The organism is Saccharopolyspora sp. NPDC049357 (genome assembly GCF_040677225.1).
Taxonomy (GTDB): Bacteria; Actinomycetota; Actinomycetes; order Mycobacteriales; family Pseudonocardiaceae; genus Saccharopolyspora.
Map to the genome: position 1 here is coordinate 1 of NZ_JBFAQJ010000014.1, position 56,938 is coordinate 56,938.

The window sequence follows — 56,938 nt, forward strand, 5'->3', positions numbered from 1 at the left end:
CAAAACAGTCCACTGTTGAGTTCTCAAAGAACACACCCACACCATCGCCACAACCCCATTTCCAGGGCCGCAAACTCCGGGGAGTCATTTCCTCGGTGATTCCCGCTCTCGCGGTGTTTCCCACTCTAGACCATCCTGATTTCCTCGGTCAAACCGGGGGTCTCATTCTCGTCCGTCGCCATTCCGTGACCTACAAGCAAGCCCCGTACCCGGCGACACCAAGCGAAAACAACCGCTCAATCGGTATTCACATTATCAAAAGGTCTTACCCGTTTTTCCCGGGTCCCACCACGCTAACACCCTCAGGTTTAAGCGAGGTTCTCGGGGCCCCGTCAGGCCCGGCCCGGTTTTCCCGGCCCGTGTCGCTCTGACCTGGAATACTTTACGCACCCCGAAAAACCCCATGAACACCACCCCCCCTTTAAGGGCGAAACCCCAGGTCAGAGGCCGGTTTCAGGGTCCACCGGCATGAACGGGCCGTGGACGGCAGGAGTAGTGCGCCATCCACCTTCGAGTGGTAGTTGGTCTTTGGATCGAGTGCTGCCCGATTTCGCGGGTAGCCTGCCGACGACTTGTCAGAACGGGGGTAGCGATGGACTCGACTCCGATATACACCGAGCTGCGCAACACTCTGGCTGATCCGGAGGATCGCAACTGGGGCCCGAGCGCCCCACCGGAGTTCGCGGCCGCGCTCGCCGACGGAGCGAACTCGGCACCGGCTAAGGAAACGCGCGCGACGGGCACCCGCACGCGTGCGCGGAGACACCGCGCGGCGGACTGAACAGCACCCGAGAACTCGAACCGCACCGGATTCAGCACATCTCCGGTGCGGTTTTTGCTGCGGTCGTCCCGCCGGATCTAGTCGACGGCGGAGGAGAACAGCGGCAGCGACACCGCCGGCGCCTCGGCACCGGCGTCGGGCTTGGCCTCCTCGGCGGGAACCAGCTCCGACTCCTTCGCCGCGACTTCCTTCGCAGCGACCGGCTCCGGCTCCGCGTCCTTCTCGGGAGCCTGCGCGTCATCCGCCGCTTCGGGCTTCTTCAGCGCGTCGCGGGTGCGCTGGGCTGCGCCGCGAATCTGCTCGGTGAGCTGCTTGTTGGCCTGGCGCGCCTGCTCCTCTTCGCGCTCCTGCTGCTTGGTGCTGCGAGGAGCCGCGGGTTTGGGCGCGCGAGCGGCCTTGATGTAGCGGTCGAGCACAGAACGCAGCGCTTGAGCGTTGCCGTCGTTCAGGTCGATTTCGTAGCTCACGCCATCCAGCGCGAAAGTGACGGTGTGCTTGGCTGGCGACCCGTCGATGTCATCGACGAGATCAACCTGAATCCGCTCGGCCATGATCACCTGTCTCGGGAACGCGCCCCGTCTCGATCCGCGACTTCCAGGTAAGACTACTGCTGGTCCTGACCACGTTGTAGCACGACACTTAGCAGATGTCTCGCACGCAACCATAGAACAGCAGCCCGATCGGCCGAAAACCGCTCGGCCCGCCGGACGTCCGCTGCCGCGGCCCGGTCACCGCCGACTAACGGTCGGTAACCGGGTGCGCCGGTTTTCAACCCAAGGTAATCCGAGCGGCGGCCGAAATTCGAGACCGGGTGGAACATTCTTCCGACGATCGTTTATTGTTCGCTCGCTCTTCGTCGCGCGGGCATGTGCGCGCAGAGACTGGATTCGAGCCGGAATCGAGGTTTAACCGTGGCGCAGAAAGTCACCGTGCAGCTGGTCGACGATGTCGACGGCTCGCAAGCCGACAGCACCGTCGAGTTCGCCCTGGACGGGGTGAACTACCAAATCGACCTGTCCGTCGACAACGCCGCGAAACTGCGGGACGCGCTGGCCTCCTTCGTGGCCAACGCACGTAAGACCGGTGGCCGCAAGCGGTCTGGCAACAAGCCGGGCAAGCCCTCGGGCGCGCCGACGCAGGCCGACCGGGAACGCAACCAGGCCATTCGGGAATGGGCTCGGGAACAGGGCATGCAGGTTTCCGACCGGGGTCGCATTCCGGCTGAGATCGTCGAGGCTTACGACAACGCTCGGTGAACGGCCGGGCACGGGCGGCCGGATTTGGCTTCGGACATTTCCGGCCGTCCGTTAAAGTCCCGCGCATTACCCGGCAATGACCACCGGCGGTGGTCGTCGGCAACGGGTAATCGAGGCTTCCGACTATCAGTTCGCCATGAAGCGGACGATTTCATCCCGAGTGGGCATCGCGCTCGTCGCGCCAATGCGCTGCACGGACAGTGCTGAGCCCGCCGCCGCCCTCCGCAGTGCCGCCGGAACCTCTTCGCCCTCGCCCAGCGCGGCGCTGAGGACACCGACGAAGGTGTCGCCGGCCGCCGTGGTGTCCACCGCCTGGACCTCGAACGCCGGGACCTCGTGGCGGGCTCCCTCGCGGCTGCCGTAGACGCATCCCCGGGCACCTAGGGTGATCACCACCTCGGGAACCAGCTCCAGCAGCGCCGTCAGGGCGCGCTCGGGGTCGTCGTGGCCGGTCAGCACGGCCGCCTCGTGCTCGTTGGGCACGAGCAGGTCGACGTCGCGCAGCAGCTCCTCCGGGAGCGGGACGGCGGGAGCGGGGGTGAGCACGACCCGCACGCCGTTGCGCTTGGCCGCCGCCGCGGCGGCGGCAACTCCGGGCTGCGGGATCTCCAGTTGCAGCAGCAGGCTGTCCGAATCGGCGATGATCTCCTCGTCGCCGTCGGCGAGCGCGTCCACGGTTCCGTTGGCCGCCGGGACCACGACGATCGAGTTGTCACCGCTGTCGTCGACCACGATGTGCGCCGTTCCGCTGCGGCCGGACACCGTTCGCAGGCCCTGGACGTCCACAGCGGATTCCTGGAAGACCCGGCGGATCTCGGCTCCGAACTCGTCTCCGCCGACCGCGCCGATCATGCGCGCGTCCGCACCCGCCTTCGCGGCGGCGATCGCCTGGTTGGCGCCCTTGCCACCGGGAACCGTGCGGAACTCGCGGCCGGTGACCGTCTCGCCCTGCTTGGGCGCGACCGGCACGTAGGCGACCAGGTCCATGTTGCAGCTGCCGAAGACCACCACGCTCGTCACCGGACCATCATGGCCGACTCCGACACCCCGCCTGCTGGACGGGTCACCGGCAGGGGGACGTCGTACCATGCCGTCCAGCAGTCGAGGAGAGGGCGATACGCGGTGGATTACGCGGTGACGGCAGAGCTGACGCCACCTGCCGAGGTGGTGGAGCTGGACCCGCTGCAGCAGGAAGGGGTCGCGGCCGTGCTCGACCGCCACCTCGCCATGGTCGAGGGGGTCAGCGGGCCGGAGGAGTCCGAGATCGACGTGCTCGACTACCGCATCACCGTGCACCCGGCGGGCGTGAGCGTGCTGCTCGCGCTGGACGCGCCGTCGCTGCAGGCGGCGGAGGAGGGCGCGGCCTCGGTGCTCGACGAGCTCATCGTGGAGACCGAGCTGCTGATCGGCTGGTCCGTCGCCGAGTCGGCGGTGCGCATCACCGAGGACGAGTTCAACGAGCGGTTGGCCGCCGCGGACGACGTCGACGCCGACGACGCGCTGCAGGCCGCCATCGAGGAGGCACTGGAGTCCTCCGGTGAGCCCGCGATGGACTCCGCGCACTGGAAGCACCGGCTCACCGAACTCGCGCCCAGGCTGCGGGCCTTCGACACCGGCGTCTTCGGCATCGAGGGCGAGCAGGCGGCGTTGGCCGCGGGCGCCCTGGTGCACGCGGTGCGCGTGGTGACGGACGAGATCTTCTACGACGAGCTCGCGCTGGCGGTCAACAACGCGACCGTCGCCGACGCCGTCGGACTGCTGGTGCTGGAAGAGCTGCCGCCCTGCTACGACAAGCGCTACGACGCGTTCTTCGCCCGCGCGTTCGTGCTGGCCTCAGCGGCCGTGGCGGTCCGGCTCACCGAACCGGTGTGGACCTCGCCGCGCAGCGTCGCCGAAGCGCTCGCGCTGCGGCTGGTGATCAACGAGGCGCGGGTGGTCCTGGAAGCCGCGGAGCTGATGGCCTGGGACGACAGCGAGCCGGTGTTCGAGAACTTCGCGAACGCGACCTTCGGCGGTCTGGAGCACCACGAGCTCTACGAGATCGACGTGCCGCTGGCCGGCGAGGCCGAGCCGGAGGTCGTGGAGCGCGCCGCCAAGCTCGAAGCCGAGCTGCACACCCAGGGCCTCGCCTTCGACCAGTGGTTCCTGCCGCGCGATGGGGCGATGAACTTCCACCCCTACCTCGACGCCCCCTAGGTCAGGGCAGAGGGCTGTTCTGGTCCGAACCGACCAGGATCGATGTCTTCTTCGCCCGGTCGGTTCGGACCAACACCGCCGCGAACCGAGCCCCCGGTCAGGGGCCTGGCGGGGTCACGACTGGTTGCGCACCGAGATCGGGGGGACCGTGGCGCCGATCAGCGACGCGTCGTCGATCGTCTCGGGCTCGTAAGCGCTGCTCGGGAGGGCTTCGAGCATGAGGTTGATCGGGTCGTCGATCGGCTCGACCCGGCCGAACAGGAACGCCCACTCGTGCTCGTCGGAACCGAAGTAGGCGACCGTCTCGAACGCCGACTGGAACCGGTTGTAGGCGCGGATCAGCGTCTCGTTGCGCCACACCGTCGGGCAGCCGCCCTGGAAGGCCACCACCCCACCGGCGGAGAGCACCGACTGGCAGCGCTGGATGAACTCCAGGCCGTAGAGCCGGTTGTGCTGACCGTCGTCGTCAGCGCGCTCGTCGGGCAGGTCGACCACGACGATGTCGTAGCCCTCCGGCGGGGCCGTGTCCAGGAAGCTCCAGCCGTCCGCGAAGTGGATCGCGACCGGGCCTTCGCCCTTCTCGGCGGCCGCCAGCTCCTCCGGCGTGTAGCCGTAGGGCAGGTGCTCGGCGCACTTGCGCACGCACAGCTCGTCGATGTCGACGTGATCCACCCGGGTCGCGCCGGCGGCGACGGCCATCTGGCTGGCCACGCCCTCGCTCGACCCGATGATCAGCACCCGCTCCACCTGCGCGGCCAGCAGGAACGCCGGCACCATCATGGCTTCGTGGTAGACCAGCTGGGAGAACTCGGTGCTCTGGCGGTCGTCGTCGCAGAACAGCGAGACGCCCTGCGCGGTCCGCGCGATCACCACGTGCTGGTAGGGGGTGTCGCCCTCCCACAGCACGTCGTCCACCCGCCACAGGCGCTGCAGGTCGGCGCCCATCGGCTCCTTGATCCACCGGTGCCCGTCGAGTTCGATCAACGGTGTTCCTCCTGAATTCCCCATCGATTTGTGCCAAGCATCCCGCCGGCTCCCGTGGCGGGCCCGCCGACACGCGAAAGTAGACCGTTCCCCGCTCACGTCCAACTGCGGAGATCCGGCAAGCGGCGAAGCCGCTTTCGCCCTCCCCACCTGAGCAACTCGCACCGCCGCGGGTTCTGAGCGGCGTCATGGCGAGCACGCCGCGACGCCGCGCCTTGGACGTGCATCAGGAGTGGCTCGCGTTGAGATCGAACCGTCGAAACGCTCAGCAGACCAGTTCGGCGTAGTCGTGGCCTCGTTGGATCGTCTGCACGTTCTTCGTCGTCGGCTGGAGCGCTTCGGCGAGCAGCTCCACGGCCAACTCCGGTTTCGCGGTGTGCCCGCAGGTGAACACGTCGATGAAGATCGAGCCGTCCTCCGGGTACGTGTGCAGCGAGGCGTGGGACTCCGACAGCAGCGCCAACACCGTGACGCCTTGCGGGTCGAACCGCTTGGCGATCATCTGGCACACCGTGGCGTCCGACTCGCTCAGCGCCTTGTGCAGGACTTCTCGCAGGTACTGCTCGTCGTCCAGCAGTTCCGGTTCAACGCCCTCCAGCTCTGCCAGGACGTGCCTTCCGGTGAACAGACCGACCTGTGCTCCGGTGTCAACGGACATCTATCGACCTCCCATCATTTCGCAGATTCGCCGCGTTTCGCTTCTGGCACCGCCGCGGACGGACGTGCCGTCGCAGCAGATCACGGCCGCTGATCGCCGTCGACGCAATAGGTGGGCAGCGGGGTGAACCCGTTGAAACCCACCGATGAATAGCTCGCGGTGTACGCGCCCGCCGACAGCAGGTCCACCCAGTCGCCGCCGCGCAGCGTGCGCGGCAGCTCGTAGTGGGTCCGCTGGTAGAGCACGTCGTCACCGTCGCAAGTGGGCCCGGCCAGCACGACCGGGCCTTCCTGGTCACCGTCGCGCGAGGTGCGCAACCGGTAGGTGATGGCCTCGCCCTCGGTTTCGGCGAGGCCGTTGTAGCGCCCGATGTCGAGGTACACCCAACGCCGTTGCCCGTCGCAGGAGTCGGTGACCAGCACGACCTCGCTGCGCAGCACACCGGCGTCGCCGACGATGAACCGCCCGGGCTCGATGAGCAGTTCCGGCCGCTGCGGGCCGAACGCGTGCTCCAGCGCCTGCTCGATGGCCGTGACGTAGTCGGCCAGCGGCGGCGCGGTCTCGGTGTACCCGGCGGGCAGTCCCCCGCCGAGGTTGACCATGCGCGGTCGCACTCCGCTCGCGGCGCAGTCGGCGAACACAGCGGCGGCGGCGTCGACGCCGTGCCGGTAGGCGGCCGGGTCCAGCTGCTGCGATCCGATGTGGAACGACACGCCGAAGGGGTCGAGGCCCAGCTCGGCGGCGCGGACCAGCAGTTCCGCGGCCTGCTGCGGGGTGCAGCCGAACTTGCGGCCGAAGGGGGTCTTCGAGCCGGTGTTGTCGACCAGGACGCGGCAGAACACCTGCGAACCCGGCGCGACCTCGGCGATGTTGGCCAGGTCGGCGTGGCTGTCGGTGGCGAACAACCGCACGCCCTGCTCATGGGCGCGGGCGATGTCGCGGCGCTTCTTGATGGTGTTGCCGTAGGAGATCGAATCGGGTGCCGCGCCCTTGGCCAGGCACAGCTCGATCTCACCGGGGCTGGCGACGTCGAACGAGGCGCCCTCGGCGATGAGTTCGCCGACGACCTCGGGAGTGGGATTGGCCTTGACCGCGTAGCAGATGCGCGCGTCCGGCAGCGCAGTGCGCAGTTGCCGGTAGCGGTCTCGCACCTGCGCCAGATCCATGACCAGGCAAGGGGTTTCGGGGTTCTGCTGATCCAGGAATCGCCGGATCGGATCCGGATTCCCGTTGCCCCGCCCGGGTTCCTGCGCGGTGCCGCTCGGGCGGTCCGTCACGCCGGTGGTGGCGGACAGATCGGTCAATCCCGTTACCTCCGTCTCGGGGATGGGTGGGTTCCTCGCCGCGTCTTCGCTGCCCTTCGACCGGGCGCTCGGCGACCGCAACTGCGACCAAGCACGGTACCGCCCCCGAGGTCAGATTTCGAACGGCACCCGACTTGGGACGGCCACCTGTGAGCACTCGCACTGCCCACCACCGCCGGGCACACCGAGCGGATCACCACACCGGGTGCGCTCATTCGAATTTCGCGCGAAGTTCGAGTCCGAAAGTTCGCACCCGAATTTCGCGCGAAATTCGAAAATTCCTGGTCAGGAGGACTCGTCGAGGCGGAGGGCTAGGTAGAAGTCCACTCGGGCACCGAAGTCGGAGAGGTCGCGTCCGGTGAGTTCCTCGACCCGCTGGACGCGGTAACGCAGGGTGTTGACGTGCACGTGCAGCAGTTGGGCGCAGCGCGACCAGGAACCGTTGTTGTCCAGGAACACGCGCAGCGTCCGGACGAGTTCGGAGCCGTGCGCGGCGTCGTAGTCGATGACCGCGGAGAGCAGCCGGTCCCGGTAGGAGCGGCGCAGTTCGTCGGGCGCCGAGGCCAGCAGCACCTCGTGCGAGGCGAGTTCGGCGGCGGCGGCGACCTCGGCGCGTCCGCGGCGCTGCTCGGCGAGCCGGCGGGCGTAGGCGGCCTCGTCGAGCGCACCGCGCAGCGCGGTGGCGGCGGTGATGTCGCTGATGCCCATCGCCAGCCGCCGCTCCCCCAGCCCGGCCTCGGCGACGGCGACGATGCGCCGGAGCTGGTGACCCAGGTCGTCGAGGTGTTCGCGATCGTCGACGAACAGCGCGACGGCGCCGTCGCCCAGCGGGGCGGTCACCGAGGCCATGCCGGTGGCCGCCGCGATCTCGCGTAGCAGGGTCGTGGATTCGGCGGGGGCGCCGACGCCCATCGCCACGGCGCGCAGCGGTTCGTCGGCCGGGAGCCCGGCGGTTTCCAGCCTGGCGGCGACCTCGGTCGGTGAGGAGCTGCCTTCGAGGAGCCTGCGCAGCGCGGCTTCGACGGAGCGGCCGGCGATGCGGCGGGCCTCGTCGACGCGGGCGCGCACCAGCGAGACGACGGTGCCCAGGTCGGTGGCGACGGCTTCGCGGTGCTCGTCCCACTCCACGAGGTCGCCGCTGACCAGCGCGAACCACTGGGCCGCTGTCGGTTCGGCACCGGTCTCGACCGGCCACAGCACGTGCGGCTCGCCCGCGCGCCAGGTGCGCGGCAACCGGCCGCGGGTGAACTCGGCGAGCGCGCCTCGGCGAGTCCGCTCGGGTAGCTCGTCCGTGCCGCCGACGACCCAGCCGGCGGCCGAGAGGACCCAGCAGTCGGCTCCGAGGTCGTCGGCGGCCATGCGCAGCACCCGGTCGAGGTCGGCGCCGGCGGCGACCGCCGAGATCAGCTCGCGGCGAGGGGCGGCGCGCCACTGGATGCGTTCGGCGAGGGCGTTGAAGCTGACCGTGATCGGCACTTCGAACGCGGGCAGCCCGTGCTCCCGGCAGGCCGCCACCAGGTCGGGCGGGGCGTGGCCGAGTCGCGCGGTTCCGGCGGCCAGACCTGCTACTCCGGCGTCGACGAGGGCTCTGACGAACTGCTCGGAATCCTCCGGCCCGCCGTGCCAGACCAGGCCGCTGAGCACCAGCTCACCGCCGGTCAGGTAGCGGCGGGGGTCGATGAGGTCGGTGATGTAGACGCCGCGGACCGGCCGCTCCAGCGCATCCGCGTCGTTGAGCAGCACCAGGCCGAGCTCGTCGTCGGCGAGCAGATCCCGCAGGCGCACCCTCGCTCCTCCGTCAGGCGAGCGGCGGAGCCGCTCCCTCGTCACCCCACCCGAGCGATGGGCACCGCCGGAGCCGGAGGTCCTCCAACCCGCGACGCCGAGCGAATCGAGTGGGTTGACGCCTTTTGTAGGAACATACAACCGCACCCGTTCAGGGGGTAGTCATTTTCGGGGTTTCGCCCGCTAGCCAGGGGCTACTCGACGAATGTGTACTGGGCCACATCAGCGCACCGGCCGGTCGAGAAGGAGTACGACGTGGAATTCCTCCGCCCCGCCAGCTGGCGGGAAGCGCTCGAAGCCAAGGCCGCGCATCCGGACGCCACACCGATCGCGGGCGGGACCGACGTGATGGTCGAGTTGAACTTCGACCGGCACCGGCCCGAGGTCCTGCTCGACCTCACCACCGTGCCCGAGCTCGCCGAGTGGGCGCCGGACGGTGACGTGCTGCGCATCGGCGCGGGCGTCCCCTACGCGCGGCTCATCGAGGAGCTGGGCTCCCGAGTGCCCGGTCTGGCGATGGCCAGCCGGACCGTGGGGTCCCCGCAGATCCGCAACCGCGGCACCGTCGCGGGCAACCTCGGCTCGGCCTCTCCTGCCGGAGACGCCCACCCACCGCTGCTGGCGGCCGGGGCGGGCGTCGAGGTCGAGTCCGTGCGCGGATCGCGGGTGATCCCCGTGGACGAGTTCTTCACCGGTCCGAAGCGCAACGTCCTGGAAGCCGACGAGCTGATCGCCGCCATCCGGATCGCGCCCGCCGCGGGCCCGCAGCAGTTCTCCAAGGTCGGCACCCGCAACGCGATGGTCATCGCGGTGTGCACCTTCGCGATCTCGCTGGACCCGGCGGGCAAGACCGTCGGCACCGGCATCGGCTCGGCCGCGCCCACCCCGATCCGGGCGCGGGAGGCCGAGGACTTCCTCGCCGCCGAACTCGACTGGGACGCCCCGCTGGAGGACTCGGTGGCGCGCCGGTTCGGCGAACTCGTCGCGCAGGCCGCGTCCCCGATCGACGACGTGCGCGGCAGCGCCGACTACCGCAGGCACGCCTTGGGCGTGCTGGCCCGCCGGACCCTGAACTGGACCTGGCACGAGCACCGCTCCGGGAGGCAGGAATGCGCCTGAAGTTCACCGTCAACGGACGCCGGCAGGAGGCCGACGACGTCTGGGAGGGCGAGTCCCTGCTGTACGTGCTGCGCGAGCGGCTCGGCCTCCCCGGTTCGAAGAACGCCTGCGAGCAGGGCGAATGCGGTTCGTGCACGGTCTACGTGGACGGCGTCCCGGCGTGCTCGTGCCTGGTCGCGGCCGGTCAGGCCGAGGGCCGCGAGGTGCGCACCGTGGAAGGGCTCGCCGACGACGAGCAGCTGGACCCGGTTCAGCAGGCCTTCGTCGAGACCGGCGCTGTGCAGTGCGGTTTCTGCACGCCCGGCCTGCTCGTGCAGACCCACGACCTGCTGGAGCGCACCCCGAAGCCCTCGGACGCGGAGATCCGCGAGTCGCTGGCCGGGAACCTGTGCCGCTGCACCGGCTACGAGAAGATCATGGACGCCGTTCGCCTCGCCGCGCAGCGGAGAACCGATGGCTGAGCGGATCGTCGTCGAAGGCGGATCGGTCGTGGCGGTCGATGACGCCGGGACCGAGTTCGCCGAGGGGTACGTGGTCGTCGAGGGCGACCGGATCGTCGCGGTGGGCTCGGGATCGGCTCCGCCTCAGGACGGCCCGGTTCGTCGCATCGACGCCACCGGATGCCTGGTCACTCCCGGACTGGTCAACACCCACCACCACCTCTACCAGTGGGCGACGCGCGGTCGCGCCGTCGACTCCACGTTGTTCGAGTGGCTGACCGAGCTCTACCCGGTGTGGGCGCGGATGGACGTCGAGACCGTCCACGCCGCCGCCTCGGCCGGGCTCGCGCAGCTGGCGCGCTCGGGGTGCACGACGGCCGCCGACCACCACTACGTGTTCCCGCGCGAGGGCGGCGACGTCTTCGGCGCGGTGGTCGCCGCCGCCGAGCGGATCGGCCTGCGGCTGCACGCGGTGCGCGGGTCGATGGACCGCGGACGTTCCCAGGGCGGCCTGCCGCCGGACTCGGTGGTGGAGGACCGCGACGAGGCGCTGGCCGGAACGCAGCAGGCCATCGACGCCTTCCACGACCCCGCGCCGGGCGCCCGCGTCCGTGTTGCGGTCGGCCCGTGCTCGCCGTTCTCGGTGAGCGCGGAGCTGATGCGGGAGGCCGCGGAGTTGGCCCGCCGCAACGGGGTTCGGCTGCACACCCACCTCGCCGAGACCACCACCGAAGAGGAGCAGTGCCAGGCCGAGTTCGGCCGCTCCCCGGTGGAGTACGCCGAGGACCTGGGCTGGCTCGGTTCGGACGTGTGGCTCGCGCACGCCGTGCACCTCTCGCCCACCGCGGTCCGGCGGCTCGCCGAGACCGGTACCGGTGCGGCGCACTGCCCCAGCTCCAACGGCCGGCTCGGCGCCGGGATCGCCCCCGTGCGAGGCCTTCTCAGCGCCGGCGCCCCCGTCGGGCTGGGGGTAGACGGGGTCGCTTCCAACGAGTCCGGCGGGCTCGGCGAGGAGATGCGGCAGGCGCTGCTGCTCGCCCGCGCCGCCGGCGGCCCCAGGGCGATGTCGGTGCGCGAGGCGTTGTGGATGGCGACCCGGGGTGGAGCGCGCTGCATCGGCCGCGAGGACGAGATCGGTTCGCTGGAACCGGGAAAGCTCGCCGACCTCGCCGTGTGGCGTCTCGGCGGGCTCGACCACACCGGCATCCCCGACCCGGTCGCCGCGCTGGTGCTGGGCCGGTTGCCGCAGGTCGAGACGCTGCTGTGCGGCGGAAGAGAAGTGCTCACCGGAGAAGACGTCGTCGAAGAGCTGGATCGGGCGAGCGCCCGGCTGCGCCTGGTGGAGGTGTCGTGATCATGACCAACCGACCGAGTGCCCAGGCACCCACGCGGACGCCGCAGCGGCTCGACGACGCCATCGACGGCGGCATCGGGGAGTCCCCGCTGCGCCCCGACGGCACGTTGAAGGTGCGCGGTGAGTTCGCCTACGCCTCCGACCTGTGGGCCGAGGACATGCTGTGGGGCGCGACGCTGCGCAGCCCGCACCCGCACGCGCGCATCCGCTCCATCGACATCGGCGCCGCCATGGCCATGGCCGGTGTGCACACGGTGCTGACCGCCGAGGACGTGCCGGGCGACAACATCTACGGCCTCAAGACGGTCGACCAGCCGGTGCTGGCCTCCGACGTGGTGCGCTACGTCGGCGAGGCGGTGGCCCTGGTGGCAGCCGATCACCCGGAGACCGCGCGGCGCGCGCTGGAGCGCATCGTCGTCGACTACGAGGTGCTGACCCCGGTGCTCGACGCCGAGCGGGCCGCGCACGACGAGGACCTGCCGAAGCTGCACCCGGACGGCAACGTGGTGCGCCACCAGCGGATCCTCAAGGGCGATCCGGACGCGGCCGCCGACGTCGTCGTCTCGGGCGTCTACACCGTCGGCATGCAGGACCAGGCGTTCCTGGGTCCGGAGTCCGGTCTGGCGATCCCCGCCGAGGACGGCGGCGTCGACCTGTACCTGGCGACGCAGGACCTGCACTCCGATCTCAAGCAGACCGCCCGCGCGCTGGGACTTCCGCCGGAGAAGGTGCGGATGACCATGTCCGGTGTCGGCGGTGCGTTCGGAGGCCGCGAGGACCTGTCGATCCAGGTGCACGTGTGCATGCTCGCGATGCACGTCGGCAAGCCGGTGAAGATGGTCTACAGCCGCGAGGAGTCGTTCTACGGCCACGTGCACCGGCACCCGGCGAAGATGTACTACGAGCACGGCGCGACCCGCGACGGGACGCTGGTGTACGTCAAGGCCGACCAGTACTTCGACGGCGGCGCGTACGCCTCGAAAACCCCCGTGGTGGTGGGCAACGCGACGACGCTGGGCGTCGGCCCGTACGTGGTGCCGAACGTGCGCATCGACGGCTGGGGGCTCTACACGAACAACCCGCCGTGCGGCGCGATGCGCGGATTGGGCGCCGTGCAGCCGACTTTCGCCTACGAGTCGCAGATGGACAAGCTCGCCGCCGAGCTGGGCATGGACCCGGTGGAGCTGCGGGTGCGCAACGCCATCGCCCAGGGCGGGACCATCCCCACCGGCCAGGTGGTCGACTCCCCCGCGCCGGTCGCCGAGCTGCTGGAACGCGTCCGCGCGCTGCCGATGCCGCCCGAGCGCGACACCACCGACATCCGGGAGCTCCCCGGCGGGGCGTCCAACACCACGCACGGCGAAGGCGTGGTGCGCGGGATCGGCTACGGGGTGACGATCAAGAACATCTGCTACTCCGAGGGCGCCGACGACTTCTCCACGGCCCGGGTGCGGTTGCAGCTCCTCGGCGGCGAACCGGCCGCGATGGTGCACACCGCCGCGGCGGAGGTCGGGCAGGGCCTGGTGACCGTGCAGCAGCAGATCGCGCGCACCGAGCTGGGCGTGGAGCGGGTGACCATCCACCCCAACGACACCTCCGTCGGACCGGCCGGTTCCAGCTCCGCTTCGCGGCAGACCTACGTCACCGGTGGCGCTGTGCAGGCCGCCTGCCAGGCCGTTCGCGACGTGCTGTTCGACCGGGTCGTCGAGCGGTTCGGGACCGCGGTCGGGCTGGCGCTGCAGGGCGGCAAGGTCGTCTCCGCCGAAGGTGTCGTCGCCGACCTCGCCGAGGTGCTGGGCGACGACGTCATCGAGGAGACCCGCGAGTTCCACCACCGCCAGACCTCCCCGATGGACGCCGACGGGCGAAGCGATCTGGTGCAGGTGCAGCACGCCTTCTCCGCGCACCGCGCCGTCGTCGACGTCGACACCGAGCTGGGGCTGGTCAAGGTCGTGCAGCTGGCCTGCGCGCAGGACGTCGGCAAGGCCGTCAACCCGGAGGCCGTCCTCGGCCAGATCCAGGGCGGTTCCGCGCAGGGCCTCGGCCTGGCGGTGATGGAGGAGATCCAGGTCAGCGACGGGAAGATCCGCAACCCCTCGTTCACCGACTACCTGATCCCCACCATCCTCGACATGCCGCCGATGGAGATCGACGTCATCGAGCGCGGCGACGACAACGCGCCCTACGGGGTTCGCGGTGTCGGCGAGCCGCCGACGATCTCCACCACGCCCGCTGTCGTCGCGGCCATCCGCGCCGCCACCGGCAAGAACCTCACGCACACGCCGGTCGCTCCCGAGCACATCATCTGAGCACCGACGAAAACCCTTGGAGTGAAACGATGTCCGTGGATGTCGCAACCCAGCAGGAGCAGACCTGGATGGCTCGGGCGATCGAGCTCGCCACCGCCAGCGTGCACAGCGGCGGCGGCCCGTTCGGCGCGGTGATCGTGCGCGACGGCGAGATCGTGGCCACCGGCGCCAACCGCGTCACCTCCGACCTGGACCCGACCGCGCACGCCGAGGTCGTGGCGATCCGCAACGCCTGCCGCGAGCTCGACACGTTCTCGCTGGCCGGCTGCGTGCTGGTGACCTCGTGCGAACCGTGCCCGATGTGCCTGGCCTCCTCGATGTGGGCCCGGGTGGACCGGATCCTCTTCGCCGCCGATCGCGATGACGCGGCGGCGGCCGGTTTCGACGACCGCGCCTTCTACGACGCGATCACCGACCCCACCAAGAACCCGACCGCGGTCGCGCGGATCGAGATCCACAACCGAAACGAAGCGTTCGACGCCTGGCGAGGAAAAGCCGACCGCGTCGACTACTGAGCGGACAATCCCGCGCAATGCACGGCGATGACCGGGTCGCCACCTAGAACGGGCCGCGCACCAGCGGTCCGCACCAGCTAAAACGCCCCGCACCAGGCATTCGGCGAGTTCTCGCCGGGCTCAACCCTGCCCGGAAAACCGACGTCCCGGGGGCGCCCACCGGCATGGGAGGACGCATGACCCAGCAATTGACCACCAGACCCGACAGCGGTCTGGACCGAATCTTCCGGATATCCGAACGCGGTTCCAGCCTCTCCCGCGAGCTGCGCGGCGGCCTGACCACCTTCGTCGCGATGGCCTACATCGTGATGCTCAACCCGCTGATCCTCGGCTCCGGAACCGACGCCACCGGCGCGAAGCTCTCCCCCGAGCAGCTCACCACGGCCACGGCCGCCACCGCCGGTGTCATGACGATCGTGATGGGCCTGGTCGGCAACGCCCCGCTGGCCCTGGCGACCGGACTGGGCGTGAACGCGGTCGTCGCGTTCACCATCGCCCCCACCATGACCTGGGCCGAGGCGTTCGGGCTGGTGGTCCTCGAAGGCATCGTGATCGTCGCGCTGGCGGTCAGCGGCGTCCGCGAGAAGATCATGAACGCCATCCCGGAACCGCTCAAGATCGCGCTCACCGTCGGCATCGGCCTCTACATCGCGCTGATCGGCCTGGTCAGCGCCGGGTTCGTGACCCGCGTGCCGGACGCGCAGGAGACGACCGTGCCGGTGCAGATGGGCACCGACGGGCACCTGTCCGGGATTCCGATCGTGGTGTTCTGCGTGACGCTGCTGGTGATGATCGGCCTGATGGCCCGCCGCACTCCCGGCGCGATCCTGCTGGGCATCGTGGCCGGGACCGTGATGGCGCTGGTGGCCCACGCGGCGCTGGACGTCGCTCCCGACGAGTGGGGAACGGTGGTCCCGGAACTCCCCGCTCAGCTGGTCGGCACCCCCGACTTCGGCCTGTTCGGGCAGGTGGACCTCTTCGGCGGGTTCGCCGCCGCCGGCGGGGTGGCAGCGACGGTGTTCCTGTTCACCCTGGTGCTGTCCGGGTTCTTCGACGCGATGGGCACGATCACCAGCGTCTCCTCGCAGGCCGGGCTGGTCCAGGGCGGCAAGGTCCAGGGCATGGGCCGGATCCTGGCCGTCGACGGTGTCGCCGCCGCGGCGGGCGGGCTGACCGGGGCCGCGCCGAACACGGTGTTCCTGGAGTCGGCCGCGGGTGTCGCCGAAGGCGCCCGCACCGGCCTGGCCAGCGTGTTCACCGGCCTGCTGTTCTGCCTGACGTTGCTGGTCACGCCGTTGGCGTCGGTGGTTCCGGCGCAGGCCGCCGCGCCTGCTCTGGTGATCGTCGGCGGGCTGATGATGTCGCAGGTCCGGTTGATCCCCTGGGACGATCCGGAGTACGTGATCCCGGCGTTCCTGACGCTGGCGGTCATCCCGTTCACCTACATGATCACCAACGGCATCGGTGCCGGTCTGATCGCCTTCGCGGTGATCAAGCTGGCCCGGGGCAAGGTGCGGGAGATCGGCTGGCTGGTCGGCTCGCTGGCGATCGTCTTCGCGGTCTACTTCCTCGTCTCCGGCCTGACCGGGGTCTGAGCCCGCGGGTCCGGGGACGCGCCGCGGCGCGTCCCCGGACCAGTACGGTCGATCCGTGACAGCCCCAGCAGGAGTCGTTCTCGCGGCAGGCGCGGGCCGCCGCTTCGGGATGCCGAAAGCCCTGGTCGACTACCGAGGAGCGCTCCTCGTCGACCGCACCGCGAAGGTCCTGGCCGACGCCGGTTGCGACCCGGTGCTGGTGATCCTCGGCGCCGCCGCCGACGAGGTCCGCGAGCGCGCCGAGCTCGCGGGCGTGACGGCGGTGCTCAACCCCGACTGGCAGTCCGGCATGGGGTCCTCGCTGCGGACCGCGCTGGAGGCGCTGCGGGAGTCCGACGCCCCGGCCGCGGTGATCCTCCCCGTCGACATGCCGGGCATCGGCCCGGAGGCCGTGCGCCGCGTCGCCGCGCTCTCCTCCCCCGACGCGCTCGCCGCCGCTGCGCACGGCGGACGTCGCAGTCACCCGGTGTTGCTGGGCAGGAACCACTGGACCGGTGCAGCCGCGTCCGCAACGGGTGATGCCGGCGCTCGCGACTACCTGAAAGAACGCACGGTGACGATGGTGTCCTGTGACGACGTATCGGACGGCTTCGATGTCGACCGGCCTGAAGATCTGGACCGACCCGCCACGTAGAGTGCCAGGACGACCGAGAGGCGCTGCTGAGAGCCAGTGCACCTAGCATTGTCTTCCGGTCAAGAGCTCGAACGCCCGAGCAAAGTGGAGAGCGGAGGCATTCATGGCTGGCGGTCATATCACCGCGAACTACGTACCCCAGGGCGATGACTGGCAGATCACCGTCACGGATGGTGACGGCAAGAAGACCGCGCGTGCCCCCGGGCTGATCGCCGCTCGGGACCAGGCCGATCAGCTGATCGAGCAGCTCTCGCCCGGCAAGTCCGGCCGCGTGGTGATCCACCTGCTCGACGGAGACGGCTTCGCCTTCACCACCGCCTACCTGCAGGCCAGGCACGGCCTGTCGGACGAGGCGACCCAGCACGCGGCGCGCGCCGCCGCGGCCCACGCACCCGCCCAGTAGCACTGCGGTCCGACCGGATGGACACTGGTCGGTGACTCTTCGCGACCCACCGATCACGCGCGCCGGAGACCTGCCGCCGGGGACCTTAGGATGGCGTTCGTGAACGCGCCGACCAGTAGTGCACCCCAGGAGGAAGCAGCGGTGGCCAGCCTCGAACCGAGCAGGCCGCCCGCCGGCCGGGGACGCCCGCGGGACGCCTCCCGCGATGCCGCGTTGCGCCAGGCCGCCATGGAGGTGCTGGCCCAGGTCGGCTACCGGGCGCTGACCATGGACGCCGTCGCCGCCCAGGCCCGAGCCGGGAAGGCCACGATCTACCGCCGCTGGGACTCCAAGCTCGACCTGGTCATCGACACCTGCAACGAGCTCGTCCAGCGCCGCATCCCGGAACCGGACCTGGGTTCGGTCGCCGACGATCTCGGCGAGTTCCTGCGCGCGTTCGCCACGCTGCTGACCGGGCCGGTCGGCAAGGCCGCGCAAGCGCTGGTCGGCGAGCTGCCGCACGAGCCGGAGCTGGCGCTGAAGTTCCGCGAGTCGTTCCTGCTGCCGCAGCGCGACGTGCTGCGGCGGATCATGGAGCGCGGTGTCCGGCGCGGCGAGATCGGCCCGAACGCCCCGCTCGACACGGTCGGCGAGCTGGCCGGTGCGGGCCTGATCTACCGGCTGATGCTGGCCGACGAGCCGCTGGACACCGGATTCGTGGACCGGTTGCTCAACGAGGCGCTCCTTCCGCTGTTGAAGCGCTGATCGTCTGCTTCACGCGCTACGGTGGCGTCGCCCCGGGGAAACGGAGGTCGGTTCGTGTCCGAGGTTCTCAAGCTCAACCGCTGGCCGGTGAAGTCGCTGCGCGGCGAGCAGCTGTCCGCCGCGCGCTTCGACGAGCGCGGCGTGGCGGGTGACCGCGCCTTCGCGCTGCTCGACGAGCGGCCGAACCGAGCGGGCAACATCCTCACCGTTCGGCAGAACCAGACCTTGCTGTCCTGGTCGGCGAGCTACGGCGACCTGCCGGAGCCGACCGGGCCGCCAACCCTCAGCGGGCCCGATGACCAGCGGTTCTCCTGGGACGACCCGAAGCTCGCGAACGTGCTGGAGGAGTCGCTGGACATCCCGGTGAGCCTGCGCGCGGCCGACGGCCAGCAGGACCGCGGACCGACGGTGCTGGTCACCTTCGAGTCATCGCTGCGCGGGCTGAGCGAGGAGATGGGCGCTGACGTGGACCTGCGGCGCTTCCGCACGAACCTGCACGTGGACGCGGATCTGCCGCCGTTCGCAGAGCAGGACTGGGAAGCGGGTGCCACGATCACCGCCGGCGAGGTGGAACTGGCCGTGACCGGCGAACACGCGGGTCCGTGCATCCGTTGCGCGGTGCCGAGCTGGGACGCCGACGGGCGCGAGCGCTGGCGGGAACTGCAGGCTCACCTGATCGAGCGACACGAGAACAAGTTCGGCGTGATCATGCGGGTGACCCGGCCGGGCACGGTGACCGTGGGCGACGCGGTCCGAGCGGGTTGAGCGGGTTCCGGTGTTCTGGGGCCAGGTCCGAGACCCCAGAACGCCCGGCACCTCACTTGAACAGCTTGCGCACGACCACCGCGGTGACCAGTGCACCGACCCCGATGAGCGCGTAGCGCACCTTGGGATCGTTCAGCTTCTCCATGACGCTGGCTTTGCCGGCGTCGACGAACCGCTGCGGATTCGCCTGCACGCTCAGCCTGTCCAACGTGTCGGCCAGCGCGTCACGCGCCTGCTCGATGTCACGCTCGATGGCATCTTGATCACGGGCCACGTGTCCTCCTCACGTTCACCTGGCTGCCCACACCGTAGTTCACCGCGGAATCCACGCCGCATCAGCCGCGCCCGTGTCGCCTGCTCGGGTCTCCGCAGCCGCCTCAAGAACAAGATCGACGAGCGCGATACGCTGTGCGCATCGAGGGGCCGTAGCCCAATTGGCAGAGGCACTAGGTTTAGGTCCTAGACAGTGAGGGTTCGAGTCCCTCCGGCCCCACAGAACAGCAGCGGAAGCTGCACATGCGCACCTGCGTTCCGTCGGCATAGGGTCACTCAGCACGAAGCCTGATCAAACGACGGGCCTTATACACACGGCCAACCCTGGAAGATGTGGGCGCTTCGTCCGCCACCAGCTGCCTCGGTTCGGTGGAAAGATGCCGTCGGCACGCCACCCGAGTTCGCCCACCATGGACAAGCCCAGACACATTTCAAGGTATTCTCCTTGGTCAACAAGCTGAGGAGATAAGCTTGACGGGCACCAGTCGTATCATTCGAGCACAGGCAGGCAACATGCAAGAAAACGCGGGACGGATGGAAGTCGATCCCCTGGAACGTAAGAATATGCGATTTACGACTCTCCAAGGGGGAAACTGGAGGAACTTTACCAGCTTCGCAGTCGGACTTCAGCCGCGAATGTTTCTGGTCGGGCCAAACGCCTCTGGAAAATCCAACTTCTTGGATTGCTTTCGTTTCCTCTCAGAGATCGTCTCGGTAGGGGGCGGATTTGAATCTGCAGTAGCCAAGCGTGGCGGCGTCAGCATGATCAGGGCGCTTGCGGCACGCCGGTATCCATCAATTTCATTGCGCGTAACACTCGGGAATGATTCCATAGAGAACGAATGGACCTACGAGCTCAAGTTCAAACAGGACAACAATAGGCGCCCACTAATAGAGTCGGAAGTGGTCCAGTACCGCGGAAACGATGTCCTGCGTCGACCCGATAAGGAAGATCTAGAAGACTCCGAACGGCTTCGGCAAACTCATCTCGAACAGGTTAATGTTAACCGGAAATTCCGAATCGTTGCAGATTTTTTCGCGAATCTCAACTACATGCACATCGTCCCGCAGCTGGTACGCGAGCCTGATCGATCAGTCGGAAAGAAGAACGATCCGTTTGGCGGCGACTTTCTAGAACAAATTGCACGGACACCAAAAAAGACACAGGATGCCCGGCTTCGCAAGATCGCCGATGCACTCAAGGTTGCCGTCCCTCAATTGATGAAACTTGAGCTCGAGACTGATATCCGAGGAGTACCCCACCTTAAAGGAAAATACCAACACTGGCGCCCCCACGGTGCGTGGCAACGAGAAGACCAGTTCTCCGATGGAACCTTGCGCCTGCTCGGACTTCTCTGGGCAGTAGCAGACTCGCGGGGCCCCCTCCTCCTTGAGGAGCCGGAGCTTTCACTACACCCGGAGGTCGTTCGCCATATTCCTCAGATGTTCGCAAGAGTTCAAAGACGTTCAGGCAGGCAAGTCCTGGTGAGCTCACATTCTCCGGAAATCCTCAATGACTCCGGGATCGGTTTGAATGAAGTCCTCATTCTTGAACCAAAGTCCGAGGGGACAGCGGTAAGCACGCTTTCCGAACGAGATGACATTAGAACACTTAGAAACGCTGGCATCCCCCTAGGGGATGTCCTCAAGGATTCCACAGCCCCAGAGGAAGCTGGGCAAATCAGCTTCTTCGCGGGGTGACAAAATGAATCAGGTCATGGTGGCAGTCGAGGGAATTTCAGACGAAGGAGCGGTACGTTCCATCCTGAGAGAATTTAACCTAACCGTCCATCTAACGTTGGGAAGGAACGGCAAAGCCGCGCTGTTAAGTAAAATTTCCGCCTACAACGACTCCGCAAAGTACATGCCGTGGTTCGTACTTGTTGATTTGGACTCTCCTGATACTTGTATCGTTGAGAAACTCAGGCAGTGGATGCCGAACCCTTCAGAATACATGCTCTTCCGCGTTGCGGTGTCAGAACTTGAAGCTTGGCTTCTTGCCGACCGTGAGGCGATCGCCCAGTTTTTGGGAGTATCTGTTGATAGAGTTCCCCGAAATCCGGACAGCCTCAAAGACCCAAAGCAGGAGATTATCAATCTAGCGCGTCGATCAAGAAGGCGAGAGATCCGCGAAGGCCTCGTTCCCAGACAAGGAAGTGGCGTCGCGATTGGACCCACTTATGCTTCAGACATCCGCAATTTTGGCGAATCCATGTGGCGACCTAAGGTCGCGGCCGAAGAATCTCCAAGCTTGAGCCGCTGCCTGCGGCGCGTCGAAGAACTAGCAAATAAGCTATATAAGAACACTGATGCATTGAAAGATCATCTACGTGAAACATAGAAATTAAACGCCCTCAATTCAGGACAATACCTGCACGCAACTTTCTTCATCCAAGACAAAAGAGAGTCCAGCCTTAGCGGATGATAAACGACGGGGTTTCTGGGAGCTGTCATCCCAGCTCCCAGCCTCTGAATACACCCCAATCGAATCCGAACAGCAGACCCAGCGTGTTGAGGTCGCCGAACAGGGCGTTCGGACCTGCGCCAAGCGCGGCGGCTGCGAGCGACGGATCGATGAAGTGCCACTTAGGGCGAGTGCGCAACCTGACCTTCGACCTCAGGTGAGGCGCCCAGGCCGGTTGTTCCTCGATCAGGAACAACCGGGTCAACGCATCGAGGTAGCGCCGCACGGTCTGGGCCGAATACCTCGGCTCCGAACTCACCGATCTCGGCTTCCGCGCTGAGCTTGGCGGCTGAGACCTCGGTCGAGGTGTTGCGCGCCAAGGCGCGGATCAGGGCTCGCACGCGCAGCGGATCTGACTGAACCTCGATTCCCGGCAGATCGACGCGTGCGATGCCGTCCAAGTAGCTCTCCAGGTAGTCCTGCGGTGAGCGGTTCGTCTGCGCGACGAGAACCGGCCATCCGCCGCGGACCAGGATGGACGCGTAGCCCTCGACCGTCGGCCCGCCAATACCAGCGATGGCATCGCCCGAGAAGAGCTCGGTAAAGCTAGACCGTCCCCACGGACTTGCCGCTCCAGCGTCATGGGCCGCAGCGTGATTCTGCGGAAACGGCCCGCTCCGCTGTGCCTGGTGATGTCGTCGGGCGGAGTCGCCGGCCCGGTCAGCACGAACTGCCCCGGGACCGATCGCTGGTCGACCTCGTGTCGGACCGCGTTCCACAGCGTGGGGGCGAGCTGCCACTCGTCGATGAGCCGTGGGGTGTCTCCGGACAGGACGACGCCGGTGAGGTTTCCGCGATCGACGGCAGCTGCGGATCCGAATCCAGCCGGACCGAGCTGTTCGCGACCTGCAAGCCCGTCGTGGTCTTACCCGTTGCCCTCGGATCTTGGATGATCACAGCGTCGAACGTGTCCAGCGACTTGCGCACGAGGTCGTCAACGAGCCGATTCCGGTAGGTCTCCACCAGCGCATTATCACTTCTGCGGGCAAGCCGGTATCACTTTTGCGTGCGGCTCGATATCACTCTTGTGCTTGATCGACTATCACTTTTGCGTGCGGTGGAGCATCACTTTTGCGGGTTCAGGCCGGTCAGGGGTTGGGGATCGCAGGGAAGAAGCCTCGCACGTAGGGGTCTTCGAGAGCACGCATCTCGTCAGCGGATCCCGCTGCCCGGATGCGGCCGTCGCGCATGTACAGCATCCGGTCGACGACGCCGAGGTCGACCAGGTGGGAGACGTCGTGCGTGATCGCGAGAACGGCGGCGCCGGTGTCGGCGTACCTGCGCAGGCTCCCCCCCAGACCTCGTGAGCGGTGGCGGTGTCGAGCGAAGCGGTCGGCACGTCCACGCGCCGACATCACCACCGAAGCCCGGCGTGCATCGCGGGCTTGACCTTGCCCCGAGGGCACGGTCTGAAGTGGTGGTGAGTCGCAACGACACCACGCCTAGGAGCGCACGATGACCAGCACGGCTGAGCAGGAGTACCGGACCGAGCAGCGGGGCGGGGGCTCGCGGTGGTTCCGCAGGCCGTTCCGGATCATCCGGGCGAACCTCGGTGCCTACCTGGCGCTGAACGCGCTCGCCTACGGGTTGTTCCTGGTCGGGATGGGCGTGGGGCTGCTGCGGCCCGAACTCGCCGGCACGAACATCGCGGCGCTCCAGCAGGACGGGACGTTGGAGCTGGTCACGTGGGCGATGTCGAGCGTGTGGCTGTTCAGCCTGATCATCCTCGTGGTGAACGCGGTCGGGCTGAGCCTGGTGCACGTCCTGCTGCCCTCGGCGATCGTCCCCTTCGGCGGCATCGCCGTCTTCGCCTACTGGGCCTTCGACACCGGGGTGACGTTGGCGCCGGTCAACGAGGTCGCGGCGTTGACCATGATCCCGCACTCGCTGACGGTCCTCATCGAGTTCCAGGCGTACGTCCTGGTCCTGCTCGGTGCCTACCGGCTGGGGATGTCGTGGCTGCGGCCCCGGGCCGTTGGTGCTCGCAACCGCCGCCAGGGCTACGTCCGCGGATTGCGGGAGGTCGGCCGGCTGAGCCTGCCCGCGCTCGCGCTGCTCGTCGTCGGCGCGATCTACGAGGCTGTCGAGATCATCCACCTGGTCCCGCTGCTGCTGTCTTGACCGTGCCCTTGGGGCAGGGTGTGGACTGGTTTCGGAAATCGCGCGCCGAAATGGGGGACGAACGATGGCGTGGAGCACTCGGCAGGTCGCCGATCTCGCGGGCACGACGGTGAAGGCCGTTCGGCACTACCACGAGATCGGGCTGCTGGACATGCCCGAACGCGCGTCGAACGGGTACAAGAAGTACGGGGTCTCGCACCTGATCCGGTTGGTGCAGATCAAGAGACTGAGCGATCTGGGACTTCCGCTGTCGCAGATCGCGGCGATGGGCAACGCCGGTGAGGACCCGACCGAGGCGATCTCCGTTCTCGACGCCGAGCTGGAGGCGACGATCCAGCGGCTGACCCGGATCCGCGCCGAACTGGCCGTGATCCTGCGCCACCGCGCGTCACCCGAGGTGCCACCCGAGTTCGCGCCGCACGCCGGAGACTTCTCCGACAGCCAGAGAGCCCTGCTGACGGTCTACTCGACGGTCTTCAGCGACGAGGACCTGGCTGAGTTCGGCCGGGCCCTGGGCGAGCGGGACGTCGTCGAGGACGAGTTCGAGGCGCTGCCCGCGGACGCCGACGACGAGGCGATCGACCAACTCGCCCAGCGCCTGGCGCCGGTGGTCCGCCGCGGCCGCGAGGAGCACCCGCAACTGGCGAACATGATGGCGAATTCACCGCACGGCGAGAAGCTGGCCACGAACGCGATGGCGCACGCGGTCGTGGAGTTCTACAACTCCGCGCAGATCCGCGCCCTGCAACGCGCGAACGCACTCCTGCAGCAGGAGGACACTTCCGACCGCGACGACGACTTCAGCTGAACCGACTCCCCGGCAATCGGTGCACCGTGGGGAGAATCGCGTTTTTCGCGGTTCGGAGATCACGCCGCGAACAATTCTCAGAATTCAGCGAGTATCGAGCGAAAATTGTCCGAGGCGTTCAACAAGCAACAGAAGAGCACATGAATCATCGGGGCATCGATGCGGAAAGACCGCCCGAGGAAGGACCCCGGACGGCCATGTGGCAGTACGTCACTCGACATGCTCCTTCACGCCGGGGCCGACGCCACTAGTTGTGCCCTGGTGGCGCGTGACCTGCGGGATTCTGGTTCTCACTGTTCTGCGTCAGTCCGCCTCCCTGGCAACTGGGCTGCTGGCCTCCAGGCTGGTGGCCACCCCTGTTCTCGCACGAGACGTCCACTTCCGTGATCTTCGCCGAAGCGACGCCTACCGGGAACAAGACCATGCCCAGCGCGACGGCCACGGCACCGATACCGGCCGCAATCCGCTTACTGATCATCTCGCACTTCCCGTTGGTCACCATCGCAACAGATCCCTTGCAGATTCTTGGAAAACGATGGCTGCGTCCAGCATGTTCGCCGACCAACCGGGGCGTCAACGCTTCCAGAAAATCAAGTTGCCCATCAGCACGAGGAAATCGATTTCACTTGGAAATTCAGTGTTCTTCTCGTGAAATCCGGAAACCTGCCCAAGATCGGAGCCGCTGTTCGACTCGGTCGCGTGCCGGCCACCAGCGACTTCCACGCGGTGACCACGGGCGCACGCGATCACGGTATACCGTGGTCGGCGTGGTGTTTCCGTGGTTTGGGGGTCGTGGCCGGTGAGCGTCAAGGTTGCTCTGCTCGATGACGAGGACTTGGTGCGGTCCGGCATCCGGATGATCCTGGAGTCCGATCCCGAGATCGCAGTGGTGGCCGAGGCCGTCAACGGGGTGGGGATCGTGGACCTCGTGGCGCAGTTCTCGCCCGACGTGGTGCTCACCGACATCCAGATGCCCGAGGTCGGAGGCCTGGAGGTGACCAAGCGGCTCGCCGCGTTGCCCGATCCGCCCGCCGTGGGCGTGCTGACGACCTTCGACGTGGACGAGTACGTGCACGAAGCCCTCCAGAACGGGGCGGCCGGATTCCTGCTCAAGGACACCCGGCCGCACGAACTGATCGCCGCCGTGCACACCCTCGCCGGTGGTGAGGCGATGCTCTCGCCGCGGATCACCCGGAAGCTGCTGACGACCTTCTCCTCCGGTGGCGGCGCCGCGCAGTCGGCGAAGTCCAAGATGGACAAGCTGACCGCGCGGGAGCGCGAGGTCGCCGTGGCGGTCGCGCAGGGTTCGAGCAACGCCGAGATCGCCGCCGACCTGTACATGAGCCAGTCCACCGTGAAAGTTCACATCGGACGGATCATGCACAAGCTCGACGCGGTCAACCGGACCCAGGTCGCGATCATCACCCACGACGCCGGCTTGGCCTAGGTGCTGTTGAAGAACGCGGCGGAGCCGTTGTTCCAGGTGTGGGACTCAGCTCGCACCGCCGCAGGTTCTGAGCGGCTTCGTGGCGAGTACGCCGGGACGCCGATGTCCACCCCCTGGGTAAGCGGAATACATCAGGAGCGGCGCACGGAGTCCACGAAGCCGCTCAGGTTCTGCCACTGGCACCGCCAAGCAAAGCAATTCCCAAACAGCTCCTAGTACGCCTCTCGGCGGCGGTAGGCGTCTCCTCGCCCGATCAGGAACCACGCGACCGGTCCGAGGAACGGGGCGGCGAAGGTGATGCCGATCCACACGATCGTCATCCCGAAGCCCAGCGGCGAGCAGAGGATGCTGACCAGCGCGCAGATGAACAGCGCCAGAGCACCGAACATCACCAGCGCGAGCAGCCCCAGGCCGCCCATCGCGAACAACTGCTCCGGGTTGCTGAAGAGCCTGCCCAGGTCCATTGCGCTTCCTTCCACGAGTTCTGTCGTCGTTCGATCACCAACGTTATGGACCGACGGCCGCCGCGACGTCCCTCCTCCCGCTCGTCCGGACTTGGCCGAAAGTCGTACGTGCCTCGGCCGGTCGGCGAACGTGCCGGGGAATTCGCGCGGCTAGAGTCGGCCCGGTGCGTGAACTCCTCGACCGAGAGCAGCTGCTGTCCTGGTGGGACGGCAAGGTGCACCGCCTGCTGATCGACCTCGCCGTCGCCCTGGTGTTCAGCGGGGTGCTCAGCACCCAGGCCACGCCGTGGGAGTTCTCCCTGCACTTCGCCGTCGGAGTCGCACTGCTCGTGCGCAGGCGGTTTCCGCTGGTGGCCGCCGGAGCATCAGTCGCGTTGATCGCGCTCCTGCTCTACCTGCCGCCGTCGTGGGTCGCGCTGTACTCCTACGCGCGCCGCTACGGCTCCGCGCCGTCGACGTGGGTCGTGGGCATCGTGATCATCACGTCCGGGGTGACTTCGAACCTGATCCGCTACCCCGACGAGCCGCTGTTCCCGACGCTGCTGAGCATCGGCGTGCACTCGGCGCTCTACACCGTTCCCGCGATGCTCGGGTTGTGGCTGCACCAACGGCAGGCGCTGCTGATCGGCGCCCGCGAGCGCATCGAACGCGCCGAGCGGGAACGCGCGCTGCTCACCGGGCGGGCCGTCACCGAGGAGCGCCGGCGGATCGCGCGCGAGCTGCACGACGTGATCGCCCACCGGGCCAGCGTCATGTCGCTGCAGGCCGGCGCGCTCACCCTGCACGCGAAGGACGAGGGCACCGCCCAGACCGCGGAGATCATCCGCGAGAACAGCGCGAAGGCGCTCACCGAGCTGCGCGGCATGCTGCGGGTGCTGCGAGAAGGCCCGTCCGACCTCTCCGAAGCGCCGACCTTGGCCGAGATCGCCGAGCTGGTGCGCGAAACGGGCTCCGGGGTGCGGTTGAGCATGCCCGAGGAGCTCCCCAGCACCACCGGGAGCACCGGGCGCGCGGCCTACCGGGTGGTGCAGGAGGCGCTGACGAACGCGGCGCAGCACGCACCCGGCGCGTCGGTGTCCGTCGTCGTCGAGGCCGGCGACGAGCTCCGCGTCATCGTCACCAACGGCCCCGGTGCGCAGGCGTCGACCGCCGGGCCCGGGTACGGGCTGCTCGGGATGCGGGAGCGCGTTGCGCTCGCGGGCGGCTCCCTGGAGGTGGGGCCGACCGCGGACGGGGGCTTCCGGGTGTCGGCCGTGCTGCCGCGGTGACCGAAAGTCGTACTCGGTCATAGCTGGAAGTCAGACGCCCTGACCTCATCGGATTCGCGATTCTCGTTGTCATGCGGGAATTCCGAACCGACTTCGAGGAGCAGGGTTGATCACCATCCGGGAACTGACCAAGCGCTACGGCAACAAGCTCGCCGTGCGCGACCTCACCTGCACGATCCGGCCGGGCGTGGTGACCGGCTTCCTCGGCCCGAACGGGGCGGGCAAGTCCACCACGATGCGGCTCATGCTCGGGCTCGACCGCGGCGAGGGCGAAGTCCTCTTCAACGACCGCCCCTACCGCGACCTGCCGAACCCGGTGCGCGCCGTGGGCGCCCTGCTCGACGCCGGGGCCGTGCACCCGGGGCGGTCGGCGCACCAGCACCTGCGGATGATCGCCGCCGGCGCCGGGATCTCCGAGCAGCGGGTCCGCGAGGTGATGGCCGCCGTCGGCCTCGACGAGGTGCGGTCCCGCCGCGTCGGCGGCTTCAGCCTCGGGATGCGGCAGCGCCTCGGCATCGCCGCCGCGCTGGTGGGAGATCCCGAGTACGTGATCCTCGACGAACCGACCAACGGGCTCGACCCGGAAGGCGTCCGCTGGATCCGCTCGCTGCTGCGCAACCTCGCCGACGAGGGCCGAACCGTGTTCGTGTCCTCGCACCTGCTGTCCGAGATCGCGCAGCTCGCCGACGATCTCGTCGTCATCGGCGAGGGCCGGCTGATCGCCGCCCAGCCGGTGCGCGACTTCGTCGCCGCGAACACCCGCACCCACGTCGTCGTCCGCACGCCGGAGCCCGAGAGGTTCCGGAAGTGGCTGCACCAGGCGGGGTTCCAGGTCGAGCCGGAGGACGTCGACGCGCTCGTGGTCGACACGCCCAACGCCGACGCGGTCAGCGCCGCCGCACGCCAGGCCGGGGTCGCGATCCGCGAGCTGCACACCCGCCGCAGCAGCCTGGAAGACGCCTTCTTCAACGCCACCGCCAACGCCACGACCTACCGGGGAGAAGCAGCATGACCACCACCCTCGAAGCCCGTCCGCAGGCCGACCGCGAGCCGGGGTTCCGCCGAGCGCTGGCGTACGAGTGGGCCGCCTTCCGGACCGTGCGGTCCAACTGGGTGCTGATCGGGGCGGCGCTGCTGGTGCAGCTCCTGCTCACGGTGTTCGCGCACGACTCGCGCGACCACGGAGACGTCACCTTCGACAAGGTGCTCAACGTCGCGTGGTTGTTCGGGGCGCTCGTGGGCGCGTTGGGCGTCAACTCCTTCGGCACCGAGTACCGGTTCCGCACGATCACCACGACGGTGCTCACCGCGCGATCGCGGACGCGCGTGCTGCTGGCCAAGATCGCCGTGGTCACCGCGGCCGCCGTCGCCACCGAGATCGCGGTGCTCGCGGCGTCCTGGCTGGTGCTCGCAGTGTTCTTCGCCGCCGCGCCGACGGTGTCGTCGTCGCTGCTGCTGGGCACCGGCGCCGTCGTCTACACCGCGCTGATGACGCTGATCGGGCTCGCGCTCGCCGCGCTGCTGCACGGATCGGTCATCCCGATCGCGTTCCTGGTGGTGTGGCCGGAGGTCGAGATGCTGCTGATCAACCGGCTGGACCTGCCGGAGTGGCTGCTCGTCGTGCTCCAGCCGTTCTACTCGGCCCGCCGGCTGATCAGCGAGACGCCCGAGTGGCCGCACGTGCTGCCGATGTTGGGACTCGCGGCGGTGCTGCTCGGCGTTGCGGGCATCGTCCTGAACCGCCGCGACGTGTGAGTACGGTGACGGACGTGCCGGTCGAACAGAAGCGCTCGTGGTTGTCGTGGTGGGACGGTTCGCTGCGGTCGCTGCTGTTCGACCTCGCCGTCGCGGGGGCCCCGGTCGCGGGTGAGTTCTACGCGCACGGCGGGCGACTCGGCGACACCTCTCCCCTGGCGATCGCCGCGCTGATCATCGGGTTCCTCGCGCTGGTGGTGCGGCGACGCTTCCCCTTCGCCGTCGCAGTGGTGCTGGCCGCGGCGTCGCTGCCCTTGAGGGGCGTCATCGGAGCGACGGAGGTCGCGCTGTACACGGTGGCGAGCCGGTACGGATCGCGGCCGACGACGTGGGTGGCCGTCGTCGCGCACCTGCTGCCCCTGGTGCCGACGGTGTGGCGGTGGGGCGAGATCCGCATGGCGTCGACGACGACCATCGTGGTGGGGAGCGTGGTCGTGCCGCTGCTGATCGGGCTGTGGGTGTTCGGGCGGCGGCGCGTGCTCGTCGACTACCGCGAGAAGGCCGAGCAGGTCGAGCGCGAGCGAAAGCTGCTGGCCGAGCAGGCGGTGGAGGCGCAGCGGCGCGAGATCGCCCGCGAGATGCACGACGTCGTCGCGCACCGCATCGGCGTGGTGTCGCGGCACGCCGACGTGCTGGCCGCCAACGCCACCGATGAGCGCAGCGCCGAGCTCGCCGAGATCATCCGGTCCACCAGCGCCACCGCGATGTCCGAGCTGCACGAGATGCTGCGCGCGCTGCGCGACGACGCCGAACCCGAGCCGGCCTCGGCGAGCACGACCGGCATCGCCGACCTCGTCTCCGGCGCCGCCGAGTCGGGGGCGAACGTGCGACTCGACATGGCCGAGCCCGCTCCGGACGTCCCGCCCGAGGTGGGGCGCGCCGCGTACCGCGTGGTGCAGGAGGGGCTCACCAACGCCGCCAAGCACGCCCCGAACGCGGCCGTGCAGGTCACCGTGCGGTCCGACGACGACGAGCTGGCGGTGACGGTCACCAACCGCCGCAGCCCGCGCGGCCACGACGTCGCGCTGCCCAGCTCCGGATTCGGCCTGGTCGGCATGCGCGAGCGCGTCGCGCTCACCGGGGGCAGGTTGCAGACCGGCCGCACCGAGGACGGCGGCTACCGCGTCCACGCCACCTTCCCGCTCCTCCCCGACGACACCTCGTCCGAGTGACCGAAGACCGATGATTTCTCGGGCCCCGCCCGGTCTGCACCTGGAGACCTGCGGAGAGAGGACTGAGCGATGTCGGATCTGATGGTGGACTTCATCATCTCCCTCGACGGCTACGCGGCCGCCGAGGGATGGCCCGGGTTCTGGGGGATGGAGGGGCCCGAGTACCTCGGGTGGATCGGGAGCGAGTCGGAGCAGGAGCACGTCACGCTCATGGGGGCCACGACGTACCGGCTGATGTCCGGGTTCGCCGCCGAGGCCCCCGAGGAGACCGGGCTCGCCGAACTGACCGCGATGCCCAAGGTCGTCTTCTCCTCCACGCTGGCGGCACCGCTGACCTGGGCGAACAGCGAGCTCGTCAGCGGGGAAGCCGTCGAGGCCGTGCGGGAGCTCAAGCAGCGCGAGACCCGGCCGCTGCGCACCGTCGGCAGCCTCAGCCTGAGCCGGTCGCTGCTCGAAGCCGGGATCGTGGACCGCTTCCGCGTGGTCGTCTTCCCGGTCATCACCGGCAAGACCGGTCAGGAACGCATCTTCGACGGATACCCGGACATCAAGCTCGACCTGATCAGCAGCCGCACCTTCGACGGCCGGCTCCAGCTGCTCGAATACGCCCCCACGATCCTCGACGGCGCGCCCGGCGCGTGATCGTCGGCGACCGCTCGCGCAGGCCGCGGTCAGTCGGCGAGCAGCGCCTCGATCCGGTGCTGCTCGACGAGCTCTTCGTGGTCCGAGGGGTCCGCCTCGACCAGCACCGCCGAGCGTCCCGTCACCTCACCGATGGGACGCAGGAGTTCCAGCGCCTTCTCGCGGGTGGTGAGCACGCCGACCACCAGGGCCGCCCGGTCGAGATCGCCCGGGTCGTCCGCGACGCCGAGGCTCCACGGGATCTCGCACGGGCCCCGGTGCCACTCGTCGGGGCACAGCAGGTGCGCGATAGGGTCCTGCGCCGCGATGGCCTCGGCGAGGCTCGCGAATCCGCCGACCCGGATCTCGTAGACGCGCGCGTGGTTCATCCGTTCCCCCAGGTGATGTGGCCGTGCGAACCAGCATCGCGCCGGAGAGGGGACGGCGGTTCCGGGGCCTCCCGGAGATTTCCCCGAGAGCGCCCCGGAATCGGCTCTTAGCCGAGGTCGAGGATGGCGTAGCCGAAGGCGGGGACCGTGACGGTCCGCCCCTCGACGCGGACACCGCTGTCCTCCACCGGACGGGCCTCGGCCAGCCGGTCGTCGGGAACGTCGACGGTGACCTGCTCGCGGCTCGGGTTGATCGTGATCAGGAAGCGGTCGCCTCGCAGGTAGGTCAGCGGGTAGCCGTCGTGGAACACCTCCACCGCGCCGCCGCTGCCGAGCTCGGGGTGGTGCTTGCGCAGCGCGATGACCCGCTGCACGAAGTTCAGCAGCGAGCCCTGATCCGCGAGCTGACCTGCGACGGTCGGCCGGTTCGGATCCGGGTCCTGCGGGATGTAGAGCTTGTCGGCGGGGGCGGTGGAGAACCCGGCGTTGGGGCCGTCGTTCCACTGCATCGGCGTTCGGTTGTTCTGCCGACCGGCGCTTCCCTCGACGTCGGGCAGGCCCTCGATCAGCCGCATCCCGATCTCCTCGCCGTAGTACAGCGTCGGAACGGTCGGCCAGGTCAGCCAGAACGCGAACGCGGCGGGGATCTCCTCCGGCGTGCGGACGCCGTTGTTCAGCCGCAGCGCGCTGTCGTGGTTGGCCGAGGGCAGCAGGATGTGCCCGGGGCGCCCGATGGTCTGCTCGGTCTGCTGCCAGGCGTCGACGAAGGTCTTGGCGCTGCCGGTGCCGTCGGCGCCGAAGTAGGGGTTGTCCTGCCACAACGACTTCCACGGCGCACCGTCGCCGGGCCCGTTGACCGGGAGGAAGAAGTCGCCGTCGAAGCCCGCGGGGACCGAGGTCGCCGGGTCGCCCCACTCGGCGATCATCACCGCGTCGGGGTGGTTCTCGTCCAGCCACGCCCTCATCTCGCCCCACAGCTTGCCGGTCTCGACCCAGCCCGGGTCGTCCTTGACCAGCGTCGCGGCCAGGTCGCAGCGGAAGCCCGAAACCCCGAGCTTCAGCCAGTGGTCCATGACCTCGCGCATCGCTTCGCGGTTGCGCTTGGGACCTTCCGCGTCGACCGGCTGACGCCACGGCTCATCCGGGTTCATCCGCGCGTAGCCGTAGTTGATGGCCGGCTGCGTCTCGTAGTAGTTCTTCAGGAACGCGCCCTCGCGCGGACCGGGCGAGGCGACGAAGTCCTCCGGCAGGCTGCCGTCCGGCGGCAGCTGGTCGGGGGTCGCCCACACGTAGCGGCTGTCGGTGTTGTCCTGCAGGGACTGCAGGAACCACGGGTGCTGGTCCGAGGTGTGCCCGGCGACCAGGTCGAACAGCACCCGGATGCCGCGGGCCCGCGCGGCGGTGACCAGCTCGGCCACGTCCTCCTGCGCCCCGTAGCGCGGGTGCACGCCGACGTAGTCGGTGATGTCGTAGCCGGCGTCGGTGAACGGCGACGGGAACACCGGGTTGACCCAGATCGCGGTGACCCCCAGCCACGCCAGGTGGTCGAGGTGCTCGGTGATGCCGCGCAGGTCACCGATCCCGTCGCCGTCGGTGTCGGCGAAGCTCTGCGGATACACCTGGTACAGCACGGCGTCGGCGAGCCACGAGGGCTGACCCGACGCCGCAGCGGGACTCACCCGCGAGATCGGCAGCGCAGCGGCCCCCGCGAGCACCGCACCCGTACCGATCATGAACGACCGCCTCGACACCAATGCACCCAGCTCCGTCCTGAATACGTATACACAAGCGGCGCCGAATGTACTCCTTCCGAGCGATCTTCAAAAGACGCCGACCGGCACCGCTCGTTCCCAGAGCTCGTTCAGCTCCCCGGTCCTACCTGCGCGGCACCCGGTGGTCGCCGGGTGCCGCGCAGGACTCAGCGGAGGTCGAGCACGGCGTAGCCGAAGGCCGGGACCGTGATGTCCTGGCCGTTGATCGTCACGCCGCTGTCCTCGACGGCGGTGGCGTTCGCCAGCCGGCCGTCGGGCACAGCGAGCGTCACCGCGTCCCGGCTGGGGTTGACCGTTACCAGGAACCGGTCGCCGCGCAGGTAGGTCAGCGGGTAGCCGTCGTGGAAGACCTGCACGTCGTAGGCGGTTCCGAGCTCCGGGTTGGCCTGGCGCAGCGCGATGAGCCGCTGCACGAGGTTCAGCAGCGATCCCGGATCGTTCCGCTGAGACCCGACGTTCGGCCGGTTCGGGTCGGGGTCCTGCGGGAGGTAGAGGTTTTCGGCCGGAGCCGTGGAGAACCCGGCGTTGGGGCCGTCGTTCCACTGCATCGGCGTGCGGTTGTTCTGCCGGCCGTTGCTGCCCTCGACGTCCGGCAGGCCGTCGACCAGCCGCATGCCGATCTCCTCGCCGTAGTAGATCAGCGGGACGATCGGCCAGGTCAGCCAGAACGCGTACGCCGCCGGGATCTCCTCCGGCGTGCGGACGCCGTTGTTCAGCCGCAGCGCGGTGTCGTGGTTGGCCGAGGGCAGGATGACTCCCCCGGGCCGCCCGATCGCGTCTTCCGCCTCGCGCCAGGCGTCGATGAAGATCTTGGCCGTGCCGGTGCCGTCGGCGCCGAAGTAGGGGTTGTCCTGCCACAACGAGCGCCAAGCCTCGCCGGTCTGGAAGAAGAAGTCGCCGTCGAACCCGGCCGGAACCGCGACCTTCGGATCACCCCACTCGGAGACGAGCACCGCGTCGGGGTGGTTCTCGTCCAGCCAGGTGGCCATCTCGCCCCAGAGCCTGCCGGTTTCGACCAGGTCCGGGTCGTCCTTGATCAGGCTCGCGGCCATGTCGCAGCGGAAGCCCGAAACCCCCAGCTTCAGCCAGTGGTCCATGACCTCGCGCATCGCTTCGCGGTTGCGCTTGGGACCTTCGGCGTCGACCGGCTGACGCCACGGCTCATCCGGGTTCATCCGCGCGTAGCCGTAGTTGATGGCCGGCTGCGTCTCGTAGAAGTTCTTCAGGAACGCGCCCTCGCGCGGACCGGGCGAGGCGACGAAGTCCTCCGGCAGTTCGCCGTCGGGGAACTGATCCGGGCTCGCCCAGATGAAGCGGTCGTCGGAGAAGTCCTGCAGCGAGTCGAGGAACCACGGGTGCTGGTCCGAGGTGTGCCCGGCGACCAGGTCGAACAGGATCCGGATGCCGCGCTCGCGCGCTTCCCCCGTCAGCCGGGCCACGTCGTCCTGCGTGCCGTAGCGCTCGTGCACGCCCACGTAGTCGGAGACGTCGTAACCGGCATCGGTCAGCGGCGACGGGAAGATCGGGTTCATCCAGATCGCGGTGATGCCGAGCCACTGGAGGTGATCGAGGTGGTCGATGATGCCCTGCAAGTCACCGACTCCGGTGCCGTCGGTGTCGGCGTAGGTCTGCGGGTAGATCTGGTAGAGCACGGCGTCGGCCAGCCACGAGGCGTCCGCGCGGGCCATCCGGGGAGATAACTCGGAGATCGGCAGCACGGTCGCTCCCGCGACCAGCGCTCCGGTGGAGATCATGAACGACCGCCTGGACACCGCCATGTCCGTTCCCCAATCGGAATACGTATGAAAATGTCAGGCCGAAGCTACGCCGCTCGATCGCCCGCCGGAACGTGCAAGAACGCGTTCAGACCCGAGTGGACCAGACCATCCCGGTTGCCATTCTTAAACCTGGACATCTAATATCCGGGTTGTGCGGATGAACGAGGGCGTGGAGTGGGCGGTGCACAGCTGCCTCAACCTCGCATGGTTGGGCGAGGACCGGGCCGTGCCCGCGGCGAAGCTCGCCGCGTTCTACGAACTTCCCGCCGCATACCTGAACAAGCAGCTCCAGGCGCTCGCCCGCGCCGGGATCGTCACCTCGACGTCCGGGCCGCGCGGCGGTTTCCGGCTCGCGCGACCGCCGGAGAAGATCACGCTGATGGACGTGGTCGCCGCGATCGAAGGCCCCGACGAAGCGTTCCGGTGCACCGAGATCCGCCACCGCGGCGGCTCCGGCAGCGGCTCCCGCAGCGAAACCCCGTGCGCCGTCCACACCTCCATGCGCAAGGCCGAGCTCGCCTGGCGCCGGGAGCTGGCGTCGCAGTCCATCGCCGACATCGCGGCCACCGTGGACGACCACTCCCCGGCGGCCGCCGAGCGGGTCCGCCGCTGGTTCGGCGACACCCGCACCTGATCGAACCCCTCCCGAACAGGGGTTTTGACACCAACCAATTCTGGATATCAGATGTCCGAGATAAGGAGATGACGATGCGAGGACGGATCGACGACCTGCCCGCCAAGGCGGGCGACGGCTACGCGGCGATGAGCTCGCTGGAGGTGTTCCTCGCAGGCAGCGGAGTTCCGAAGGAACTCCAGCACCTGGTCAAGCTCCGCGTCAGCCAGATCAACGGCTGCGCTCTGCGTCGACATGCACAGCAAGCACGCGAGGCAAGGGGGCGAGACGGACGAGCGGCTCTTCGGCGTCGCGGCCTGGCGCGAATCGCCGCACTTCACCAGCGCCGAACGCGCGGCGCTGGACCTGGCCGAATCGGGTACCCGCCTGGCCGACAACCCGCACGGCGTGCCCGACGAGGTCTTCGAGAGGGCACGCGAGGAGTTCGACGAAGCGACCCTGACCGCGCTGGTGATGCTCATCGCGGCCATCAACGCCTGGAACCGGATCAGCGTCATCAACCGGACCGTGCCCGGTTCCCACACCCCGCGCTGAGGATCCGCCGGGCGGCCTCCCACGGGCCGCCCGGCGAAAACCTCAGTCCACCAACAGGTCCTCGATGGTGATCGGGATGTGGCGGACCCGGATTCCGGTGGCGTTGTGGACCGCGTTGGCGACCGCGGCGGCCATGCCGACCGTGCCGATCTCGCCGAGCCCCTTGGCGCCCACCGAGTTGTGCAGCGTGTCCGGGTACTTCACGAACTCCACGTCCACCTCGGGGATGTCGGCGTTGACCGGCAGCAGGTAGCTCGCGAAGTCGCCGTTGGCCAGCCGACCGTCGCCCTCGACCTCCATGGCCTCGTGCAGCGCCGCCGACACGCCCCAGATCATGCCGCCCTGGAGCTGGCTGGTGGCCAGCTTGTCGTTGATGATCCGGCCGCAGTCGAAGACGCCGAGCATCCGGGACACCCGGGTCTCTCGCGTCCACCTGTGCACCTTGACCTCGACGAACTGCGCGCCGAACGAGCTGAAGGAGTGCTTGGTCAGCTCCTCGCCGGGCGCCGAGGACCCGCTCACCGACACCGAGTCGCGGCCCAGCTCCCGCAGCAGGTCGCCGAAGGCCATCGACCGGCCGTCGGCGAACAGCTCGCCGTGGGCGTAGGTGACCTCCTCGCCCTCGAACGGCGCACCCGGCCCGGAGGCCAGCGCGGTGAGCTCGTCGACCGCCGCGGTCCCCGCGAGCTGGATCGCGGTGCCCACGCTGGCCGTGGCGGTGGAGCCACCCGACAGGCCGCCCGGCGGCAGCGCCGAGTCGCCCAGCTGCGGGGTGATCCGCTCCTCGGGCAGGTCCAGGGACTCCGCGCCGATCGTCGACATCACCGTCAGCAGGCCGGTCCCCGGGTCCGCACCGCTGGTGGAGACCACGGCGGTCCCGTCGGCCCGCAGCTCGATGCCGACCGTGGCCGGGAACCGCAGCGCCGGGAACATCGCCACGGCCACGCCCATGCCGACCTGCCAGTCGCCCTCGGTGCGGCCCTGCGGGCTGCGGTTGGCCCAGCCGAAGCGCTGCGCGCCGATGTCGAAGCACTCGTCGAGGTGCTTGCTGGACCACTGCAGGTCCTTGCCGGGCGGGGCGGTCGAGTTGTTGCGCTTGCGCAGCTCGATCGGGTCGATCCCCAGCTCGACCGCCAGCTCGTCGATCGCGCTCTCCAGCGCGAACGAACCCGGTGCCTCACCGGGAGCGCGCATGAACGTCGTCGGCGGGACGTTCAGCGGCACGATCCGCTGCGACACCGCGAGGTTCGGCGTCGCGTACCACTCCAGCGAGGTCCCGTGCGAGGTCGGCTCGACGAACGAGCGGTCCGAGTCGGTGGTGCACCACGAGTCGTGCTGAACCGCGATCAGGCGGCCCTCGCGGTCGGCGCCCAGCGCGACCTTCTGCCGGGTGGCCGCGCGGCCGGCGGTGACCGTGAACACCTGCTCGCGGGTCAGCGCGGCCTTGACCGGCCGTCCGAGCGCGCGGCTGGCCGCCGCCGCGAGGAACGCCGGCGTGGAGGTCTTGCCCTTGCCGCCGAAAGCACCGCCCACGTAGGGGTTCACGACGTGGACCTGCGAGACGTCGACGCCGAGCGCGGTGGCCATGTCCGCGGCGACCATGTGCGAGCCCTGGTTCGGCGTGTAGAGCGTGAGCTCGCCGCCCTCCCACAGCGCGACCGCCGAGTGCGGCTCCATCGCGGCGTGGTTCTGCGTCGCGGTCGAGTAGGTGTGGTCGACGACCACCGGGCTGCCGGCGAAGGCGTCGGCGATGGACTCGAAACCGGCGTCGGCGTCGAGGATCTCCAGGTCTTCGCGGTCCGGCGCCGCCTCGGCGTCGGCCAGCCCCTCCTCGAACGAGGTCTTGGCGGGCTTGGCCTGGTAGCCGACCTCCACCAGCGCCGCGGCGTCGCGGGCCTGCTCGAAGGTCTCGGCGATGACGAGACCGATCGGCTGGCCGTAGTAGGCGACCTCGCGGTTCTGCAGCGGAACCCAGGTCACGCCCAGCATCGAGCTCGGCGTGGCCAGCTCCAGCTTGTCGAACGGCGTGTACACGCCGAGCACACCGGGCGCGCTCTTGGCCGCGGTGACGTCCATGCTCTCGACCTCGCCGCAGGCGATCGTGCTGAGCACGAGGTAGCCGTAGACCATGCCGGGGAAGTTGTTGTCGGCCCCGTACTTGGCCTGACCGGTGACTTTCAGCGGGCCGTCCAGCCGACTGGTCACAGCTGCATCCCTTCGGTGGTTTCGAGCAGGGCGCGGACGATCGTCCGCTTCAGCAGGGACACCTTGAACGCGTTGCCGGACAACGGCTTCGCCCCTTCGGCGGCGAGCGCGGCGGCGGCTTCGAAGGTCTCCTGGGTGGCGGGCTTGCCGCGCAGCACGTCCTCGACGACGCCGAGCTTCCACGGCACCGTCGCCACACCGCCCGCGGCCACGCGGGCGTCGGCGATCACTCCGCCGCGGACGTCGAGCGCCACGGCGGCCGAGGTCAGCGCGAACTCGTAGGACTGCCGGTCGCGGACCTTGACGTAGGTGGAGTTGGTCGCCCAGTCCAGCTTCGGCACGACGACCTCGCCGATCAGCTCGCCCTCGCGCAGGTCGTGCTCGGCCTCGGGCGTCTGGCCCGGCTGCATGTAGAAGTCGGCGAGCTTGACGGTGCGCTCGCCGTCGGTGCTGACCAGCCGGACCTCGGCGTCGAGCGCGACCAGCGCGACCGCCAGGTCGCTGGCGTGGGTGGCCGCGCACGCGTCGCTGGTGCCCAGGATCGCGTGCATCCGGTTGGCGCCCTCGATCGCCGGGCATCCGCTGCCCGGGTCACGACGGTTGCAGGGCATGTCGACGTCGCGGAAGTAGCCGCAACGCGTGCGCTGCATCAGGTTCCCGCCGATGCTGGCCATGTTGCGCAGCTGCTGCGACGCGCTCTGCAGCAGCGCGCGCGAGATCGCCGGGTACACGCCGGGATTCGCGGCCACGTCGCTCATCCGCTCCAGCGCGCCGATCCGCAGCCCGTCGGAGGTGTCGATGCCGCGCAGCGGCAGGCCGTTGATGTTCTGCACCCGCTGCGGGGTGAGCACGTCGAGCTTCATCAGGTCGACGAGCGTGGTGCCACCGGCCAGGAACGTGCCGGTGCCGCCGAGGGCGTCGTCGATCGTGGTGGGTGCGGTCAGTTCGAAGGAGCGCATCAGCCCGCCTGCCTCGCCTGTTCTACTGCCGCCACGATGTTCGGGTAGGCCGAGCAGCGGCAGATGTTGCCGGACATGAACTCGCGGACGTCGTCGACGTCCTGCTCGACCGCGGCCACGGCCGACATGACCTGGCCGGACGTGCAGAAACCGCACTGCAGCGCGTCCTGGTCGAGGAAGGCCCGCTGCACCGGGTGCAGCGACTCGCCGTCGGCGAGCCCTTCGACGGTCGTCACCGGCTCCTGCACGGTGGCCGCCAGCGTGAGGCAGGACAGGACGGGACGGCCGTCGACGTGCACGGTGCAAGCGCCGCACTGCCCTCGGTCGCAGCCCTTCTTGGGGCCGGTGACGCCGAGCTTCTCGCGCAGCGCGTCGAGCAGGGTCACGCCGGGATCGACGCTGAGCTCTTCCGTCCTACCGTTGATTTCCAGTGAGAGGTCCACAGAATCTCTTCCCCGCCCTTCCGCCGTGGGCGTTGGGCGGAATGCTCGTGGTGGTGGGAGCTAGACTCGAAGGCTGAATCGGATACTCATCCACTTCAGCTGGAACCGAAGCTACCGGATTTTTATCCGCTTCGCAACGAGCACGAGTGTTCTCACCCTCAAGACTGCCCAGGTCCCGCGAGCGGTGCACTACATTCCAGGTCAAGACCAGGTAGCCGACCGGGGAGGGACGATGACGACGGGCTCCGTGAACCCCCGGCGTGCGGACACCCGGCGCAACCACGAGGCCATCCTGAACACCGCGGCCCGGTCGCTGGCGTGCTCGGAGCAGGTCTCGTTCAACCACATCGCCAAGCAGGCAGGCGTCGGCGTGGGCACGGTGTACCGGCACTTCCCCACCACCGAAGCGCTCATCATCGCCGTCTACCAGCGCGAGCTGGACCACCTCGGCGAAGTCGTCCCGGAGCTGCTGGACCGGCACGAGCCCGAGGAAGCGCTCCGCACCTGGGTCACCGACCACCTCGCGCACTACATGATGACCAAGCGCGGCCTGGCCAAGGCGCTCGTCGCCGCCACGTCCTCCCCCGCCGAACTACCGGTCAACGCCCACGAAACCCTGGTCGAGGCGATCACCGCGCTGCTGCGCGCCAACGTCGAGGCGGGCAACATCCGCTCCGACGTGAACCCGGAAACGGTGCTGCGCGGCCTCGGCGGACTCTTCTACCTCAACCCCAAGAGCGAGTGGCGGGAGGAGACCGCCGATCTCCTCGACCTCATCTGGCGAGGCATGAGCGTCTAGGACGCGGGGCCCGGCGAGCGCGTCCAGTTCGGACTTGGCTCCGGTCGGCGGCTGAGGGACGCCCCGTGGTGGGGCGACGAGAATTCAGTTGTCGCAGGCGCGTTGGTCGTGAAGGCTGCGAGGGTGGAATTCGTGGAGATCCCGGTCGGCGAAACCGGGTGCGGGCCTTACGGGGTCGCGGTGGGTCCGGACGGTGCGATCTGGTGCACGGAGGTGCACCACGGCCGGGTCGGACGGCTCGACGCCGACGGGAGCTACCGGGGATTTGCGGTCGGGCCGGCGGATTCCCGACCGACGGTGATCGTCGCCGGACCTGATGAGGCGCTGTGGTTCACCCTGTACCAGGGCAACCGGATCGGGCGGATCGGTACCGACGGTTCGGTGAGCGGGTTCGACGTGCCCGGCACCAACCCGTACGGGCTCGCGGTCGGTCCGGATTCCGCGTTGTGGTTCACGGCGATGAGCACCGACCGGATCGGGCGGATCACCGTCGACGGCGAGATCACCGAGTTCGCCCTGCCCGAGTCGGGCGGGTTCCCCTCGCTGATCACCAGCGGCCCGGACGGGGCGTTGTGGTTCACCCTGAACCAGGCCAACGCGATCGGGCGCATCAGCACCGGCGGAGAGGTGCGGGTCTTCCCGCTGCCCACCGAGAACGCGGCACCGGTCGGGCTCACCGGCACCGACGACGCGTTGTGGTTCGTCGAGATCGGCGCTGGTCAGGTCGGCCGCATCCGGCCCGATGGCGAGATCGCCGAGTTCCCGCTCCCCGATCGCGCCGCCCGGCCGCACGCGATCATCGCCGCACCCGACGGGACCTGCTGGTTCACCGAATGGGCAACCGGCCGCCTCGGTCACGTCACCCCCGATGGGCACGTCGAGACGCACGCGCTCCCCGATCCGTCATCCGAGCCCCACGGACTCACCCTCGCCGCCGACGGAACGCTCTGGGTCGCCCTCGAATCCGGAGCGCTCGCCCGCGGCGGTTCCGCTCCGAACTGACCGGATGAACCGGACACCGACCCCGGGCGGTTCGGACCAGAACCGCCCACCGGCGTCACCGAGCGCTCGGGCTCCGGCGGCTCAGGCGAGCCATTCCAGGGTGGCCGCGGTGAGGGCTTTGACGCCGGTGGTGAGGGTCGGTTCGATCTCCGGGGCGAAGCCCGGGGAGTGGTTGGCCGGGATCTCCTGGGCCACCCGGTCCTCGGCCAGGGCTCGCTGGAAGCGGCCGGGCTCCGTGCCGCCGAAGAACCAGTAGCAGGTGGGAACTCCCGCCGCCGTGCCGAACAGGCCCACGTCCTCGCTTGCCATGGCGGGCGGCAGGTCGAGCACCGCGTGGTCACCCAGCGCGGCGCGCAGGGCGCCGGTGGTTCGAGAGGTGGCGTCGGGGTCGTTGACCAGCAGCGGGAACCGGGTCAGGGGCTCGAACTCCGGTTCTCGCTCGGCACCGGACGCGATCGCCTCCGCCCGGACGATGCGCCGGACGGCCGCCAGGACCCGCTCGCGGACGCGTTCGTCGAAGGACCGGATGTTGACCAGCAGTTCCGCCTGGTCGGGGATGATGTTCTCCTTCGTGCCCGCGCGGACCGAACCGACGGTGAGCACAGCGGTGTCATCACCGGCGACCTCGCGCGAGACGACGGTCTGCAACCGCATCACCGTCGCCGAGGCCATCACCACCGGATCGATCGCGTTCTGCGGCTGCGACCCGTGCCCGCCGCGACCGAACATGGTGATCTTCACGCTGTCGGCGGCCGACATGCTCGGCCCGCTCATCATGCCCACGAACCCGCTCTGGAACGGGAACACGTGCTGCCCCAGGCACACGTCGGGTCGCGGGAACCGCTCCAGGAACCCGTCGTCGAGCATCGCCCGCGCCCCGGCCCCGAGCTCCTCGGCCGGCTGGAACACCGCCACCACCGTCCCCGACCAGCGCGAACGCGCCGTGATCAGCAGGTCCAGCGCGCCCAGCAGGCTGGTGACGTGCATGTCGTGGCCGCACGCGTGCATCACCGGGACGTCCGATCCGTCGGACGAGGTGGCCCGCTGCGTGCTCGCGTAGTCGAGCCCGGTCTGCTCCTGCACCGGCAGCGCGTCGAAGTCCGCGCGCAGCAGCACCGTCGGCCCGTCCCCGTTGCGCAGCACCCCGACCACACCGGTGCGGCCGACGCCGGAGGTGACCTCCAGCCCGAGGGCCTCCAACCGCCGGGCGACCTCGGCAGCCGTGCGGTGCTCCTGGAACGACAGCTCAGGATGCGCGTGCAGGTCCTTGTACAGCGCGATCAGGTCGTCGCGAATCGCGTCCAGTCGTCGGAACACGTCGTCCATGAGCCCTCCATACGCCGACTACCGGCATGATTGCGGGCCGAACGGCTGCCCGGAAGGCCAGACCAGGCTCTCCTGGACAGGACGTCCGTTCGCTTCCAGACGCATGATCGGCATCGCCTTGCCCACCGGGTTGCCCTGCCCGGCCCGTTCGTTCTGGTAGGCGATCTTGCCGGTGGCGCCGCCGAACGGCTCTACGCAGTCGATTGCCTTGATCTTATCGGCCACCTTCGCGTACAGCCGGTTCACGTCGGGGACCTCTCGAGCGCCCTTCGTGGCGACCAGGAACGCGTCGTGGACCGACATCGCGTAGCCGTCGAGCAGGCCGTCATGGCCGTCCAGCCCCGTCTCGACGAACTGGGATTCGAAGGATCCGTAGCTGGCCTGGTTCTCCTCCTGCCCGGGCTCGTTGGCCCACTGCCCCTTGGTCGCGACGCTGGTGTAGAACACCCGAACCTGCCGGTTGTCGAACTCGGGCAGCGGCCGATTCACGATGTTGGTGGCGTCATCGCTGGTGACCACGTCCATGTCCGCCATTCCGGAGCAGGAGCCGTTCTGCGACATGGTTTTGAGCAACGGGTCCAGATCGATGCCGCGACCGGCGAAGTACAGGTACCGCGGCTTCTCCAGGCAGATCCTCGTGTAGACGCGGGCGAACTCACCCGCCATGAAGTCCGCGCGCGGGAATCCCTCGGAGCCGCTCAACGAGGTGAACCGCACCGTGCTGAACTCCCTGTCCCGGTAGGCGTCCTTGAAGGCCCTGGCCAGCGTGCGCGCGTAGATGTCGGTCTCGTTGGTGTCCTCGACCAGCATCACCTTGTCCGCACCGCGCTCTCGCAGGTAAGCCGCGCCGGCCCTGGCCGCGTCGATGTTGGTCGGGGTGATCCGGAAGAACTTGTCGAGGTCCTTCTTGTCGTCGTCGACGTGCTTGTTCATGTTGTCGGCGCTGGCCATTCCGCTCACCACGGCGATTCCGGCATCGGACAGCCGGCTCGCGGCGGTCCGGGTGTGTTGGAGGCTCTGCCCCAACCCCACGACCGCGACGACGTGCTCGCGCTCGCGGGCGGCCTGGATCTGCCGCGCAGCTTCTTCCGCCTCGTCGACGGTGGTCCCGTAGTTGGCCAGCAACAGCTTCACCCGCGGAGACGTGCCCCCGACGACGAGTTCGGCGTTGGCGCGCCGTGCCGCGGTGAGCGCTCCCTCGACACCGTGGCGCACGCTGGAACGGCCGATGCTGGCGAGTCGGGGATCCGGGGTCATGTTGTCGAGCACCACCACGGTGACGGAGTTCTGCTCGGTCACCCCCGCGTTGTGCTCGGCGACGCGTTGCCTGAGGTCACCGACGGCATCGTTGGGGCCGAACGAGGTGTTCTCGACGTTGAGCCCCACGCAGTTGGACGACGGTTCGACCGTCGTCATCGCCGTGTCGCACGGTTTCCAAGGCTGCCACACCGCCAGCCCGGCGGCGACCGCTGCGACGACCACCAGCGTGGCGATGACCTTGTGGCGGCGCAGCCAGGAGCGGGGCTGCACCGGAGCGGACGGGGTGGAGCTTCGGAACAGGGGCATGACCGGTCCAATCCGAAGGGTCAGAACAGCTGGTCAGCACGGCGGGCGGCTTCGTAGAGCGCCGCGACGTCCGGGCGGTGTGACAGTGGTGCGAGTTCGTGGAAGCTCTGCACGACGATGTTCTTGCGCTCCCGGTCGGGACCGGCCAGCGGATTCGCGATCAGCCAGTACGCGGCGATCAACCGGGCGAGCACGTTGCGCACCTGGTCCCGCTCGGCGGGTCCGTCCCGCAGGTCCTGCTCGACGAGGTCGGCGTAGACCTGGGCGTTGTCGCGGTGCAGCGGTTTGTCGTCCGGAGCGCTGGTGACCAGGATCAGCAGGTCGATCCACTTCTGGTGCGGCATCTGGTCGAAGCGTTCGCGCAGGGTCTCGACGACCTCGCCGAACCGGCCCAGGGCGAGCAGGCAGTAGGAGGTGCGGGCGAGGTCGCGCCTGGTGTGCGGATCGTTGAGCAGCGCCTTGAACTGCGTCTCGTACGAACCCCCGTCCTGCTCACCGCGCGCGTTGAGGGCGAACAGCAGCGTCCGGGCGATCCACGGGTGCAGCAGGGACTGGTCCTCGGTTCCGCCGTCGCGGTCCGGGGCGATCACCCACAGCGCGCTGCGCAGCTCGGTGAGGATGCGGCCGGTCTGCGGCAGCGAGACGAGGCTGGTCGACTCGGCCGGGACCAGCCACGGCGCGGTCGCGAACGGAGCCGCGTTGACGAATTCCGCGAGGTCCACGTCCTGCAGCTGCTCGGAGACGCGCAGATCGGTCAGTCGTTGCTGCCAGGCTTCGGGGGTCGACTCGGCGGGTTCGAGGATGTCGCGCCTGCCTTCCCGCAATCGGGCGGCGGGCAGCATTTCGGAGACCGCCTCGACCGCCTTCGGGAGCCCGGCGGTGGCGCGCTGAGCCAGCTTCGCCTCGCTGAAGTAAGGGCTGTGCCCGATCAGGCTCGCGGTCTCCTCGATCTCCAGCGGTTCCAGCAGCACCGGGTGCACGGACGCCTGAGGTCTGTCCACTTCGGAGTTGTTGCGCCAGTGGCCCGCGTCGCGGCAGCGCGGCACCACCAGCACCTCGTCGGATCTGGTGGCAGCGGACTTCCACGGTGCGTGCCAGTGCGATTCCCACTCGGGGTTCCACCGGCCGCTGGTGCCGATGAACAGCAGCGGATCGTGCTCGTTGTGCTGCCTCAGATGTCGTTCGCGCGCGGCGATGATGTCGCTGAGGAACTCGTACCCGCCGGGGTGGTCGAGGTTGTCCAGCAGCACCACCCAGTTGTGCGAGTGGGTCTTGCCCGCCTCGTTCTCGCAGGAGCACGCGCTGCCCAGCTCCGGGCGCGCCATGACCGGGTGGTTCTCCCGCACATCGGCCAGGAAAGCCGAGGTCAGCCAGGCCGTCATGGCCTCCGGTTCGTTGCGGGCCCGTCGGCTGAGCTGGATCAGCGCGTCCAGCGGCTCGGCGCCCTCGGCCTCCGGGATGTCGGCGTGCCAGCGCTTGGCGCCGGCCAGCGACCTCCGGCCGATCGTGCGGATCAACCGCGGCAGCACCAGCTTCGCCGCGGTGACCAGCACCGGGTCCAGCATCGGTTCGGCCGCGTCGGCGGTGGAATCCACCTGGCCCGCGATGTCGTTGGCGCGTGGGCTTTCGGCGAACTCGCGCAGCGCGGCGCTCATCTCGGCCCTGGCCTTCACCCGGTCGAAGGTGTCGAGGTTGGCCTGCACGGCGACCAGCCCGAGCGCGAACCGGGTGAACTTCGCGCTGCGCCGGGCGCGCCAACGACGGGAGAGGTCTTCGGAGATCGCGGCCAGCGCCACGACCGTGGTCGCGGGCTGCTCGCGCCCGAAGTCGAACGGCTTGGCGTGCACCACGCTGTTCCCGCAGTCCTGCGAAATGGACTCCAGAGCGCGGGTTTTGCCCGATCCCGTCGGCCCGAGCAGCACCATGATGGGCTGAGCGCTGGAAGGTTCGTCAGTTGCCCGGTTCCACAAGAGGCGTCGAGCGAGCATGGCGCTGTCGGTCAACCGCACGGGCTCCGTCATCCGCATCCCCCTCGCCTCGGACACCGCTGCCCGAATTGGCCGTCGATTTTACGGGGGCCGGGAGACCGCGTGGGGCCGTTTCGCCGAGAACGCCCTGCGGCGAACGGCTCAGCGGTGGGCGGGGAACTCGATGACCTGCTGATAGGTGGGGCGGTTCTGCCAGGAGATCTTGTCCTGGTCGATGCCGCCGACCTTGTTCTGCACGATCGAATCCGCGCACCACTGGTCGCCGGGGTCGCAGTCGGCGTCGCCCGGGTAGGTCTCCTCCGACGGGGTCGCGGCGGCCTGGACGAGGGTGTCGAGCAGCATCTGGCGGCACGCGCCCGGGTCGCCACCGCCGCACAGCGGTGCGCCGAAGCCGCCGGGGACCTGCTCGCCGAGAACGGCGCGGATGTCCTTGGAGACCTGGCCGAACCAGCCGAACTGGAACGTCGAACCCTGGTGGCCCTGGCCGACGTGCAGACCGGGTTCGCCGTTCTGCCAGCCCGACGGCGATTCGTTGATCTGCATCATCGCGGTCATCGCCTGGTAGGCGGGGGTTCCAACGGCGGGTTCGAACTCGCCGCGGACCAGCAGCGGCCACCACGCGTCGAACAGCTCGATGGCCTCGGCGTGCGCGTAGGACTTGCTGCCCGGCGAGGTCTCGGTGCGCTTGCCGCCGTCGGCCAGCCACGCGCGCAGCTCGTCGACCAGCTGTTTCGAGCGCTCGTCGGGTTCGCCGATGACGCGCAGCAGGTCGGGCAGGACCCGTTCGGCGCGCAGGTCGGTGACCGCGGCGTCGGCCATGGCCCGCACGAGCTCGGCGCGGCTGAACTCGTCACCCGAGGCGATCTGCTCGCGCACTCGGCGATCGAGCAGATCACCGCGCTGCACCGCGCCCTTCTCCGCCCGGTCGCCCGCGGTTCCCGGGACCTGCTTGTTGTTCCAGCTGATGTAGTAGTCCTGGTTGAGGGAGTTCGGGTGCTCGGCGAAGGGCTGGTAGGTCGCCGTGTTGGTCTCCGGGTCCCAGCCCGGCCACTCGTGGGCCGGGTCCGAGACGATCGGCATGCTCGGGTCGACGTGGGGCCGGCGCACCACGTTCGCCCCGGAGTTGAAGTACGCGGTGTCGCGGGAATCGGCGTAGAACCAGTTGAACGTGTAGTTGATGTCGTGCGCCGCGCGCTGGAAGTCCTCCGCCGAGGACACCGCCGACGGGTCGTTGAACTTCTGGAACCCGATGATCGAGTCCACCTCGTGCAGGAAGGTCGACCGGGCCGTGGTGTAGGCGACCGGCTTTCCGTCCACAGTGGCCCGATGCGTGACGGGCCCGTGGCGGGTGCGGAAGGACACCAGCCGGTAGGACCCCTCCGGGGTGTCATCGCCGAGGTTGGGCTTCCAGGAGTTCTGCCGCTCCATGGTCTGCATCGGCAGGCATTCGCCGTGGAAGCGGTAGAAGTTCGAGTCCTTGGTGACCGGGCCGCCGTCGGGCGAGCACAGCTCGACCGCGTAGGTGTCGATCACGTCCTGCGAGGCGGTGGTGGCGCTCCACGAGTAGTCCTGGCCGCGGCCGAGCAGGGTGTAGAAGCTCAGGCCCGCGAACGAGGCGCCCTTCGAGGAGATGCCCGGACCCTGCAGCTCTTGCAGGGTCAGCAGCTGCGGCGAGAAGTAGCCCGTCTGCGGGCCGAACACCGCCACCGGGTGACCGCTCTCGGTGTGCGCGCCGGAGACCACGAGCGCGTTCGACATGCCTCTGCGCTCGGCCATGTCGGCGGGCAGGACGCCGTCGTCGAACATGCCGCGCAGCGGGTCCTCGGGATCGACGACCGGCCGCGAGGGCTTCTCGTCGGGTTGGTTCGCCGAGCCGGTCGGGTCGAAGACGAGCTGCTGGTCCGCGACCGATCCCGGGTCCGGCAGCGCCACGCCCTCGGGATCCGCCGGGGCGTTGCCGTACTCGAAGGAGCTCCCGTCGTGGATCGTGCTGATGGCCTCCGGGTCGTTCTCCGCGCGGAAGGCGGCCCAGACCTGCTCACCGCGTTCGGGCCCGAAGCGCTCGTGCAGCGACATCCTGGCGACGGCGTTCTGCACCTCTCCCCCACCGCCACCGCCGAACTGGGCTCCGATCAGCGACGCCAGCACCACCAGGTCGGTGAGCTCGAACGGCTCGATGCGGCCTTCGTTGGTCACCGGGTCCACGTGCCCGGTCGCGACGTACTCGCCCGGGAAGTAGCGGCCCCGGTGGGACTCCTGGATGTAGGCGTTGATGCCGTCGACGTAGGACTGCGCGTCCTGCAGCGCCATCCGGCCGCGCTCGCCCTGGGCGGCGACCCGGTCGATCTGGTCCCGCAGCTCCTCCTCGGTGTAGGGCGAGACGGAGAAGAAGCTCTGCTCCAACTTCCGGTTGGCGGGCGCGCCTCCGGCGAACGGGGTCACCTCGCCGCGACCGGCGTGGCGCAGCGCGTCCATCAGGAACAGCTTGTCCTCGGCGGTGGTGTAGCCCGCTCCGAAGGTGGTTCCGGACCGGGTGTCGCCGTAGACGTGCGGGACGCCTGCGGTCTTGTCGCGGACGACGGTGACGTCGGCGCGCGGCCGGTAGGTGCGCTCGACGTCGTCCGGCCGCACGCCGAAGGAGTGGTCGTTGAAGAACTCCTGGATGGTGCCGGTGGTCAGCTCGCGGTACCCGCCTGCCAGCGCGTCGTACTTCTGGAGCTGGTCGTCGGAGTGCTTCGGGCGGGTGCCCAGCAGCATGTGCGAGACCAGCTCGGCGAAGGTCGCGTTGCCGTTCTGGCCCGGCGGGAGGATGTCGTGGCACTGCTGGCGGCAGTAGTCCTCCGGCGGCTGGGCGTTGGCCCCGGGGGCGATCAACAGGGATCCCGCGATGACCGCCACGAGGGTGACCACCAGTGAACGTCGCGCCATGCCACGCCCTTTCCGATGCGGATCTGCTCCGGCACCGGAACGCTAGCTACCCCGACGGTGAATTGAAAGATCTTCACATTGGGGTTGATCCGATCGGCCCAACCTCAGGCCGACTTCACGCCGCTGCGCTGACGACCGAGCCCGTCGATCTCCATCTCGACCACGTCACCCGGCGCCAGGAACGGGAAGCGCCCGGACATCGCCACGCCCTCCGGGGTGCCGGTGATGACCAGGTCTCCCGGCTCCAGCGTCAGGTACTGCGAGAGGTGGCGGACGATCTCGCCGACGCCGAAGATCATGTCGGCCGTGCTGGAGTCCTGCCTCGGCTCGCCGTTGACCCAGCTGCGCAGCCGAAGCCCCTGCGGGTCGGCGACCTCGTCCGCCGGCACGAACCACGGACCGACCGGGTTGAACGTCGGCGCGCACTTGCCCTTCGACCACTGGCCGCCGGACTGCTCCTTCTGGAAGGAGCGCTCGGAGACGTCGTCGGCCAGCACGTAACCGGCCACGTGCGACAGGGCCTGCTCGGCGCTGTCGAGGTAGCTCGCGCGCTGCCCGATGACCACGCCGAGCTCGACCTCCCAGTCCACCTGCTCGGCGCCGCGCGGGATCACCACGTCGTCGTGCGGACCGACGACGGTGTTGGGGTGCTTGAAGAACAGGATCGGCACTTCCGGTGGCGCGGAACCGGATTCGGCGGCGTGGGCGGCGTAGTTCTGCCCGATGCACAGCACCGCCATCGGCCGCGCGATCGGCGCGCCCACCCGCATCGCCGTGCCGTCGGCCGGGTCGTCCACGGCGGTGAGCTCGCCCGCGGCGAGCGCTGCCCGGGTGCGGGCGACGCCGTCACCCGCGAGGAACTCGCCGTCGATGTCGCCGGTCAGCGGGCTCAGGTCGAACAGCCGCCCTCGATCGTCGAGCACGTGCGGACGCTCCTCCGAGAACGACCCCAACCTCAGGAACTTCATGACCGACCTCGTTTCGCCTGTGTGAAACCCGTTCAAGCAAGCGAAATCCGATCAGCGCGGACAGAGCGCGTCAAGACCCGCGCAGCTTGCGCGAGACCACACCCAGCGCATCGGTGAGGGCGCGCAGCTGGTCGCGGTCGAGCACGTCGATGAGGTGCTCGCGGACGAGCTCGACGTGCCCGGGCGCGGTCTCCTCCAACTTGCGCCTGCCGGCCTCGGTCAGGCGGGCGATGACGCCCCGGTCGTCGGTCTCGCAGGTGCGGCGACCCACGAGCCCGGCCTTCTCGAGCTGCGTGACCTGGTAGGTCAGGCCGCTCTTGGAGGTCACCACGAGCTGTGCGAGCTCGGACATGCGGACCTCGCCCTCGGGCGCCGCCGAGAGGCGGACCAGGATCTCGTACTGCGGGTGGGACAATCCCGCCTGTTCGCGGAGCTGCTGCTCGACGCGGCGGTTCACGAGGTTGCCCGCCTCGACGAAGGCGTTCCAGGCGGCCATCTCGTCGGCGTCGAGCCAGCGCGGTTCGGTCACTCCCCCATTCTATCTTGTTCGAATTTGAACCACGAGGTACATTTGATTCAAATTCGAACGAGGAGGTTCCCGATGGCCGAGCGCATGCCCGCCCTGTACCTCAGCCACGGCGCCCCGCCGCTGGCCGACGACGAACTCTGGCCCGGCGAGCTGGCGGCCTGGTCGGCCGACCTGCCTCGCCCCGAGGCGATCCTGATCATCTCCGCGCACTGGGAGGAAGCACCGCTGGCGATCGGCGCGACCAGCACCGTCCCGCTGGTCTACGACTTCTGGGGCTTCCCCGACCGGTACTACGACGTCCGCTACGCCGCGCCAGGAGCCCCGGCCCTGGCCGAGCGGGTGCGCGCGCTGCTCGGCGGCGCCGAGACACCGGTGGTCGACGTGCCCGATCGCGGCCTCGACCACGGCGCCTACGTGCCGCTGAAGGAGATGTACCCCGACGCCGACATCCCCGTCCTGCAGATCTCGATGCCGACGCTGGAGCCCGCGGCCCTGATGCGCGTGGGCCGGTCGCTCGCACCGCTGCGCGACGAGGGCGTGCTGATCGTCGGCAGCGGGTTCTTCACCCACAACCTCTCGGCCCTGCGCTCGGCGTCGACGCCGAACTGGTCGGTGGAGTTCGACGACTGGGGCGGCCGGGCGCTGGCCTCGCGCGACATCGACGCGCTCCTGGACTTCGAGCACAAGGCCCCGGCCGGGCGGTTGGCCCACCCGCGCACCGAGCACTTCGCGCCGCTGTTCGTGACCCTCGGAGCCGCGGACGAGGACCTCGACGCCCAGCGCGTCCCGATCGAGGGCTTCTGGTGGGGCCTGGCCAAGCGCTCGGTGCAGTTCGGCTGAACCCACCAGCACGACGTCCCTGGACAACGGATCCGAATTGCCCGGGCCAAACGGATTTCGATCATGGACGGTTCGGATCAAAACCGCCCCCGGTCCGGGGAGGCCTAGGCGACCCGGAATAGGTCAGTGGCGGAGTTGGCGGTGGACCGCTTCGACCACCTCGGTGAGGGGAGCCCGTGTCTCCTCTGTCCAGTTCGCGCCGCAGCGGGGAGTCGGGGCTGAGACCGACATGCCCGCGACCACCTCGCCCGCGTGGTCCCGGATCGGGACCGCCAGGCAGCGGCAGCCGATGATGTACTCCTCGTCGTCGACGGCGTAGCCCTCGCGGCGCACCTCGTCTAGCTGGGCGAGCAGTTCCGGCAGCGCGGTGATCGTGTTGTCGGTGAAGCGCTCCAGCTTGACGTCCTCGTAGCGGGCCACGACCTCGTCGTCGGTCAGCCCGGCCAGCAGCGCCTTGCCGAGCGCGACGGAGTGCGCGGGCAGCCGCATGCCGACGGCGGAGACGAGCTTCATCGGCTGCGGGGACTCGGCGATGGCGATGTAGACGTTCTCGATGCCGTCGAGCCGGGACAGCTGCACGGTCTCACCGGTCTGCTGCGCGAGGCGTTCCATCAGCGGCAGCGCTAGGCCGACGATGTCGCGGTGCCCGGTGTAGCCCTGCCCGACGGTCCAGGCCTTGAGCCCGAGGCCGTAGGTGCGGGTGGTCGGGTCGAACTCGGCGAAGCCGCGGTGCACGAGGGTGCCGAGCAGGCCGTGCACGCTGGACAGCGGCAGCCGCAGCGTCTCGGCGATGTCGCTGAGCCGGTGCCTACCCCGGGAGAGCAGTTCCAGGATGATCAGCGCGCGATCCGCGGACTTCACCAGGTTGTGCCCGTGCGAGCTGGCCGCTTCGTCAGCCGTCACCCCTCGAATCCTCCTGCTCCCTCGTCGTCCCGAGCGGGACCTACCGAACAGTACAGCGAGCGAGAAGCGACCGCGCGGCTCCACCATGGGCGCATGAGATCGGCTTCTCCGTTCCACCCGCTGGCCTCGGCGATCGACCTGCCGGAGGCCGAGCGGCGGCGCATCGAGTGGTGGCGCGAGCACCGGATCTTCGAGCGGAGCCTGGAGCAGACCGCCGACGGCCCGCTGTGGGTGTTCTACGAAGGTCCGCCGACGGCCAACGGCACGCCCGGCACCCACCACGTGGAAGCTCGGGTGTTCAAGGACGTCTTCCCCCGCTTCCGCACCATGAAGGGCTTCCGGGTGCCGCGCCGGGCGGGCTGGGACTGCCACGGCCTGCCGGTCGAGCTGGCGGTGGAGCGCGAACTGGGGCTGAGCGGCAAACCTGACGTGGAGCGGCTGGGCATCGCCGAGTTCAACGCGCGCTGCCGGGAATCGGTTCAGCGCTACGTGGGCGAGTTCGAGGCCGTCACGACGCGGATGGGTTACTGGATCGATCTCTCCGCAGCCTACTGGACCATGTCGGCGTCCTACGTCGACAGCGTGTGGTGGGCGCTGCGGCGGATCTTCGACGCCGGGCTGCTGGTGGAGGACTACCGCGCCGCGCCGTACTGCCCGCGGGACCAGACGACGTTGTCGGCGCACGAGGTCGCGCAGGGTTACGAAACCGTCGAGGACCCTTCCGTTTTCGTGCGCCTGCCGCTGGAAGAGCCGCTGGCGGGCCATGATGCCCAGCTGCTGGTGTGGACGACGACGCCGTGGACGCTGGTGTCCAACACCGCCGTCGCGGTCCACCCCGAGGTCACCTACGTGCTCGCGCGCGGTGAGCGCGGCACGTTCGTGGTCGCCGAGTCGCTGGCCGACGTCGTCGAGGGCGAGGTGGTGGCCCGGATTCCGGGCCGCGATCTGGCAGGACTCGCCTACCGCCCGCCGTTCGACCTGGTGGAGGTCCCGGACGCCCACCGCGTGGTGCTCGCCGACTACGTCTCCACCACCGACGGGACGGGCTTGGTGCACCTGGCGCCGGCGTTCGGCCCGGACGACCTCGCGACGGGCCGCGCGAACGGGCTCGCGGTTGTCGACCCGCTCGGCCCGGACGGCCGCTTCGACCCGACGCTGCCGCTCGTCGGCGGCATGTTCTTCAAGGATGCCGACCAGGTCCTGGTCGAGGACCTGCGGCGGCGGGACGCGCTGGTCGGCGAGGGGACGATCGAGCACGCCTACCCGCACTGCTGGCGCTGCCACACGCCGCTGATGTACCTCGCGCAGCCGTCCTGGTACATCCGCACGACCGCGATTCACCAAGCGCTGCAACGGGAGAACGAGAACACCCGCTGGTACCCCGAGCACGTCAAGCACGGCCGCTTCGGCGACTGGCTGGCGGGCAACGTCGACTGGGCGCTGTCCCGCAACCGCTACTGGGGCACTCCGCTCCCCCTGTGGCGCTGCGCGGCCGGGCACGTGACGGCGATCGGTTCCCGCGCCGAGCTGGGCGAACGCACCGGCCGCGATCTCTCCGGGCTCGACCCGCACCGGCCGCACATCGACGAGATCACCTTCGCCTGCCCGGAGTGCGGGCAGCGGGCCGCGCGGGTGCCGGAGGTGATCGACGCCTGGTTCGACTCGGGTTCGATGCCGTTCGCGCAGCTGGGCTACCCGCACGCACCGGGCAGCGCGGAGGCGTTGGCGCGCAACTATCCGGCGGACTACATCTGCGAGGCGCTGGACCAGACCCGCGGCTGGTTCTACACGCTGATGGCGATCGGAACGCTGCTGTTCGACCGCTCCAGCTACCGGAACGTGGTGTGCCTGGGGCACATCCTGGCCGAGGACGGCCGGAAGATGAGCAAGCACCTGGGCAACGTGCTGGAGCCGCTGCCGCTGATGGAGGCCCACGGCGCGGACGCGCTGCGCTGGTTCATGCTGTGCAGCGGTTCTCCCTGGTCGCCGCGCCGGGTGGGGCACGAGGCGCTGCGCGAGATCGTCCGCAAGGTGCTGCTGACCTACTGGAACACGGCCTCGTTCTTCAACCGCTACGCGGCGCTGTCGGAGTGGGCCGAGCCGGATCCGCCCGACGAGCGGCCGGTGCTGGACCGGTGGGTGCTGGCGCGGCTGAACCAGGTGGTGCGGCAGGTGGATTCGCGCTTGGAGGACTACGACACCGCAGGGGCCGGCCGGGTGCTGGCGGAGTTCGTCGACGACCTGTCGAACTGGTACGTGCGCCGCTCGCGCCCGAGGTTCTGGGACGGCGAGGTCAACGCCCTGCGCACGTTGCACGAGTGCCTGGACGTGCTGACCCGGCTGCTGGCCCCGTTCATCCCGTTCCTCACCGAGGAGGTCTGGCAGCGCACCGTTCGCCCGGGGTCTCCGGACGTCCCCGATTCCGTGCACCTCTCGGCCTGGCCCGAACCCGGCCCGATCGACGAGGAGTTGCTGTCCCTGGTCGACGTCGAGCGGAGTCTGGCGGTGGCGGGGCGGTCGTTGCGCCGCGAGGAGGCGCTGAAGGTGCGGCAGCCGCTGGCGACGGCGGTGATCAGCCCGGAGCTGCCCGTCGAGCTGCGGGCCGATCTCGCCGAGGAGATCAACGTCCGCGAGGTCGTCACCGGCGACGTCGCCGGAACCGGGTGGCCGTCGGAGGAGCAGCGGGAGGTCGCGATCGCGCTGGACACCGCGATCACGCCGGAACTGCGACTGGCCGGGCTGGCGCGGGAGATCATCCGGTTCGTGCAGAACTGCCGCAAGCAGGACGGCCGGGAGATCACCGACCGGATCTCGTTGCGCTGGAGCGGTTCCGCGGAGGTCGGGGAGGCGTTGCGGGCGCACCGGGACGAGATCGCCGCAGCCGTGCTGGCGGCCGAGGTCGTCGAGAGCGCCGATGCAGGCGAGCACGCCGACGCCAAGCTGGGCATGTCGGTGACGCTGGTCCGGGCATAGCGAAAGGCCGTGGACGGCGAGCGAGCGTCCACGGCCTTTCCTCCACCTAGAGCGGGACCGGCCCGGGCCAGCGGGATGACAACCCCGGCCGGTTCGCTCGTCAGGAGTTGATCTGCTCGGTGATCACGTCGTTGTAGGCGCCGACGCGGGCGTAGACACCCGGGAAGCCGGGCTGCGCGCAACCCTGACCCCAGGACACGACGCCGATCAGGCGACCGTCGGCGACCATCGGGCCGCCCGAGTCACCCTGGCAGCTGTCGATCCCGCCTTCCGGCACACCGGCGCAGACCATCGACTGGTTGCTGTACTCCGGGTACGCCTTGGAGCAGGTTTCGTCCGAGGTCACCGGCAGCTGAGCCATCTGCAGGTGGTCGGCCTGCTGGCCGCCCTCGGAGGTGTTGCCCCAGCCCAGGATGGTGGCCTGGGTGTCGGGAGCGTAGGCCGCGTCGTCGGCGGTGGCGAGCTCGATGGGCTTCTCCTGCACCGGGGCGCCGAGGGTCAGCACGGAGACGTCGAAGCCCTTGGTGGCGTCGGTGTACTCCGGGTGGATCCAGACGTTGGTGACGTCGGAAACCGTGCCCTCGGTGGTGCTCATGGTGGTGCGACCGCTGACGATCTTGATGTCGGTGGGCTGCTGACCGGTGGTGCAGTGCGCGGCGGTGAGGACCTTGGTCGGGGACACCAGCGAGCCACCGCAGAACTGCTGACCGTCGGGCGTGGTCAGCGCGACGGTGAACGGGTGGTCCGCGATCTCGGCGTCCTGCCCGCCGACGATGTACGGGTTGACGTCGGCCGGGGCCGCCTGGGCGACCGAAGCCGAGGTGAGCGCGGCAACGGCGATCGCCGCAACACCGGCCATCCGGGCGAGGCGACGTGGGGCATCGACCATCGTGAATCTCCTTGTCCGAAGGTCTTGCCGCGAGAACTCGAGCCGAGGGCCTGCCTTCCCCCAACCGGGCCCCCGCAGCAATCTTGATCGAACACTAACCAACCCCAGAACAACCGCGAAAGAGAAGGATTTTGCCGCTTTTCCCCATTAACCCGCAGGTCACAAGCCCAAAGAAATGAAATTATCAACCACCAGGCGACAATTGCTCAACGCACAGCACAACGTCAGGCAAGCACCGAAGGTGCTTTCTCCTCACCCCACCAAAGCAACCGGCACCG

General features: G+C 69.0%; 54 protein-coding genes and 1 tRNA gene. 30 read left to right on the forward strand and 25 right to left on the reverse strand.

The features are described from left to right. Positions 1-858 precede the first annotated feature (858 nt). Positions 859-1,332 (reverse strand): histone-like nucleoid-structuring protein Lsr2, encoded by a 474-nt coding sequence (locus AB0J91_RS14225; protein ID WP_363795974.1) that lies wholly within the window; start codon positions 1,330-1,332, stop codon positions 859-861. Positions 1,333-1,692: 360 nt separating this feature from the next. Here AB0J91_RS14225 and AB0J91_RS14230 point away from each other — a divergent pair, with 360 nt between their 5' ends. Beyond that, the gene (locus AB0J91_RS14230; protein WP_132627252.1) at positions 1,693-2,037 is read left to right on the forward strand and encodes an Lsr2 family protein; all 345 of its coding nucleotides are present in this window, start codon (positions 1,693-1,695) and stop codon (positions 2,035-2,037) included. 126 nt (positions 2,038-2,163) lie between these two features. Here AB0J91_RS14230 and rbsK read toward each other — a convergent pair whose 3' ends face one another. Further along, positions 2,164-3,057 (reverse strand): ribokinase, encoded by an 894-nt coding sequence (gene rbsK / locus AB0J91_RS14235; protein WP_363868148.1) that lies wholly within the window; start codon positions 3,055-3,057, stop codon positions 2,164-2,166. Between the two features lie 114 nt (positions 3,058-3,171). Here rbsK and AB0J91_RS14240 point away from each other — a divergent pair, with 114 nt between their 5' ends. Beyond that, positions 3,172-4,233, forward strand: a complete 1,062-nt coding sequence (locus AB0J91_RS14240) for a hypothetical protein (protein ID WP_363868151.1) — start codon at positions 3,172-3,174, stop codon at positions 4,231-4,233. A 114-nt stretch (positions 4,234-4,347) separates the two neighbouring features. On the opposite strand, the gene AB0J91_RS14245 is transcribed toward AB0J91_RS14240, so the two are convergent. From AB0J91_RS14245 to AB0J91_RS14260, 4 genes are all read right to left on the reverse strand, one after another. Continuing rightward, positions 4,348-5,217 (reverse strand): spermidine synthase, encoded by an 870-nt coding sequence (locus AB0J91_RS14245; protein WP_363868154.1) that lies wholly within the window; start codon positions 5,215-5,217, stop codon positions 4,348-4,350. A gap of 265 nt (positions 5,218-5,482) precedes the next feature. Next, entirely contained in the window at positions 5,483-5,875 is a 393-nt protein-coding gene (gene speD / locus AB0J91_RS14250) for an adenosylmethionine decarboxylase (protein WP_363795966.1), read from the reverse strand. Positions 5,876-5,955: 80 nt separating this feature from the next. Then, the gene (locus AB0J91_RS14255) at positions 5,956-7,179 is read right to left on the reverse strand and encodes a type III PLP-dependent enzyme (protein WP_363868157.1); all 1,224 of its coding nucleotides are present in this window, start codon (positions 7,177-7,179) and stop codon (positions 5,956-5,958) included. A 285-nt stretch (positions 7,180-7,464) separates the two neighbouring features. Next, positions 7,465-8,964 (reverse strand): helix-turn-helix domain-containing protein, encoded by a 1,500-nt coding sequence (locus AB0J91_RS14260; protein ID WP_363868159.1) that lies wholly within the window; start codon positions 8,962-8,964, stop codon positions 7,465-7,467. A 255-nt stretch (positions 8,965-9,219) separates the two neighbouring features. On the opposite strand from AB0J91_RS14260, the gene AB0J91_RS14265 reads away from it, so the two are divergent. The 10 genes from AB0J91_RS14265 to AB0J91_RS14310 all read left to right on the forward strand — a co-directional run bounded on the left by AB0J91_RS14265 (position 9,220) and on the right by AB0J91_RS14310 (position 18,842). Continuing rightward, on the forward strand, positions 9,220-10,083 hold the full coding sequence (locus AB0J91_RS14265) for an FAD binding domain-containing protein (protein ID WP_132676364.1): 864 nt from the start codon (positions 9,220-9,222) through the stop codon (positions 10,081-10,083). Further along, positions 10,074-10,544, forward strand: a complete 471-nt coding sequence (locus AB0J91_RS14270; RefSeq protein ID WP_363868162.1) for a (2Fe-2S)-binding protein — start codon at positions 10,074-10,076, stop codon at positions 10,542-10,544. The genes AB0J91_RS14265 and AB0J91_RS14270 overlap by 10 nt, the downstream gene beginning before the upstream one ends. Further along, positions 10,537-11,877: an 8-oxoguanine deaminase gene (locus AB0J91_RS14275; protein ID WP_363868165.1), complete on the forward strand. Its 1,341-nt coding sequence runs from the start codon at positions 10,537-10,539 to the stop codon at positions 11,875-11,877. The genes AB0J91_RS14270 and AB0J91_RS14275 overlap by 8 nt, the downstream gene beginning before the upstream one ends. 2 nt (positions 11,878-11,879) lie before the next feature. After that, positions 11,880-14,186 (forward strand): xanthine dehydrogenase subunit D, encoded by a 2,307-nt coding sequence (gene pucD, locus AB0J91_RS14280; RefSeq protein WP_363868168.1) that lies wholly within the window; start codon positions 11,880-11,882, stop codon positions 14,184-14,186. A 29-nt stretch (positions 14,187-14,215) separates the two neighbouring features. Next, on the forward strand, positions 14,216-14,701 hold the full coding sequence (locus AB0J91_RS14285; protein WP_363868171.1) for a nucleoside deaminase: 486 nt from the start codon (positions 14,216-14,218) through the stop codon (positions 14,699-14,701). Positions 14,702-14,877: 176 nt separating this feature from the next. Further along, entirely contained in the window at positions 14,878-16,296 is a 1,419-nt protein-coding gene (locus AB0J91_RS14290; RefSeq protein WP_363868174.1) for an NCS2 family permease, read from the forward strand. Between the two features lie 55 nt (positions 16,297-16,351). Continuing rightward, complete coding sequence (locus AB0J91_RS14295; protein WP_363868178.1) at positions 16,352-16,930, forward strand: nucleotidyltransferase family protein; 579 nt, start codon at positions 16,352-16,354, stop codon at positions 16,928-16,930. A 103-nt stretch (positions 16,931-17,033) separates the two neighbouring features. Then, positions 17,034-17,333, forward strand: coding sequence for a hypothetical protein (locus AB0J91_RS14300; RefSeq protein WP_363795946.1), 300 nt, complete (start codon positions 17,034-17,036; stop codon positions 17,331-17,333). A gap of 90 nt (positions 17,334-17,423) precedes the next feature. Then, positions 17,424-18,077 carry a TetR/AcrR family transcriptional regulator gene (locus tag AB0J91_RS14305; RefSeq protein ID WP_363868181.1) on the forward strand — a complete coding sequence of 218 codons (654 nt, stop codon included), beginning with the start codon at positions 17,424-17,426 and terminating at the stop codon, positions 18,075-18,077. A 54-nt stretch (positions 18,078-18,131) separates the two neighbouring features. Next, the gene (locus tag AB0J91_RS14310) at positions 18,132-18,842 is read left to right on the forward strand and encodes an MOSC domain-containing protein (RefSeq protein ID WP_363868184.1); all 711 of its coding nucleotides are present in this window, start codon (positions 18,132-18,134) and stop codon (positions 18,840-18,842) included. 52 nt (positions 18,843-18,894) lie between these two features. On the opposite strand, the gene AB0J91_RS14315 is transcribed toward AB0J91_RS14310, so the two are convergent. Continuing rightward, positions 18,895-19,116, reverse strand: coding sequence for a DUF3618 domain-containing protein (locus tag AB0J91_RS14315; RefSeq protein WP_324263389.1), 222 nt, complete (start codon positions 19,114-19,116; stop codon positions 18,895-18,897). A 145-nt stretch (positions 19,117-19,261) separates the two neighbouring features. Between AB0J91_RS14315 and AB0J91_RS14320 the strand changes: the two genes are divergently transcribed. The 3 genes from AB0J91_RS14320 (at position 19,262) to AB0J91_RS14330 (ending at position 21,456) form a co-directional block, all read left to right on the forward strand. Then, positions 19,262-19,335: transfer RNA gene (locus AB0J91_RS14320), tRNA-Leu, on the forward strand. 251 nt (positions 19,336-19,586) lie between these two features. After that, entirely contained in the window at positions 19,587-20,816 is a 1,230-nt protein-coding gene (locus AB0J91_RS14325; protein WP_363868187.1) for an ATP-binding protein, read from the forward strand. A 4-nt stretch (positions 20,817-20,820) separates the two neighbouring features. Next, complete coding sequence (locus tag AB0J91_RS14330; protein WP_363868190.1) at positions 20,821-21,456, forward strand: hypothetical protein; 636 nt, start codon at positions 20,821-20,823, stop codon at positions 21,454-21,456. Between the two features lie 109 nt (positions 21,457-21,565). Here AB0J91_RS14330 and AB0J91_RS14335 read toward each other — a convergent pair whose 3' ends face one another. The 3 genes from AB0J91_RS14335 to AB0J91_RS14345 form a co-directional block, all read right to left on the reverse strand. Beyond that, positions 21,566-21,805 carry a DUF4143 domain-containing protein gene (locus tag AB0J91_RS14335; protein ID WP_363868193.1) on the reverse strand — a complete coding sequence of 80 codons (240 nt, stop codon included), beginning with the start codon at positions 21,803-21,805 and terminating at the stop codon, positions 21,566-21,568. Continuing rightward, positions 21,702-21,980, reverse strand: coding sequence for a hypothetical protein (locus AB0J91_RS14340; protein WP_363868490.1), 279 nt, complete (start codon positions 21,978-21,980; stop codon positions 21,702-21,704). The genes AB0J91_RS14335 and AB0J91_RS14340 overlap by 104 nt, the downstream gene beginning before the upstream one ends. 687 nt (positions 21,981-22,667) lie before the next feature. Further along, a complete protein-coding gene (locus AB0J91_RS14345) occupies positions 22,668-22,934 on the reverse strand; it encodes a hypothetical protein (RefSeq protein WP_363868196.1) in 267 nt (88 codons plus the stop codon). 100 nt (positions 22,935-23,034) lie between these two features. Between AB0J91_RS14345 and AB0J91_RS14350 the strand changes: the two genes are divergently transcribed. From AB0J91_RS14350 to AB0J91_RS14365, 4 genes are all read left to right on the forward strand, one after another. Beyond that, entirely contained in the window at positions 23,035-23,700 is a 666-nt protein-coding gene (locus AB0J91_RS14350; protein WP_363868199.1) for a stage II sporulation protein M, read from the forward strand. A 64-nt stretch (positions 23,701-23,764) separates the two neighbouring features. Beyond that, positions 23,765-24,508, forward strand: coding sequence for a MerR family transcriptional regulator (locus tag AB0J91_RS14355; RefSeq protein WP_363868202.1), 744 nt, complete (start codon positions 23,765-23,767; stop codon positions 24,506-24,508). Between the two features lie 268 nt (positions 24,509-24,776). Next, the gene (locus AB0J91_RS14360; protein ID WP_363868204.1) at positions 24,777-25,160 is read left to right on the forward strand and encodes a hypothetical protein; all 384 of its coding nucleotides are present in this window, start codon (positions 24,777-24,779) and stop codon (positions 25,158-25,160) included. Between the two features lie 147 nt (positions 25,161-25,307). Continuing rightward, positions 25,308-25,955, forward strand: coding sequence for a response regulator transcription factor (locus AB0J91_RS14365; protein ID WP_363795934.1), 648 nt, complete (start codon positions 25,308-25,310; stop codon positions 25,953-25,955). A gap of 212 nt (positions 25,956-26,167) precedes the next feature. Here the strand turns inward: AB0J91_RS14365 and AB0J91_RS14370 are convergent, their stop codons facing one another. Continuing rightward, positions 26,168-26,419 (reverse strand): PLD nuclease N-terminal domain-containing protein, encoded by a 252-nt coding sequence (locus AB0J91_RS14370; RefSeq protein ID WP_363868207.1) that lies wholly within the window; start codon positions 26,417-26,419, stop codon positions 26,168-26,170. A gap of 164 nt (positions 26,420-26,583) precedes the next feature. On the opposite strand from AB0J91_RS14370, the gene AB0J91_RS14375 reads away from it, so the two are divergent. From AB0J91_RS14375 to AB0J91_RS14395, 5 genes are all read left to right on the forward strand, one after another. Continuing rightward, positions 26,584-27,687 carry a histidine kinase gene (locus tag AB0J91_RS14375; RefSeq protein ID WP_363868210.1) on the forward strand — a complete coding sequence of 368 codons (1,104 nt, stop codon included), beginning with the start codon at positions 26,584-26,586 and terminating at the stop codon, positions 27,685-27,687. Positions 27,688-27,793: 106 nt separating this feature from the next. Then, positions 27,794-28,699 carry an ABC transporter ATP-binding protein gene (locus tag AB0J91_RS14380; protein WP_363868213.1) on the forward strand — a complete coding sequence of 302 codons (906 nt, stop codon included), beginning with the start codon at positions 27,794-27,796 and terminating at the stop codon, positions 28,697-28,699. Then, positions 28,696-29,442, forward strand: coding sequence for an ABC transporter permease (locus tag AB0J91_RS14385; protein WP_363868216.1), 747 nt, complete (start codon positions 28,696-28,698; stop codon positions 29,440-29,442). The genes AB0J91_RS14380 and AB0J91_RS14385 overlap by 4 nt, the downstream gene beginning before the upstream one ends. 14 nt (positions 29,443-29,456) lie before the next feature. Continuing rightward, a complete protein-coding gene (locus tag AB0J91_RS14390; RefSeq protein WP_363868219.1) occupies positions 29,457-30,614 on the forward strand; it encodes a histidine kinase in 1,158 nt (385 codons plus the stop codon). Positions 30,615-30,683: 69 nt separating this feature from the next. Further along, complete coding sequence (locus tag AB0J91_RS14395) at positions 30,684-31,256, forward strand: dihydrofolate reductase family protein (protein WP_363868222.1); 573 nt, start codon at positions 30,684-30,686, stop codon at positions 31,254-31,256. A 29-nt stretch (positions 31,257-31,285) separates the two neighbouring features. On the opposite strand, the gene AB0J91_RS14400 is transcribed toward AB0J91_RS14395, so the two are convergent. The 3 genes from AB0J91_RS14400 to AB0J91_RS14410 form a co-directional block, all read right to left on the reverse strand. Next, positions 31,286-31,624, reverse strand: a complete 339-nt coding sequence (locus AB0J91_RS14400; RefSeq protein ID WP_363868225.1) for a hypothetical protein — start codon at positions 31,622-31,624, stop codon at positions 31,286-31,288. Positions 31,625-31,731: 107 nt separating this feature from the next. Further along, positions 31,732-33,357: an alpha-amylase family glycosyl hydrolase gene (locus tag AB0J91_RS14405; RefSeq protein WP_363868228.1), complete on the reverse strand. Its 1,626-nt coding sequence runs from the start codon at positions 33,355-33,357 to the stop codon at positions 31,732-31,734. Between the two features lie 185 nt (positions 33,358-33,542). Beyond that, complete coding sequence (locus AB0J91_RS14410) at positions 33,543-35,174, reverse strand: alpha-amylase family glycosyl hydrolase (protein ID WP_363868231.1); 1,632 nt, start codon at positions 35,172-35,174, stop codon at positions 33,543-33,545. Between the two features lie 157 nt (positions 35,175-35,331). On the opposite strand from AB0J91_RS14410, the gene AB0J91_RS14415 reads away from it, so the two are divergent. Beyond that, positions 35,332-35,808 (forward strand): Rrf2 family transcriptional regulator, encoded by a 477-nt coding sequence (locus tag AB0J91_RS14415; protein ID WP_363868481.1) that lies wholly within the window; start codon positions 35,332-35,334, stop codon positions 35,806-35,808. 234 nt (positions 35,809-36,042) lie between these two features. Continuing rightward, positions 36,043-36,342: a carboxymuconolactone decarboxylase family protein gene (locus AB0J91_RS14420; RefSeq protein WP_363868235.1), complete on the forward strand. Its 300-nt coding sequence runs from the start codon at positions 36,043-36,045 to the stop codon at positions 36,340-36,342. Positions 36,343-36,384: 42 nt separating this feature from the next. On the opposite strand, the gene AB0J91_RS14425 is transcribed toward AB0J91_RS14420, so the two are convergent. From AB0J91_RS14425 to AB0J91_RS14435, 3 genes are read right to left on the reverse strand one after another with little or no spacing between them, the layout of a single operon-like run. Next, on the reverse strand, positions 36,385-38,547 hold the full coding sequence (locus AB0J91_RS14425; RefSeq protein WP_363868237.1) for a xanthine dehydrogenase family protein molybdopterin-binding subunit: 2,163 nt from the start codon (positions 38,545-38,547) through the stop codon (positions 36,385-36,387). Beyond that, positions 38,544-39,506: a xanthine dehydrogenase family protein subunit M gene (locus AB0J91_RS14430; RefSeq protein ID WP_363868240.1), complete on the reverse strand. Its 963-nt coding sequence runs from the start codon at positions 39,504-39,506 to the stop codon at positions 38,544-38,546. Before AB0J91_RS14430 ends, AB0J91_RS14425 begins: the two co-directional genes overlap by 4 nt. Continuing rightward, a complete protein-coding gene (locus AB0J91_RS14435; protein ID WP_132681550.1) occupies positions 39,506-39,949 on the reverse strand; it encodes a (2Fe-2S)-binding protein in 444 nt (147 codons plus the stop codon). The genes AB0J91_RS14430 and AB0J91_RS14435 overlap by 1 nt, the downstream gene beginning before the upstream one ends. 232 nt (positions 39,950-40,181) lie before the next feature. Between AB0J91_RS14435 and AB0J91_RS14440 the strand changes: the two genes are divergently transcribed. Next, positions 40,182-40,748, forward strand: coding sequence for a TetR/AcrR family transcriptional regulator (locus AB0J91_RS14440; RefSeq protein WP_363868243.1), 567 nt, complete (start codon positions 40,182-40,184; stop codon positions 40,746-40,748). A gap of 123 nt (positions 40,749-40,871) precedes the next feature. After that, entirely contained in the window at positions 40,872-41,750 is an 879-nt protein-coding gene (locus AB0J91_RS14445; protein ID WP_363868245.1) for a virginiamycin B lyase, read from the forward strand. An 81-nt stretch (positions 41,751-41,831) separates the two neighbouring features. On the opposite strand, the gene AB0J91_RS14450 is transcribed toward AB0J91_RS14445, so the two are convergent. The 6 genes from AB0J91_RS14450 to AB0J91_RS14475 all read right to left on the reverse strand — a co-directional run bounded on the left by AB0J91_RS14450 (position 41,832) and on the right by AB0J91_RS14475 (position 51,055). Then, on the reverse strand, positions 41,832-43,076 hold the full coding sequence (locus AB0J91_RS14450; protein ID WP_363868248.1) for a M20 family metallopeptidase: 1,245 nt from the start codon (positions 43,074-43,076) through the stop codon (positions 41,832-41,834). Positions 43,077-43,094: 18 nt separating this feature from the next. Further along, a complete protein-coding gene (locus tag AB0J91_RS14455; RefSeq protein WP_363868251.1) occupies positions 43,095-44,642 on the reverse strand; it encodes a hypothetical protein in 1,548 nt (515 codons plus the stop codon). Positions 44,643-44,662: 20 nt separating this feature from the next. Further along, positions 44,663-46,663, reverse strand: a complete 2,001-nt coding sequence (locus AB0J91_RS14460; RefSeq protein WP_363868254.1) for a hypothetical protein — start codon at positions 46,661-46,663, stop codon at positions 44,663-44,665. Between the two features lie 108 nt (positions 46,664-46,771). Then, a complete protein-coding gene (locus AB0J91_RS14465) occupies positions 46,772-49,558 on the reverse strand; it encodes a penicillin acylase family protein (protein WP_363868257.1) in 2,787 nt (928 codons plus the stop codon). 104 nt (positions 49,559-49,662) lie between these two features. Then, on the reverse strand, positions 49,663-50,526 hold the full coding sequence (locus tag AB0J91_RS14470; protein WP_363789715.1) for a fumarylacetoacetate hydrolase family protein: 864 nt from the start codon (positions 50,524-50,526) through the stop codon (positions 49,663-49,665). Between the two features lie 70 nt (positions 50,527-50,596). Beyond that, the gene (locus tag AB0J91_RS14475; protein WP_363789713.1) at positions 50,597-51,055 is read right to left on the reverse strand and encodes a MarR family winged helix-turn-helix transcriptional regulator; all 459 of its coding nucleotides are present in this window, start codon (positions 51,053-51,055) and stop codon (positions 50,597-50,599) included. 72 nt (positions 51,056-51,127) lie between these two features. Here AB0J91_RS14475 and AB0J91_RS14480 point away from each other — a divergent pair, with 72 nt between their 5' ends. After that, positions 51,128-51,895, forward strand: a complete 768-nt coding sequence (locus AB0J91_RS14480; protein WP_363789712.1) for a class III extradiol ring-cleavage dioxygenase — start codon at positions 51,128-51,130, stop codon at positions 51,893-51,895. Between the two features lie 123 nt (positions 51,896-52,018). Here the strand turns inward: AB0J91_RS14480 and AB0J91_RS14485 are convergent, their stop codons facing one another. After that, on the reverse strand, positions 52,019-52,798 hold the full coding sequence (locus AB0J91_RS14485) for an IclR family transcriptional regulator (RefSeq protein WP_363868260.1): 780 nt from the start codon (positions 52,796-52,798) through the stop codon (positions 52,019-52,021). 93 nt (positions 52,799-52,891) lie between these two features. Between AB0J91_RS14485 and ileS the strand changes: the two genes are divergently transcribed. Continuing rightward, positions 52,892-55,771 (forward strand): isoleucine--tRNA ligase, encoded by a 2,880-nt coding sequence (ileS, locus tag AB0J91_RS14490; RefSeq protein WP_363868263.1) that lies wholly within the window; start codon positions 52,892-52,894, stop codon positions 55,769-55,771. A gap of 100 nt (positions 55,772-55,871) precedes the next feature. Here the strand turns inward: ileS and AB0J91_RS14495 are convergent, their stop codons facing one another. Next, positions 55,872-56,660, reverse strand: a complete 789-nt coding sequence (locus AB0J91_RS14495) for a serine protease (RefSeq protein WP_363868266.1) — start codon at positions 56,658-56,660, stop codon at positions 55,872-55,874. Positions 56,661-56,938 lie beyond the last annotated feature (278 nt).

Bases quoted from the DNA above. Each gene is read 5' to 3' on its own strand.
- AB0J91_RS14225 (WP_363795974.1), bottom strand. From the start codon at position 1,332: ATGGCCGAGCGGATTCAGGTTGATCTCGTCGATGACATCGACGGGTCG.
- speD (WP_363795966.1), bottom strand. From the start codon at position 5,875: ATGTCCGTTGACACCGGAGCACAGGTCGGTCTGTTCACCGGAAGGCAC.
- AB0J91_RS14270 (WP_363868162.1), top strand. From the start codon at position 10,074: ATGCGCCTGAAGTTCACCGTCAACGGACGCCGGCAGGAGGCCGACGAC.
- AB0J91_RS14275 (WP_363868165.1), top strand. From the start codon at position 10,537: ATGGCTGAGCGGATCGTCGTCGAAGGCGGATCGGTCGTGGCGGTCGAT.
- pucD (WP_363868168.1), top strand. From the start codon at position 11,880: ATGACCAACCGACCGAGTGCCCAGGCACCCACGCGGACGCCGCAGCGG.
- AB0J91_RS14285 (WP_363868171.1), top strand. From the start codon at position 14,216: ATGTCCGTGGATGTCGCAACCCAGCAGGAGCAGACCTGGATGGCTCGG.
- AB0J91_RS14290 (WP_363868174.1), top strand. From the start codon at position 14,878: ATGACCCAGCAATTGACCACCAGACCCGACAGCGGTCTGGACCGAATC.
- AB0J91_RS14300 (WP_363795946.1), top strand. From the start codon at position 17,034: ATGGCTGGCGGTCATATCACCGCGAACTACGTACCCCAGGGCGATGAC.
- AB0J91_RS14305 (WP_363868181.1), top strand. From the start codon at position 17,424: ATGGCGTTCGTGAACGCGCCGACCAGTAGTGCACCCCAGGAGGAAGCA.
- AB0J91_RS14330 (WP_363868190.1), top strand. From the start codon at position 20,821: ATGAATCAGGTCATGGTGGCAGTCGAGGGAATTTCAGACGAAGGAGCG.
- AB0J91_RS14345 (WP_363868196.1), bottom strand. From the start codon at position 22,934: ATGTCGGCGCGTGGACGTGCCGACCGCTTCGCTCGACACCGCCACCGC.
- AB0J91_RS14350 (WP_363868199.1), top strand. From the start codon at position 23,035: ATGACCAGCACGGCTGAGCAGGAGTACCGGACCGAGCAGCGGGGCGGG.
- AB0J91_RS14355 (WP_363868202.1), top strand. From the start codon at position 23,765: ATGGCGTGGAGCACTCGGCAGGTCGCCGATCTCGCGGGCACGACGGTG.
- AB0J91_RS14370 (WP_363868207.1), bottom strand. From the start codon at position 26,419: ATGGACCTGGGCAGGCTCTTCAGCAACCCGGAGCAGTTGTTCGCGATG.
- AB0J91_RS14385 (WP_363868216.1), top strand. From the start codon at position 28,696: ATGACCACCACCCTCGAAGCCCGTCCGCAGGCCGACCGCGAGCCGGGG.
- AB0J91_RS14395 (WP_363868222.1), top strand. From the start codon at position 30,684: ATGTCGGATCTGATGGTGGACTTCATCATCTCCCTCGACGGCTACGCG.
- AB0J91_RS14400 (WP_363868225.1), bottom strand. From the start codon at position 31,624: ATGAACCACGCGCGCGTCTACGAGATCCGGGTCGGCGGATTCGCGAGC.
- AB0J91_RS14405 (WP_363868228.1), bottom strand. From the start codon at position 33,357: ATGATCGGTACGGGTGCGGTGCTCGCGGGGGCCGCTGCGCTGCCGATC.
- AB0J91_RS14410 (WP_363868231.1), bottom strand. From the start codon at position 35,174: ATGGCGGTGTCCAGGCGGTCGTTCATGATCTCCACCGGAGCGCTGGTC.
- AB0J91_RS14415 (WP_363868481.1), top strand. From the start codon at position 35,332: ATGAACGAGGGCGTGGAGTGGGCGGTGCACAGCTGCCTCAACCTCGCA.
- AB0J91_RS14420 (WP_363868235.1), top strand. From the start codon at position 36,043: ATGCACAGCAAGCACGCGAGGCAAGGGGGCGAGACGGACGAGCGGCTC.
- AB0J91_RS14430 (WP_363868240.1), bottom strand. From the start codon at position 39,506: ATGCGCTCCTTCGAACTGACCGCACCCACCACGATCGACGACGCCCTC.
- AB0J91_RS14440 (WP_363868243.1), top strand. From the start codon at position 40,182: ATGACGACGGGCTCCGTGAACCCCCGGCGTGCGGACACCCGGCGCAAC.
- AB0J91_RS14450 (WP_363868248.1), bottom strand. From the start codon at position 43,076: ATGGACGACGTGTTCCGACGACTGGACGCGATTCGCGACGACCTGATC.
- AB0J91_RS14455 (WP_363868251.1), bottom strand. From the start codon at position 44,642: ATGCCCCTGTTCCGAAGCTCCACCCCGTCCGCTCCGGTGCAGCCCCGC.
- AB0J91_RS14460 (WP_363868254.1), bottom strand. From the start codon at position 46,663: ATGACGGAGCCCGTGCGGTTGACCGACAGCGCCATGCTCGCTCGACGC.
- AB0J91_RS14465 (WP_363868257.1), bottom strand. From the start codon at position 49,558: ATGGCGCGACGTTCACTGGTGGTCACCCTCGTGGCGGTCATCGCGGGA.
- AB0J91_RS14470 (WP_363789715.1), bottom strand. From the start codon at position 50,526: ATGAAGTTCCTGAGGTTGGGGTCGTTCTCGGAGGAGCGTCCGCACGTG.
- AB0J91_RS14480 (WP_363789712.1), top strand. From the start codon at position 51,128: ATGGCCGAGCGCATGCCCGCCCTGTACCTCAGCCACGGCGCCCCGCCG.
- ileS (WP_363868263.1), top strand. From the start codon at position 52,892: ATGAGATCGGCTTCTCCGTTCCACCCGCTGGCCTCGGCGATCGACCTG.
- AB0J91_RS14495 (WP_363868266.1), bottom strand. From the start codon at position 56,660: ATGGTCGATGCCCCACGTCGCCTCGCCCGGATGGCCGGTGTTGCGGCG.